55 protein-coding genes and 1 pseudogene (2 of these 56 running past the window's edge) are annotated in these 57,671 nt (G+C 35.7%); 37 read left to right on the top strand and 19 right to left on the bottom strand.

From position 1 onward, the window contains the following. Both BCR24_RS01075 and BCR24_RS01070 read left to right on the top strand, forming a co-directional pair. Positions 1–927: the 3' portion of a Y-family DNA polymerase gene (locus BCR24_RS01075; RefSeq protein WP_069638704.1), read on the top strand. It extends 372 nt beyond the left edge of the window; the window shows 927 of its 1,299 coding nt (coding positions 373–1,299); its start codon lies off the left edge, out of view; its stop codon occupies positions 925–927. Next, positions 924–1,265 (top strand): hypothetical protein, encoded by a 342-nt coding sequence (locus BCR24_RS01070; protein WP_069638703.1) that lies wholly within the window; start codon positions 924–926, stop codon positions 1,263–1,265. The genes BCR24_RS01075 and BCR24_RS01070 overlap by 4 nt, the downstream gene beginning before the upstream one ends. Before the next feature lie 63 nt (positions 1,266–1,328). On the opposite strand, the gene BCR24_RS01065 is transcribed toward BCR24_RS01070, so the two are convergent. Together BCR24_RS01065 and BCR24_RS01060 are read right to left on the bottom strand one after the other, a co-directional pair. Next, the gene (locus BCR24_RS01065) at positions 1,329–2,537 is read right to left on the bottom strand and encodes a YdcF family protein (protein WP_069638702.1); all 1,209 of its coding nucleotides are present in this window, start codon (positions 2,535–2,537) and stop codon (positions 1,329–1,331) included. Between the two features lie 151 nt (positions 2,538–2,688). Further along, on the bottom strand, positions 2,689–4,539 hold the full coding sequence (locus BCR24_RS01060) for a sensor histidine kinase (RefSeq protein ID WP_069638701.1): 1,851 nt from the start codon (positions 4,537–4,539) through the stop codon (positions 2,689–2,691). Positions 4,540–4,650: 111 nt separating this feature from the next. Here BCR24_RS01060 and BCR24_RS01055 point away from each other — a divergent pair, with 111 nt between their 5' ends. Then, complete coding sequence (locus BCR24_RS01055) at positions 4,651–5,379, top strand: response regulator transcription factor (protein WP_069638700.1); 729 nt, start codon at positions 4,651–4,653, stop codon at positions 5,377–5,379. An 18-nt stretch (positions 5,380–5,397) separates the two neighbouring features. On the opposite strand, the gene citG is transcribed toward BCR24_RS01055, so the two are convergent. From citG to BCR24_RS01040, 3 genes are all read right to left on the bottom strand, one after another. Continuing rightward, on the bottom strand, positions 5,398–6,285 hold the full coding sequence (citG, locus tag BCR24_RS01050) for a triphosphoribosyl-dephospho-CoA synthase CitG (protein ID WP_069638699.1): 888 nt from the start codon (positions 6,283–6,285) through the stop codon (positions 5,398–5,400). Continuing rightward, complete coding sequence (locus BCR24_RS01045) at positions 6,269–6,973, bottom strand: GntR family transcriptional regulator (RefSeq protein WP_069638698.1); 705 nt, start codon at positions 6,971–6,973, stop codon at positions 6,269–6,271. Before BCR24_RS01045 ends, citG begins: the two co-directional genes overlap by 17 nt. A 156-nt stretch (positions 6,974–7,129) precedes the next feature. Then, positions 7,130–8,473: a CitMHS family transporter gene (locus BCR24_RS01040; protein ID WP_069638697.1), complete on the bottom strand. Its 1,344-nt coding sequence runs from the start codon at positions 8,471–8,473 to the stop codon at positions 7,130–7,132. Positions 8,474–8,874: 401 nt separating this feature from the next. Between BCR24_RS01040 and BCR24_RS01035 the strand changes: the two genes are divergently transcribed. From BCR24_RS01035 to icd, 13 genes are all read left to right on the top strand, one after another. Beyond that, complete coding sequence (locus BCR24_RS01035) at positions 8,875–9,204, top strand: hypothetical protein (RefSeq protein WP_069638696.1); 330 nt, start codon at positions 8,875–8,877, stop codon at positions 9,202–9,204. 385 nt (positions 9,205–9,589) lie between these two features. Continuing rightward, positions 9,590–9,991 (top strand): acetyl-CoA carboxylase biotin carboxyl carrier protein subunit, encoded by a 402-nt coding sequence (locus BCR24_RS01030; protein ID WP_069638695.1) that lies wholly within the window; start codon positions 9,590–9,592, stop codon positions 9,989–9,991. A 43-nt stretch (positions 9,992–10,034) separates the two neighbouring features. After that, a complete protein-coding gene (locus BCR24_RS01025; RefSeq protein WP_010764492.1) occupies positions 10,035–11,150 on the top strand; it encodes a sodium ion-translocating decarboxylase subunit beta in 1,116 nt (371 codons plus the stop codon). Between the two features lie 35 nt (positions 11,151–11,185). Then, positions 11,186–11,311 (top strand): OadG-related small transporter subunit, encoded by a 126-nt coding sequence (locus BCR24_RS17235; RefSeq protein ID WP_275579388.1) that lies wholly within the window; start codon positions 11,186–11,188, stop codon positions 11,309–11,311. A 13-nt stretch (positions 11,312–11,324) separates the two neighbouring features. Next, entirely contained in the window at positions 11,325–12,320 is a 996-nt protein-coding gene (gene citC, locus BCR24_RS01020; protein ID WP_069638694.1) for a [citrate (pro-3S)-lyase] ligase, read from the top strand. 13 nt (positions 12,321–12,333) lie between these two features. Then, the gene (gene citD, locus BCR24_RS01015) at positions 12,334–12,642 is read left to right on the top strand and encodes a citrate lyase acyl carrier protein (protein ID WP_069638693.1); all 309 of its coding nucleotides are present in this window, start codon (positions 12,334–12,336) and stop codon (positions 12,640–12,642) included. After that, on the top strand, positions 12,630–13,517 hold the full coding sequence (gene citE, locus BCR24_RS01010; RefSeq protein WP_069638692.1) for a citrate (pro-3S)-lyase subunit beta: 888 nt from the start codon (positions 12,630–12,632) through the stop codon (positions 13,515–13,517). Before citD ends, citE begins: the two co-directional genes overlap by 13 nt. A 1-nt stretch (position 13,518) precedes the next feature. Continuing rightward, complete coding sequence (gene citF / locus BCR24_RS01005) at positions 13,519–15,048, top strand: citrate lyase subunit alpha (protein WP_069638691.1); 1,530 nt, start codon at positions 13,519–13,521, stop codon at positions 15,046–15,048. Further along, positions 15,041–15,577, top strand: a complete 537-nt coding sequence (citX, locus tag BCR24_RS01000; RefSeq protein ID WP_239574071.1) for a citrate lyase holo-[acyl-carrier protein] synthase — start codon at positions 15,041–15,043, stop codon at positions 15,575–15,577. Before citF ends, citX begins: the two co-directional genes overlap by 8 nt. Before the next feature lies 1 nt (position 15,578). Next, positions 15,579–16,970: an oxaloacetate decarboxylase subunit alpha gene (locus BCR24_RS00995; RefSeq protein WP_069638689.1), complete on the top strand. Its 1,392-nt coding sequence runs from the start codon at positions 15,579–15,581 to the stop codon at positions 16,968–16,970. 595 nt (positions 16,971–17,565) lie between these two features. Further along, a complete protein-coding gene (acnA, locus tag BCR24_RS00990) occupies positions 17,566–20,274 on the top strand; it encodes an aconitate hydratase AcnA (protein ID WP_275579389.1) in 2,709 nt (902 codons plus the stop codon). A gap of 269 nt (positions 20,275–20,543) precedes the next feature. After that, the gene (locus BCR24_RS00985; protein ID WP_069638688.1) at positions 20,544–21,686 is read left to right on the top strand and encodes a citrate synthase; all 1,143 of its coding nucleotides are present in this window, start codon (positions 20,544–20,546) and stop codon (positions 21,684–21,686) included. Continuing rightward, a complete protein-coding gene (gene icd, locus BCR24_RS00980) occupies positions 21,683–22,957 on the top strand; it encodes an NADP-dependent isocitrate dehydrogenase (RefSeq protein ID WP_069638687.1) in 1,275 nt (424 codons plus the stop codon). The genes BCR24_RS00985 and icd overlap by 4 nt, the downstream gene beginning before the upstream one ends. Positions 22,958–23,061: 104 nt before the next feature. Here icd and BCR24_RS00975 read toward each other — a convergent pair whose 3' ends face one another. The 6 genes from BCR24_RS00975 to BCR24_RS16790 form a co-directional block, all read right to left on the bottom strand. Further along, positions 23,062–23,262 carry a cold-shock protein gene (locus tag BCR24_RS00975; RefSeq protein ID WP_010760878.1) on the bottom strand — a complete coding sequence of 67 codons (201 nt, stop codon included), beginning with the start codon at positions 23,260–23,262 and terminating at the stop codon, positions 23,062–23,064. A gap of 488 nt (positions 23,263–23,750) precedes the next feature. Continuing rightward, on the bottom strand, positions 23,751–24,881 hold the full coding sequence (locus BCR24_RS00970; RefSeq protein ID WP_069638686.1) for a baeRF6 domain-containing protein: 1,131 nt from the start codon (positions 24,879–24,881) through the stop codon (positions 23,751–23,753). Positions 24,882–25,799: 918 nt separating this feature from the next. Beyond that, positions 25,800–25,985, bottom strand: a complete 186-nt coding sequence (locus BCR24_RS00965; RefSeq protein ID WP_069638685.1) for a hypothetical protein — start codon at positions 25,983–25,985, stop codon at positions 25,800–25,802. A gap of 853 nt (positions 25,986–26,838) precedes the next feature. After that, positions 26,839–27,198, bottom strand: coding sequence for a hypothetical protein (locus BCR24_RS00960; protein WP_069638684.1), 360 nt, complete (start codon positions 27,196–27,198; stop codon positions 26,839–26,841). A gap of 131 nt (positions 27,199–27,329) precedes the next feature. Next, positions 27,330–27,620: a hypothetical protein gene (locus BCR24_RS00955; RefSeq protein WP_069638683.1), complete on the bottom strand. Its 291-nt coding sequence runs from the start codon at positions 27,618–27,620 to the stop codon at positions 27,330–27,332. Further along, a complete protein-coding gene (locus tag BCR24_RS16790) occupies positions 27,607–27,783 on the bottom strand; it encodes a hypothetical protein (RefSeq protein ID WP_157804616.1) in 177 nt (58 codons plus the stop codon). Before BCR24_RS16790 ends, BCR24_RS00955 begins: the two co-directional genes overlap by 14 nt. Before the next feature lie 540 nt (positions 27,784–28,323). Here BCR24_RS16790 and BCR24_RS00950 point away from each other — a divergent pair. After that, positions 28,324–29,097: a CPBP family intramembrane glutamic endopeptidase gene (locus BCR24_RS00950; RefSeq protein WP_069638682.1), complete on the top strand. Its 774-nt coding sequence runs from the start codon at positions 28,324–28,326 to the stop codon at positions 29,095–29,097. Between the two features lie 55 nt (positions 29,098–29,152). On the opposite strand, the pseudogene BCR24_RS00945 reads toward BCR24_RS00950, so the two are convergent. The 3 genes and pseudogenes from BCR24_RS00945 to BCR24_RS00930 form a co-directional block, all read right to left on the bottom strand. Continuing rightward, a pseudogene (locus BCR24_RS00945) lies at positions 29,153–30,161 on the bottom strand (IS30 family transposase). 1,102 nt (positions 30,162–31,263) lie between these two features. Then, complete coding sequence (locus BCR24_RS00935) at positions 31,264–31,941, bottom strand: ImmA/IrrE family metallo-endopeptidase (protein ID WP_069638680.1); 678 nt, start codon at positions 31,939–31,941, stop codon at positions 31,264–31,266. A gap of 4 nt (positions 31,942–31,945) precedes the next feature. After that, complete coding sequence (locus tag BCR24_RS00930; protein ID WP_069638679.1) at positions 31,946–32,323, bottom strand: helix-turn-helix domain-containing protein; 378 nt, start codon at positions 32,321–32,323, stop codon at positions 31,946–31,948. A 309-nt stretch (positions 32,324–32,632) separates the two neighbouring features. On the opposite strand from BCR24_RS00930, the gene BCR24_RS17230 reads away from it, so the two are divergent. From BCR24_RS17230 to BCR24_RS00920, 3 genes are all read left to right on the top strand, one after another. Then, positions 32,633–32,764 carry a hypothetical protein gene (locus tag BCR24_RS17230; RefSeq protein ID WP_275579391.1) on the top strand — a complete coding sequence of 44 codons (132 nt, stop codon included), beginning with the start codon at positions 32,633–32,635 and terminating at the stop codon, positions 32,762–32,764. Between the two features lie 92 nt (positions 32,765–32,856). Further along, entirely contained in the window at positions 32,857–33,276 is a 420-nt protein-coding gene (locus BCR24_RS00925) for an ArpU family phage packaging/lysis transcriptional regulator (RefSeq protein ID WP_083244269.1), read from the top strand. Positions 33,277–33,453: 177 nt separating this feature from the next. Continuing rightward, positions 33,454–33,837 (top strand): phage holin family protein, encoded by a 384-nt coding sequence (locus BCR24_RS00920; RefSeq protein WP_069638830.1) that lies wholly within the window; start codon positions 33,454–33,456, stop codon positions 33,835–33,837. Between the two features lie 77 nt (positions 33,838–33,914). Here the strand turns inward: BCR24_RS00920 and BCR24_RS00915 are convergent, their stop codons facing one another. Continuing rightward, a complete protein-coding gene (locus tag BCR24_RS00915; RefSeq protein WP_100630338.1) occupies positions 33,915–35,357 on the bottom strand; it encodes an MFS transporter in 1,443 nt (480 codons plus the stop codon). Between the two features lie 483 nt (positions 35,358–35,840). Here BCR24_RS00915 and BCR24_RS00910 point away from each other — a divergent pair, with 483 nt between their 5' ends. From BCR24_RS00910 to BCR24_RS00855, 12 genes are all read left to right on the top strand, one after another. Next, positions 35,841–37,163 (top strand): DRTGG domain-containing protein, encoded by a 1,323-nt coding sequence (locus BCR24_RS00910; protein WP_069638678.1) that lies wholly within the window; start codon positions 35,841–35,843, stop codon positions 37,161–37,163. Positions 37,164–37,174: 11 nt separating this feature from the next. Then, on the top strand, positions 37,175–38,125 hold the full coding sequence (locus BCR24_RS00905) for a DHH family phosphoesterase (protein ID WP_069638677.1): 951 nt from the start codon (positions 37,175–37,177) through the stop codon (positions 38,123–38,125). Between the two features lie 203 nt (positions 38,126–38,328). Further along, a complete protein-coding gene (locus tag BCR24_RS00900) occupies positions 38,329–39,171 on the top strand; it encodes a histidine phosphatase family protein (protein ID WP_069638676.1) in 843 nt (280 codons plus the stop codon). A gap of 117 nt (positions 39,172–39,288) precedes the next feature. Beyond that, complete coding sequence (locus BCR24_RS00895) at positions 39,289–39,633, top strand: zinc ribbon domain-containing protein YjdM (protein ID WP_069638675.1); 345 nt, start codon at positions 39,289–39,291, stop codon at positions 39,631–39,633. A 423-nt stretch (positions 39,634–40,056) separates the two neighbouring features. Continuing rightward, positions 40,057–41,280, top strand: a complete 1,224-nt coding sequence (locus BCR24_RS00890; protein ID WP_083244268.1) for a serine hydrolase domain-containing protein — start codon at positions 40,057–40,059, stop codon at positions 41,278–41,280. 42 nt (positions 41,281–41,322) lie between these two features. Next, positions 41,323–41,775 (top strand): hypothetical protein, encoded by a 453-nt coding sequence (locus tag BCR24_RS00885; RefSeq protein WP_069638673.1) that lies wholly within the window; start codon positions 41,323–41,325, stop codon positions 41,773–41,775. A gap of 803 nt (positions 41,776–42,578) precedes the next feature. Then, positions 42,579–43,262, top strand: a complete 684-nt coding sequence (locus BCR24_RS00880; RefSeq protein WP_069638672.1) for a class I SAM-dependent methyltransferase — start codon at positions 42,579–42,581, stop codon at positions 43,260–43,262. Next, positions 43,259–44,824 (top strand): ABC transporter substrate-binding protein, encoded by a 1,566-nt coding sequence (locus tag BCR24_RS00875; protein WP_069638671.1) that lies wholly within the window; start codon positions 43,259–43,261, stop codon positions 44,822–44,824. Before BCR24_RS00880 ends, BCR24_RS00875 begins: the two co-directional genes overlap by 4 nt. After that, positions 44,825–45,763 carry an ABC transporter permease gene (locus BCR24_RS00870; RefSeq protein WP_069638670.1) on the top strand — a complete coding sequence of 313 codons (939 nt, stop codon included), beginning with the start codon at positions 44,825–44,827 and terminating at the stop codon, positions 45,761–45,763. It begins immediately after the preceding gene. Beyond that, on the top strand, positions 45,760–46,542 hold the full coding sequence (locus tag BCR24_RS00865; RefSeq protein ID WP_069638669.1) for an ABC transporter permease: 783 nt from the start codon (positions 45,760–45,762) through the stop codon (positions 46,540–46,542). The genes BCR24_RS00870 and BCR24_RS00865 overlap by 4 nt, the downstream gene beginning before the upstream one ends. Beyond that, positions 46,535–47,242 carry an ATP-binding cassette domain-containing protein gene (locus tag BCR24_RS00860; RefSeq protein ID WP_069638668.1) on the top strand — a complete coding sequence of 236 codons (708 nt, stop codon included), beginning with the start codon at positions 46,535–46,537 and terminating at the stop codon, positions 47,240–47,242. The genes BCR24_RS00865 and BCR24_RS00860 overlap by 8 nt, the downstream gene beginning before the upstream one ends. Next, entirely contained in the window at positions 47,235–47,885 is a 651-nt protein-coding gene (locus tag BCR24_RS00855; RefSeq protein WP_069638667.1) for an ABC transporter ATP-binding protein, read from the top strand. The genes BCR24_RS00860 and BCR24_RS00855 overlap by 8 nt, the downstream gene beginning before the upstream one ends. Before the next feature lie 269 nt (positions 47,886–48,154). Here the strand turns inward: BCR24_RS00855 and BCR24_RS00850 are convergent, their stop codons facing one another. The 3 genes from BCR24_RS00850 to BCR24_RS00840 all read right to left on the bottom strand — a co-directional run bounded on the left by BCR24_RS00850 (position 48,155) and on the right by BCR24_RS00840 (position 50,068). Beyond that, positions 48,155–48,433 (bottom strand): hypothetical protein, encoded by a 279-nt coding sequence (locus tag BCR24_RS00850; RefSeq protein WP_069638666.1) that lies wholly within the window; start codon positions 48,431–48,433, stop codon positions 48,155–48,157. A 753-nt stretch (positions 48,434–49,186) separates the two neighbouring features. Next, the gene (locus BCR24_RS00845; protein ID WP_069638665.1) at positions 49,187–49,609 is read right to left on the bottom strand and encodes a cytidine deaminase family protein; all 423 of its coding nucleotides are present in this window, start codon (positions 49,607–49,609) and stop codon (positions 49,187–49,189) included. A 135-nt stretch (positions 49,610–49,744) separates the two neighbouring features. Then, positions 49,745–50,068, bottom strand: a complete 324-nt coding sequence (locus BCR24_RS00840; RefSeq protein WP_010764520.1) for a hypothetical protein — start codon at positions 50,066–50,068, stop codon at positions 49,745–49,747. 188 nt (positions 50,069–50,256) lie between these two features. Between BCR24_RS00840 and BCR24_RS00835 the strand changes: the two genes are divergently transcribed. Both BCR24_RS00835 and BCR24_RS00830 read left to right on the top strand, forming a co-directional pair. Then, positions 50,257–51,432, top strand: a complete 1,176-nt coding sequence (locus tag BCR24_RS00835) for a VanZ family protein (RefSeq protein WP_069638664.1) — start codon at positions 50,257–50,259, stop codon at positions 51,430–51,432. Positions 51,433–51,498: 66 nt separating this feature from the next. Next, entirely contained in the window at positions 51,499–52,851 is a 1,353-nt protein-coding gene (locus BCR24_RS00830; RefSeq protein ID WP_069638663.1) for a DEAD/DEAH box helicase, read from the top strand. A 28-nt stretch (positions 52,852–52,879) separates the two neighbouring features. Here BCR24_RS00830 and BCR24_RS00825 read toward each other — a convergent pair whose 3' ends face one another. After that, entirely contained in the window at positions 52,880–53,314 is a 435-nt protein-coding gene (locus tag BCR24_RS00825; RefSeq protein ID WP_069638662.1) for a GNAT family N-acetyltransferase, read from the bottom strand. A gap of 127 nt (positions 53,315–53,441) precedes the next feature. On the opposite strand from BCR24_RS00825, the gene BCR24_RS00820 reads away from it, so the two are divergent. The 3 genes from BCR24_RS00820 to alaS form a co-directional block, all read left to right on the top strand. After that, positions 53,442–54,548 carry a DUF7278 family profilin-like fold-containing protein gene (locus tag BCR24_RS00820; RefSeq protein ID WP_069638661.1) on the top strand — a complete coding sequence of 369 codons (1,107 nt, stop codon included), beginning with the start codon at positions 53,442–53,444 and terminating at the stop codon, positions 54,546–54,548. Between the two features lie 194 nt (positions 54,549–54,742). Then, positions 54,743–55,456: a shikimate kinase gene (locus tag BCR24_RS00815; RefSeq protein ID WP_204638586.1), complete on the top strand. Its 714-nt coding sequence runs from the start codon at positions 54,743–54,745 to the stop codon at positions 55,454–55,456. A 63-nt stretch (positions 55,457–55,519) separates the two neighbouring features. Continuing rightward, positions 55,520–57,671, top strand: the 5' portion of a protein-coding gene (gene alaS, locus BCR24_RS00810) for an alanine--tRNA ligase (RefSeq protein ID WP_069638659.1). It continues 491 nt past the right edge of the window; only the first 2,152 of its 2,643 coding nucleotides appear in the window; its start codon is at positions 55,520–55,522; its stop codon lies off the right edge, out of view.

Raw genomic sequence — 57,671 nt, 5'->3', positions numbered from 1 at the left:
AGTTGGAAATTGTTTGGTCAAACGCCAAAAGCTGTAGCTGAAATCATCCAACAAAGAATCAAAAAAGAGACAGGGTTAGCCATCACAGTTGGAATCGGTGATAATCCTTTATTAGCCAAACTAGCGATGGATATTGAAGCGAAACATAATGAAGAACGGTTAGCTGAGTGGCATTATGAAGATGTTCCTGAAAAAGTCTGGACTATCGAATCAATGACGGATATGTGGGGAATCGGCCATCGATTAGCCAAACGTTTAAACAATTTAGGTATTCGTTCTGTGTATGATTTAGCTCATGCTGATGTAAATAGTCTCAAAAGGAATTTAGGAATCATTGGCGAACAGTTATATGCCCATGCGCATGGTATCGATCGTAGTCGTTTATCTGAAAAATACATACCAGAAGAACGTTCCTATAACAATTCTCAGATTTTGATGCGGGATTATATGAGACAAGATGAGATCGAAGTTGTGATCAGAGAGATGGCGGAACAAGTGGCAGCACGGCTGAGAAAAGCCCATTGCCAGACAGAATGTGTTCATTTATCTGTGGGCTTTTCAAAAGCAGGTTCATCAGGTGGAACAGGGTTTTCAAGACAAATGAAGGTGCCTTTAACAAATAGCAGCAAGCTATTAATCGAATACTGTTTAACCATTTTTAGGCAGCATTGGCATGGAGAAGAGGTGCGACATATTGGAATTACGTATTCCAAACTGAATTACAATACTTATGTACAGTTAGATTTATTTCATGAACCAGATGAGCAGATGAAAGAACTGAAATTAGACAAGTTAATCGATGATATCCGGCAGCGTTTTGGCTATGTTTCTTTGGTCCACGCAAGCTCAGTCTCATCTGGTGGTACAGCAATTTCAAGAGCATCGTTAATTGGTGGACATGCAGGGGGAATGGAGGGCTTGCAATGAGTAAGGAGCGGGATTATTATTTTGAACAGTACCAAGATCGAAAAATGAAAAAGTGGGCTGGGTTTTATTTATCTGAGCATACTACAATGATCGAACAAGAGCAAAAAAAGAAGCCAGTTAAAAAGAAAACTCAAATGACTTGGTCTGAAATCGACGAAGTATTAGCTCAAGCATTTCAGAATCAGATCGAGATTACAATTCAAAAAGAAGAATTGGACAGCGAAGGAAATTACGGGGCAGATATCAAAGGAAGGATTCAAGGTCATGATGAGTTAGGGCTTTATGTAGATGGGCAAAAGATTGGGTATGATGAGATTCGTCATGTGCAGCTTAGTTAAAAAATAGCTAGGATAGAATTCTAGGTGTTCTATCCTAACCCATTTGGACTCAGCCTATTTCTATCAAGAAACAAAAAACAAATCGACTAGTGCTAATAGAAACATCATCAAAGAAATAAGCCCACAAATAATCAAGTGGCGGCGTTTACGCATCATTATGATTGCAATAAACTCTCTTAAAAAAGCATTTGGGAGGAAGTAAAAGGCTGTTTTTGCCCCGATTCCATCTGCTTTTAAATGCGCCATTTTTGCAAAAAGGCCTGCTCGGAATAGATGGAAATTATTAGTAGTGAAGATTGCTTTAAAGTTTGTTCCACCAAAGCTTGCTTCCATGATTTCTTTAGAAAATTTCATGTTTTCCAAAGTATTTTTAGAATTTGTTTCAACTAAAATATCTTTTTCTGGAATTCCTTTTTCAAGAGCATAATTTTTCATTGCGAGACTTTCTGCAATGTGTTCATCGTCGCCTTTACCACCAGACATAAGAATTTTTGGCGGGTTTAAAGTAGCACGATCTTGCGCTTTGTAAAATTGAATGGCTTTTTCGATCCGTTTTCCTAAAAGTGGGGGAACTGTTTTTCCATCGATCAAGCCTGATCCTAACACAATAATAAAATCTTGTTCATAATTAGGCTGATTAAACTGATAAATAATCGAAATGGTTAAAAAGTTATAGAACACAACGAAAAAGTAAAACATAGAGAAAGGCAAAATACCAAATAATAATGAGGCCCATGAAGGCAAGATTCGTGAGGAGAAGTAGCTGAAAACCAGAAAGACGGTCAACCCAATCGCTAAAAGTAGTGTTAATAGATTTGCTAAGGAATGGCCTTCTTTTTTCATGACAACAATAGCATTCCAATATAAGAAAACCACTAAACCATAAAGACCAATCAATAAAAGCAAGATCAAGACAATACTAGTAATGCCCGCTAAAAGTATTAACAATGGATTAACTGTTCGAACTAACAAAGAGCCTAAATAAGTCATCCCAACAACCAAAAATAGATTGAATAATAAGCCGTTTACTAATCGGCGTTTTTCTTTAAAATAGCAAAAAAGAAAAAGGAATAAAAAGGTTGATGGAATCAAAAAATAATAGGTCTGAAGTTGAACTTCTAAATAGATAACATAAAAGATAAAGCAAAGTGAAAACCAAAGTAATTCATAAAATTTCCAGTTTGGTTTCAATTTTTTTCGACGCCATTTTGGAATCAAGAAGACACCAATCAAATACATAACACCAATAATAATACTAAAATAATTCCCCATAATAGAACTCCTTCAATAAATGATTTCACTACTAGTATAACGAAAAATGAACAAAAAAAATACTATGATGCGTATTTGATCATATTTAGGGAGGTTAGTTTAAAAAGAAACATTCTCCATATTAATAAAATAGAAGAATGTTTCTTTTTATTTATTTACAAGATCGAACGGGAATTGTTATGAAGAAGTGGGTCCCTTCTCCTCTTTCCGAAACTAATGAAAGGTGCCATTCATATTTTGCTACAATCGAAGTAACCGCAAATAAGCCTAGGCCAGTCCCTTCATCAGCTGACTTTGTGGTGAAGAAGGGTTCAAATATTTTTTCTTTTAAATCTGCCGGAATCCCTGGACCATTATCAGAGATTTCCAGTGTCACAAACTGATCGATATGATTGGTTCGATGATTGTCTTTTTTTAGTGTCTTAGTTAATTCTTCTGAAGCAGGAGACACATTGATCGCAATTTTTTGCGCCTTTTCTGAATTCTCTTTTGTTGCTTGATAGGCGTTAGTGATCAAGTTATAAATCAAATTTTGTAGATCCGTTTCTTCCAATTTAGTCGTGCCTAGATTTTCTTGAATAGAGAGAGAAAGTCTAACGTTTTTAGGAATGATTTCTCCTATTAGATGAGTAGCGACACCGATCGCAGCGGAAATATCGATCCATTCTTGTACGCTTTTTTGCGGCTTTGAAAACCGCAGCACATTTGAAGATAATTGCTTTCCTTTTTGAGCTGAATGTAAGATCTCTTCTAAATCTGCTTCTAATATAGGATCATCCTGATGTTCTTCCAACAATAATTGAGTGTTCCCAATAATCGGTGTTAAGAAATTATTCATATCATGAACGATTGACGTCGTCAGTAAACCGACCGTTTCCATTTTATTTCGTTGATAGAGTTCAAGTTCAAGCTGATGCTGCATTTTTTGTTGCTTCTGTTTTTCGATCAGCTTCCGATTTTCTGCTTCAATCGTTTCTTTTCTTCGGAAATTATGAATGAATAGTGAGCAAATAATAATTAATAATAATAATAAAACCAAAAGAAAGGATAGAACGATTACGAAATTTATAATATCATCATTTCGTTCATTATAATCAGCATTGATGGCAACCACCCAATGGGCTAAACCAACATCGATCCATTCAAAGGCACTGATTTTTAAAACTTCTGTAGGAGTATCTTCATCCCACCAATAAGATTTATAGGTCAATTTTCCCGAAGAATGGTTTAGTTGATATTTTTCTAAACGTTTTAAATCAGAATAATCAAAATCGGGGTAAAGTTTTTCTCGCCCGTTGATGATGTCTAACCCAACTTGTTGGGCTACAGGATGCATTACAACGGTCATTGATCGATCTTTAATCATAGGATACCCTTTATAATCTAGTTCAAAATCTTGAAGGAAATTTTTATAAAAGGCTTCCAAATTTAACGGTAAAATCAAATAACCATCGATTTGACCAGTCGTTGTTTTGATTTCTTGGTAAAAATTGACATAGGCTTTTTTATTGATAAAATAAGAGTCCCCGTTTTGCGCAGTTGGTTTATCGAGTAACTGTTTCAAAGACAAGTCATGACGAATGAATGGCCGAATCGTTTCGATATCTGCAATGTCGACCTGCTTTTTTTCAGTATCCCAATGAAAAGCATACAAGGGTGTACCGTCCGCTTCCATATAAAAAAGAACATTCGCTTCATTATTTAGCGAGTCAAAGAATGTATTTAAAGAAGAGCGGCTATTTTGTAAATAGGTCGCGGGATCATCACTATTTTTTAAATTGCCATCGATTGCTAAGTAATTAAGTGCTTGATGCCGATTTTTCATAGAAAGTTGGATCACTTTTCCAACATATTCCGTTGATTGCAGTAAAAAGTCCTGTCCGCTTTCCGTGGTTGTTTTGCGGATAACGGAAAAACCACGAATTGCAAAGAAAACGGATACAACAATAAAGACAATCATTGCTGAAATCATGATGTTTACAATTCTATTCGTTCGTTTCATTGGTATAGCTCCTTTTAAAAGTCTGTTCATATCATAACAAGTTCATGTTGAAATTTAAAGATAATTCGGCTATTGTATAGATAATGGCAAAAGAATAAAGAGGTGTAGACGTTGCGAAACGAAAAAATTTTAGTGGTTGACGATGATGCTGCAATTCGCCGTTTGATTTGGAAGTCGCTTCAGTCAACGGGATTATTGGTGTATCAAAGTGATACGATTGAAAAAACATTAGACATCATGGATCGAGTGGAATTTCAATTGTTTCTTTTGGATGTCAGCTTAGAACATGAAAATGATGGATATCATTTAGCTCAATTGATTAGGGAACGGCAACCTTTGACACCGATTATATTTGTTAGCGGGAAAAAAAGCGAGCAGGATATTATCAGTGGTCTAGAATCAGGAGGAGATGTGTATCTTTCTAAACCTTTTGCCCCAGATGTTTTACGCGCCCAAGTTATCAGTACCTTGAACCGAACAGAACAGCTATTGACACTAAGTCAACATCGTGATGAAACGATGTTGAAAGAAGGCATCTTTTCATTTGATAAACATCAATATCAATTTTGTAAAAATAGTGAAATAGTGAATATGACGTCTAAAGAAATCATGATGATTTTGTTCTTTATGGAAAATCCGTATCAAGTATTTAGTAAAGAACAGATTTATGCAAGTGTTTGGAGTGATGGGGATATGGATAAAAATCTCATCACTGTTTATATTAATTATCTAAGAAATAAAATCGAAGACGATCCTAAAAAGCCCCAATATTTACAGACAGTGTGGGGGATCGGCTATCTATTCAATCCACAAGGAAAAGAAGCTGGAAGTAGTGTCTAGTTTTTAAGTATGTAAAGCTTAAACTAAACCTTCTAAGCGGGCAAAAAAGAAACTTAAGGCTAGTAAGTCAGCAGCTCCGCCAGGACTTAGGTTGTCTTGTATTAATTTTTGATCAAAGAAAATCAGTAATTTTTCTAGTTCTTCCACAGAATTATCGGCAGCAAACAAGTTGAGGAGATCCGCAGCTTGTTTTTTGACGTTTTGCCAAGCTGAAATGCCACCTCGGTTGATCACGTTAGAGTCTTCGGTGGTAGCCATTAAATGCAGTAGTAATAACAAGAACATTACTCTTGTTGAGTGTCTTTGGCATTGTCTTAGAAATGGCAGAGCAATCGTTTTGAGTGAAGGGTATCCAGCTTCGGCTTCTCCTCTAATGCCAGTGATCCCATAGTCTAAATAAAGTTTTTCTCCATAACTCAACTGCTTTTTGTTTGTTAAGTCAGCAAAATCTTTGGCAAGTAAGCCGGTTGTCATATGCTTTACATACGCTAAAATGTCCGTAGTGTTTTGCTCAGAAAAGGGAACCGTTAATTGGTGTTCTTGCATCATTTTTCCAGTGGCACTTAAAAGCAGTGCAAAAGAAAAATTTGCTCCTTTATGAGTGTTGATTCCTTTGGTTTTGATCAGCATCATTTTTTCAGCTTGTTGTCCTAGCATTCGGACCTTTTCAAATAAGTCAACAAGCGTTCCTTCATGAGTGAAGCCCAGTTGGACGTATTCAGTAAAAAAAGGTGCAAGAGCGATGCTGCTATCGATAAAGGTTAAATAATTCATATCTTTATGTGCACCACAGCTTACCGGATCGACTAAACCTGGTTTTGGAGATAGAGTGGCTTCATACAACAATGCTTGTAAAGCAAATTCACCGATCAGCTGTGGATTTGTTTTTTTAGTTAGCTGTTTCATGTAAGTGTTTTTCCATTTCTTTAATAATGAATGTTTGAGAATAGTCTAGATGCTCAGTAATCAATTGTTTTAGTTGTTCTTCTTCTTGGTTCATCATGCATTGATAAATCAACCAATGTTCATTTAGCGCTTTATCTCTTCGATCTTTTGAGCGAATGGAAATATCTCGGAAATAGACAAGGTACTCTCGCAACTTCATAACGATCGATTTTAATCGCAACATTTTGCTTTTTTCATAGATCAGCTCATTAAAATCAGAAAATTTTTGCAGTACTTGGTCGATTTCATTTGCTTCATTTAAACGCTCTGTTTCTTCCAGCAGTGCTTTCAATTCATCAAAATCTTCTGGAGACATCTCTTTCATTGCAGTGATGGTGGCTAAAACATCTAGAGACTTTCTGATTGCATAAATTTCGGTTGCATCATTCAGTGAGATGCCACGAACAATAATCCCTACCCCTCGAACATGATCAACTAATCCTTCTTCAACAAGTTTTTGTAAGGCGTAACGAATCGGCGTACGACTGATATTCATCACTTCGGAAAATTCTTTTTCGTTGATTCGTTGTCCAGCAGGAATTTCTCCTAGAATGATCGTTTTTCTAAAGGCTTTGTACACGAGTTCTTTTAAAGGTTCATTCAGACTTAAATCTAAATTTTTTCCAACAGCTTCTGATATAGTACTCATTGGATCACTCCTTTGCACGTTGATAATAGAAAAGATAAATGAATCTTTTCATTCTGTATTGCTAAGAATCAGCTAAAAAATATAAGAAAAACTTCTACTTAAACAGAAAATCGCACAAGCCATTTTAAGGATTGTGCGATTTTCAAAGGTCACATGTTATTGCGGAATATAAAGTGGCATATGGCCAGTTAGCACAATTGTTACAACAAAGATAATGAAAATCCCCAATGCCCATTTTGCAGATTCTTTTTGCCATTGCCCCATATCTAAACCTGTTAAACGAAGTAATAGGTAGATGAAGGCAACTAAAGGACTTAACAAGTGGAATGCTTGCCCCATCAATGAAGCCAATGCCATCTGCATATCGGTGAATCCATAAGCACGTCCAGCTTCTGCTAAAACAGGTAAGACCCCAAAGTAGAACCCATCATTTGAAATAAAGAAGGTACCAGGAGCTGAAATCAATGCGATGACTAAGCCCCAGAAGCCCGCCAATTGATTTGGAATGATTTTTGTGAAACTTTGAGCTAATGCATCTGCCATACCAGTTCCTTGGAAAAGTCCCATAAAGACCCCTGCTGCGAAAACTAGAATAACAACTTGAACAGCGTCGCCGCCATTTGCGCCGATCCGTTTAGACTGATCTTTTAAGACTGGGTAATTGACCATCAAAGCAACAACTGTCCCGGTTAAGAATAAGAACAACGGGGGTAAGCCAAGACCGACGAATGAATCAGTGACCAACAACGCAATCAATGAAATCGTTAGAATAGCATTGAATAGCCAAATTTTAGGACGGCGAATCGCCAATGTTTCTTCGTCCGTTACAGTTGTCATGGCATCGATTTCTGCATCAGTTAGCTGTTTAATCCCAAGACGAGCTCGTTCTTTTCTACCCATAGAAGGTGCTACGATGAAAATCACATAAAGTAGAGCGAGGATCATTCCAGGAATTAAGTAAGCTAAAATTTCAGCACCAACATTCAACACACTCATTGCACGAGCAGTTGGCCCACCCCAAGGAAGCAAGTTCATGATCGTATTTTGTAAAATAACCAAAACACCTAAATTCATCAATTTCATATCTAACTTTTTATAGATAGGAATAAAAGCAGAACAGCAAATCAAGGTTGTAGTTGTGCCATCGCCATTAAGAGAAACAGCTGCTGCAACAACAGCCGTCGCGATCAATACTTTCATCGGATCGCCTTTTGCAATGTGGATCATCTTCTTAGTGATTGGGTCAAATAACCCCGCATCCAACATAATTGAAAAATAAAGAATGGCAAACAATAACATGATACCCGTGGTGGATGTTGTTTTAATTCCTTCCATAACAAAGTCTCCGATAGATCCTTTATTAGAAACACCAGCAAACATTGCAATCAGAGCAAAAATCAGTGGAATCAAAACCAAAGCTGTAAACGGTGACATTTTCTTTTTCATGATGACGAACATAAAGACGATGATCATCACATAAGATAAAACAGTTAATAACATTTTTTTCTCTCCTTCAACACTAAATTCGTTTTCCAAAACAATCGGGCGTCTCTTTGGATGTGTTGGATCAATAGAAAAATAACAATAAGGTAATGCTAGAAAGCCCTTTCTTGTTTCGTTTAACAATGTTTAGTTTAAGCGAAGAAAGTTTAGATAAATAGATGAAGAGGGGAAAAAGAACACCAAAAAAACACAAATGAGAGCGGTTTCTTAAAGAGATGTTAATAAGATGTTAATAAATCCTTAAATGCTTATAAACGTTGTTATATCAACGTTTTTGTATGTTTTAAATGGATAGAGAGGAGAAGGAACAGCGAAAGAACAATTTCTGGTTGAAGAATTCATTTTATTGTAATCGTTTTTACCTATAATGAATTCATAAACAGAAAGGATGTGAGTTCATGGGTCTATTTGAACGGCTGTTTAATAAAGAAAAGACGGAAATAAAAAAAGATGAAGTACCACTTTTTCCTACTATAGAAGAACAGAATGAATGGCAGGAAGTTGCTGGCTACATTCCAATAGAAGGAGGAGAGTATCAATTAGTTTCGCTAATTGCAACAGCAATTGCGGCTGGAGAACAGCCTGAAAGTAAATTTGTTATTAAACGCATTTCAAAAAGAAATCCAGAAGCACAACTGGTTTCTGTGATCGCTACCAGTATTGCAGCAGCTGATCACGCACAGAGTCAGTTTGTCATTCGATCAATCAAGGAAAACAAAATGAAGTAGAGTTTGGATGACTTGACGGTTTTGACTAGTTTTTTGGAAAAAATAAAAATTGAATGTGACAAAAAGCATCACCGTCAATTTTAGCTATTTTTCAGTCAGAGCAGAATGAGCCTGCTACACTTTTATGTTATCTAGTTTCACGGGCTAGTCTCTCGGAAAAAAGATAAAATCTGCCTGTGACAAAAAGCGTCACAAACATATTTTTCTATTTTTCAGTCGAGCCTGGACGAGCCTGCTACACTTTTATGTTATCTAGTTTCATGGGCTAGTCTCTCGGAAAAAAGATAAAATCTGCCTGTGACAAAAAGCGTCACAAACATATTTTTCTGTTTTTCAGTCGAGCCTGGACGAGCCTGCTACACTTTTAATTTTAGGAGGAGAAAAAATGTTACGTAAGTTTAAAATCGCAATTGATGGAAAAGAGTATTTAGTAGAGATGGAAGAAATTGGCGGTGTACCACAAGCGCCAGTTGCAACGCCAACGGCACCAGCAGCACCTGTGGTAGAAGCAGTACCAACACTAGCACCTGCGCCGGGCGAGCAAGCAGCACCTACAGTAAGCACACCAGCCGGAAGTGATGCAATGCCATCACCGATGCCTGGAACAATCTTAAAAATTTTGGTAAATATTGGTGATACGGTTCAAGAAAATCAACCATTAATGATTCTTGAAGCGATGAAAATGGAGAATGAAATCGTAGCTGGCAAAGCTGGAACAGTTACGGGAATTCATGTGCAACAAGGTGATATGGTCAATCCAGGAGAACCGCTTATTACAATCAATTAAATAAGAAAAAAGTAATTTAATTTTAAAAGAGGAAGTGACGTTTGTGGAGACATTAATTGAAGGCGTAGTGGGAATGGGACAGGAGCCTGGTCGTATTGTAATGATGGTGATTGGTGGGATCTTGATGTACCTAGGTATCAAAAAAGAGTACGAACCGACTTTACTTGTGCCTATGGGATTAGGAACGATTTTAGTCAATTTTCCTAATTCCGGTGTACTAAGTGCTGGCGGAGAAGCCGGTCCCTTTCAGGTGTTGTTTGACATGGGAATTTCGACGGAGTTATTTCCACTATTACTATTTATTGGAATTGGCGCTATGATCGATTTTGGGCCATTATTACAAAATCCATTTTTATTATTGTTTGGTGCAGCTGCGCAATTCGGGATTTTCTTTACGATTATTGCAGCAGTATTATTGGGCTTCGATTTAAATGACGCAGCTTCTATTGGGATTATTGGAGCAGCAGATGGTCCAACATCTATCTTCGTTGCAAATACATTGAATTCGAAATATATGGGCGCAATTATGGTGGCAGCTTATTCTTATATGGCCTTGGTTCCTATTATTCAACCAGTGGCAATTAAGGCCGTTACAACGAAAAAGGAACGCCAAATCCGTATGACGTATCGTGCGGGTGAAGTATCACAAACAGCGAAAATTTTATTTCCAATCGTAATTACGGTTGTTGCTGGATTGGTGGCACCAGTTTCGCTTCCGCTAGTTGGCTTCTTAATGTTTGGGAACTTGCTGCGTGAATGTGGCGTCTTAGATCGTTTATCTGTGACAGCTCAAAATGAGCTAGTAAACATCATCAGTATTGTGTTAGGGTTAGCAATTTCAGTAAAAATGCAGTACGAAGAATTCTTACAAGTTGATACCTTGATGGTCATTGGACTTGGGTTAGTTGCTTTTGTAATGGATTCTGTTGGCGGTGTCTTATTTGCGAAATTATTAAATCTGTTTAGAAAAGAAAAAATCAATCCGATGATTGGTGCAGCAGGAATTTCAGCGTTTCCAATGTCCAGCCGAGTGATTCAAAAAATGGCAACGGACGAAGACCCGCAGAACTTTATTTTAATGCATGCAGCAGGTGCTAATGTATCTGGACAAATCGCATCCGTTATTGCGGGCGGTTTATTATTGGCATTACTTGCGTAGGATTTTGATAGCATAGGAAGAAAGGAGCTTGGCTTATGTCAGCTGATTTACTAAAATCATTTGAGCTATTGTTTTTTGGGTGGGGTGGCGTGTTTGTTGTCATTTTTGTGATTTACTTTGCGTCGCTTGTGTTAAGTAAAGTATTTCCACCGAATAAATAGGAAGTGATACGGAATGAATATCAGAAGAATTTGGCTTGATCGAGATCAGAGGGGAAGGCAGCAGTGGTCAGATTTTCTAACTAGGGCTGATCTAATACCTGATGATCATCTAGACTATACGATCGGTATCTATGATCAGGAGAAGCTTATTGGAACAGGCTCGATTTTTCAGAATATTTTGAAATGCATTGCAATCGACTTCTCTTATCAAAATGAAAATTTACTTTCTAAAATTGTTCAAGTATTACGAGAACGGTTGCAGGAAATAGGGTATCAGCATTATTTTTTGTATACCAAACCAAAAAACAGTCAGTTGTTTCAATCTTTAGGCTTTGCTGAAATTGCGGCAACAGCTGAACTGGTTTTTATGGAGCAAGGCTTTCCTGACTTTGAAGACTATTTAGCGGAACTTAAAAAGCATCAGCGAATGACAAAGTACAATGCAGCAATTGTAATGAATGCCAATCCATTTACAAAGGGTCATTTATACTTAGTTACAGAGGCCGCTAAACGTGCTGAGACGGTTTATCTCTTTGTTTTGTCTGAGGAGCGCTCTCTGTTTGATGCAAAGACTCGTTTTGAACTGGTAAAAGAAGGAGTCAGTCATTTATCAAACGTTGTTGTTTTACCAACAAGAGAATACATGGTATCCAGTGCAACTTTTCCATCTTATTTTTTGAAAGATCAAGCGAAAGCTAATATTGCGCAAGTTCAAGCTGTTTTGGATGCTACTTTATTTAAAGAAAAGATTGCTTCTGCTTTATCGATTACAACTAGATTTGTTGGAGAAGAGCCATTTTCAGAGGTAACAGAGATTTATAATCAGGCAATGAAAAAGACTTTTGGTTCTCAGCTGAAGCTAGTTATTTTACCAAGAAAACGAATTGGTGAAGAAGTTATCAGTGCTACTAGAGTGCGAGCTTTGATGGAACAGGAACTTTATACAGCGATCAAGCCCCTTGTTCCGCCTAAAACTTTTGAAGAAATAATCAAACAAAAAAATAAGTAATGAGGTGTATATTTTGGAAATCAAACAAAACGCATCTGCTGGTACAACTGAATCAAGTGATATCATGATTACAATTGGAAAAAACAGCGGACAAGGAATTCTAATTGAATTAGACAGTAGTGTTGAAAAGCAATTTGGTCGTCAAATTCGTGAAAAAATACAAGAAACTTTAACTAATTTGTCAGTTACGGATGCGAAGGTTCAGGCAATTGATAAGGGAGCATTGGATTGTACAATTCAAGCTCGAACGGTGGCAGCTGTTTATCGCGCTACTGGTGAAGAAAATGTAGACTGGCAGGTGTTAAATACATGGAACGTTTAAGAAGAACGATGATGTTTGTACCTGGAGCGAATGCTTCAATGTTAAGAGACGCCACTTTATATGGCGCTGATTCGTTGATGTTTGACCTTGAAGATGCGGTTTCATTGAAAGAAAAAGATAGCGCCCGTTTACTTGTCTATCATGCCTTGAGAACATTTGATTATTCTTCTGTAGAAACTGTTGTTCGAATCAACGGATTAGATACAGTAGGGAGACAAGACGTTGAAGCGATGGTTTTAGCAGGTGTTGATGTGATTCGTTTACCTAAAACAGAAACTGCTCAAGATATTGTGGATGTAGAGACAGTTATCACTGAAATGGAAACAAAATATGGAATCGCTGTTGGCACCACGAAAATGATGGCGGCAATCGAGTCAGCAGAGGGTGTTTTAAATGCTCGAGAGATTGCTCAGGCAAGTGATCGCTTGATCGGTATTGCGCTTGGAGCCGAGGATTATGTAACAAATATGAAAACACATCGTTATCCAGATGGACAAGAATTATTTTTTGCCCGTAGTTTTATTTTACATTCAGCTAGAGCTGCCGGAATTGCAGCAATTGACACTGTTTATTCAAATGTAGAGAATACAGAAGGTTTCTTAGCAGAAGTTGAATTAATCAAACAATTAGGTTTTGATGGAAAATCAGTCATTAATCCACGTCAAATACCATTGGTAAATAGTGTCTATGAGCCGACTGAAAAAGAAATCCAACATGCGAAAGAAGTAATTTGGGGAATTCGTGAAGCCGAAGCAAAAGGCTCAGGCGTGATTTCAGTGAACGGAAAAATGGTCGATAAACCAATTGTTGAACGTGCAGAGCGAGTAATTGCTTTAGCCATTGCAGCAAAATTAATTTCTGAGGAGGAAGTCTAAAATGAAAAATAATGTAGGCAAAGAAATTCCAGATAATTATGCTGAGCAATACGGTTTATTTAAAGGTGAACTAGCGAATATTCAGGAGTACAAAGAATCTAGCCGCACAATCATTCCTGTCAGACCAAGGGATACAAAGCTATTAGGAAGTTTAAAAGAAGCGATTGAAAAAACAGGATTAAAAGATGGGATGACGATTTCTTTCCATCATCATTTCAGAGAAGGCGATTTTGTGATGAACATGGTATTAAAGGAAATCGCAGCGATGGGCATCAAAAATCTATCAATTGCGCCAAGTTCGATTGCCAATGTTCATGAACCATTGATCGACCATATCAAAAATGGAGTGGTAACAAATATTACCTCTAGTGGGTTACGTGATAAAGTTGGTGCTGCGATTTCTGAAGGTATCATGGAAAACCCTGTTGTGATCAGATCTCATGGTGGTCGTGCGAGAGCGATTGCTACGGGTGATATCCATATTGATGTGGCTTTTCTTGGCGCACCAAGTTCAGATGCCTATGGCAATGTAAATGGAATCAAAGGCAAAGCAACATGTGGTTCATTAGGCTATGCAATGATCGATGCGAAGTATGCAGATCAAGTAGTAGTCATTACAGATAGCTTGATGCCCTATCCCAACACACCAATCAGTATCCCACAAACCGATGTGGATTTTGTTGTAGAAGTTGATGCGATCGGTGATCCTGATGGGATTGCTAAAGGAGCTACTCGTTTTACAAAGAATCCAAAAGAACTCTTGATTGCGGAATACGCAGCGAAAGTTATCACACATTCGCCTTACTATAAAAATGGCTTCTCTTTCCAAACGGGAACTGGCGGTGCAGCATTAGCTGTATCTAGATTTTTGAAAGAAGCCATGATCAAAGATGGGATTACTGCTAGTTTTGCTTTAGGTGGTATCACGAACGCGATGGTTGAATTATTAGAAGAAGGACTCGTTGAAAAAATCATTGATGTCCAAGATTTTGATCATCCTTCTGCTGTTTCTTTAGGTAAGAATGAGAATCACTACGAAATCGATGCAAATATGTATGCTTCACCATTAAGTAAGGGCTCTGTCATCAATCAATTAGATACTGCAATTCTTTCAGCGTTAGAAATCGATACGAATTTTAATGTGAACGTGATTACTGGATCAGATGGTGTAATTCGTGGCGCATCTGGCGGACATTCAGATACAAGTGCGGCTTGCAAAATGAGTTTAGTGATTGCACCATTGATCAGAGGAAGAATTCCGACAATCGTTGAAGAAGTAAATACAGTTGTAACGCCAGGTAGTAGTATTGATGTGGTGGTGACAGAAGTTGGGATTGCCATCAATCCAGAAAGACAAGACTTAGTAGAACACTTTAAAGCACTAGATGTTCCACAATTAACAATGAAAGAACTTCAAGAAAAAGCCTATAGTATTGTAGATAAACCAGATGCCATCAAATATGGCGATAAAGTCGTTGCCTTGATCGAATATCGTGATGGGTCAATTATCGATGTGGTCAGAAATGTCTGAAACCTACTTAAAGGGAGAAACGATTACACTGATAGACATGTTGAACGCTCGAGATAAGCGAGTAACTATTCAGCGAGAACTTTTACAAAAGCATCCTGCATGTGTTTTATTAAGTGCTACCATGAATATTCCTGGACCTATAAAGACGAACGAGCGGCTAAGACATATCTTCTTAACTGTCATTAAAGAGATCAATGCTCTTTTTCCTCCTAAAAAAATAGTCGCTCGCAATCACAGAGAGCTGAAAACAGGTTCAGAATATTATTTAGTCCTTGATGAAACATCTGAAGAGTTGAAGAAAAAACTAATTGAGATTGAAGAAAGGCATGTCTATGGTCGCTTAATGGATTTAGATGTCGTTTATCTAAAGGACAAAATCTTACGTTCTGTCAGTCGTACCGAACTAAATCACAAACCAAGGACTTGTTTCATTTGTGAAGCAGAAGCGAAAGTTTGTGGAAGACAAAGACAGCATAGCCTAACAGAAATGCAACAAGCAATCAGTCAACTAATGAGAAAGGAAGGATGAAATGACAAAAAAAATCCTTTTTACAGAAACGGTCTTGCGTGACGGTCAACAAAGTCAAATTGCTACACGAATGCCGACAAGTGATATGTTGCCGATTATTCAAACATTGGATGAGGCAGGCTATCACGCGTTAGAAATGTGGGGTGGAGCTACTTTTGATGCTTGTATTCGTTTTTTGAATGAGGATCCTTGGGAACGTTTAAGAGCGATTCGAAAAGTCGTCAACAAGACAAAACTACAAATGCTTTTACGTGGACAAAATTTACTTGGCTATAAAAACTATGCCGATGATGTTGTTGAAGCCTTCGTTCAAAAATCAATTGAAAACGGCATTGACATTATTCGTATTTTTGATGCCTTAAATGATACAAGAAACTTACAAACAGCGATTGAAGCAACGAAAAAATTTGGTGGTCATTGCCAACCGGCGATTTCTTATACAACAAGTGAATTTCACACAATTGACTATTTTGTCGGTTTAACAACGGAACTAGAGAAGATGGGGGCTGACTCGATTTGCATCAAAGATATGGCAGGGATCTTAACACCTAATGACGCCTACCGTTTAGTTTCTGAAATCAAGAACAAGATTCAAGTGCCTTTAGAAGTTCACACGCATGCAACCAGTGGTATTTCTGAAATGACTTATTTAAAAGCTGTTGAGGCTGGGGCTGACATTATCGATACGTCGATTTCATCGTTCTCAGGTGGAACGAGTCAACCAGCAACAGAATCAATGGCGTTAGCATTAGAAAATTTAGGCTATAATACTCATCTAAATATGAAAAAAGTAGCAGAAGCGGCTGACTATTTTAACCCGATTCGGGATAAATTTAGAGAAGCAGGAGTCTTGAATCCTAAAGTTAAAGATACCGAACCAAAGACCTTGATCTATAAAGTACCTGGTGGAATGCTATCGAATTTATTGAGTCAATTAACAGAGCAAGGATTAGCCGATAAATATGAAGAAGTTTTAAAAGAAGTACCGAAAGTTCGTGCTGATCTAGGCTATCCTCCACTTGTCACCCCTTTATCACAAATGGTCGGCACACAAGCTGTAATGAATGTGATCAGCGGAGAACGCTACAAAATGGTGCCAAAAGAAATCAAGGATTACGTCAAAGGACTATATGGAAAACCGCCAGTTGCGATTTCAGAAGAGATGACGAAATTAATTATTGGAGAGGAAGAAGTCATTACGATTCGACCGGCTGATCTATTAACACCAGAGCTTGCCAAATACGAAAAAGAAATCAAGCAATATGCAAGATCAACTGAAGATGTTTTGATGTATGCATTGTTCCCACAACAAGGAAAAGATTTCTTAGGCAGAAGAGAAGATCGCTTCTATGATGTACCAACACAAGAAGTGAAAGTTACGTTCGACCTTTAAGTAAAAGCGTTACAAAATCAATTGATTTTGTAACGTTTTTATTTTACTTTGGAAAAAATTCATCATAAAAATAAAAAAATTTTGGCTGACATGAAAGCGGTAAAAATTACTTGAAATAGCTGAAATATGACTTAGAAAATGTCAGTTGTTCAATTATAAAATAGCTTGAAAATAAATGTGTATAAAATTAGAAAAAAGTGTGTTAATTGTGTGTTTTAGCTAATTTTGTTTGTAGAAACCTTAGGTAATATCGATTGAAAGCTTTAAATTCAATGATTTCATTCATTACACAAATATTACGCTATTATGTTAGTTAATATAACTTTTCTCATTTTTTAAAAGGTTTACAATTATTTACAATACGATTATAATGACTAAAATCAAGTTTATATTTAAGCTAGAGATCAATTTTTTTCTTTTTGGAAGTGTATACAATTGATATGAATTTGAAATGCTTAACATTACAAGGAAAAATATATTCACGTCAAAAAACATCACACATATATTTTTCAAATGGAGCTGGAAGAATCAGTATAGCTTTTATATTAGCTAGCTTCACAGGCTAGTTCAGCATTTATATTTAGGAGGGATGTTTTTGATTACAACTAAGCAATCATCAGAAAAATTTTTTGAAATGAATCATCAAAAGTACCGATATTATTCATTAGCTTCGCTAGAAACAGAGCAGTCTTCATTTGTTTCAAAGTTGCCATTTAGTATCCGCGTCTTATTGGAATCAATCATACGGCAGAAAAATGGTACGGGGATTACGCAAGAACATATTGATAATTTAGCTAAATGGTCTTCAAAACATGAGTCTAAAGGTGAAGTCCCCTTTAAACCAGCGCGAGTGATTCTTCAAGATTTTACAGGTGTTCCTGCTGTTGTTGATTTAGCCTCTTTGCGAAAAACAATTGCTGATTTTGGCGGTGACCCATCTAAAATAAATCCTGAAGTTCCTGTGGATCTTGTTGTGGATCATTCGGTACAGGTAGATGTAGCAGGTATCAAACAAGCACTGCAACTGAATATGAAAATGGAGTTTCAACGTAATCAGGAACGATACAAGTTTCTTAGTTGGGCGCAAAAAGCATTTGATAATTATCGTGTTGTTCCACCAGCAACTGGAATTGTACACCAAGTCAATATTGAATATCTAGCAACCGTTGTGACACAAAAAAATCAAGAAGATGGTACGATTTTACTGTATCCTGACACATTAGTAGGAACAGATTCTCATACTACTATGGTCAATGCATTAGGCGTTTTAGGCTGGGGTGTTGGTGGAATCGAAGCAGAAGCGAGTATGCTTGGGGAACCGTCTTATTTTCCTATCCCAGAGGTCGTGGGTGTCCGTTTTGTCAATGAATTATCTTTTGGGGCAACGGCAACAGATTTGGCATTAAAGGTGACACAAGTGTTGAGAGAACAAAAAGTTGTTGGGAAATTTGTAGAATTCTTTGGCTCAGGTTTGGTAAGTTTAAGTTTAGCTGATCGGGCAACTGTGGCAAATATGGCTCCAGAATATGGTGCAACGTGTGGCTTTTTCCCTGTAGATGATGAAACGATTCGTTATTTGCGATTAACAGGAAGAGAAAAAGAAGCAGTAGCCGTTACCGAACGCTATTTAAAAGAGAACCAATTGTTCTATGATCCTATCAATGATATAGAACCAGCTTATACAAAAGTTATTGAAATCGACTTAAGTAAAATACAAGCCAATCTGGCTGGACCAAAAAGACCACAGGATCTAGTGCCTTTAACAGAAATGAAAACCGCCTTTGAAGAAGTTGTAAAAGCTCCAGCGGGACTGCAAGGATATGGATTATCTAAGGCACAGCGGGCGCAAAGTGTTGCGTTAGAGCTAGACGGTGTTCACCATCAATTAAAACCAGGAGCAGTAGCAATTGCAGCAATCACTTCCTGTACAAATACGTCTAATCCATACGTGATGTTAAGCGCAGGCTTGGTAGCCAAAAAAGCTGCAGAGCTTGGCTTACAAGTACCTAATTATGTAAAAACTTCTTTAGCGCCCGGTTCAAAGGTTGTGACAGCCTATCTTGAGAAGGCTGGTTTATTACCATACCTAGAGCAGCTAGGGTTTCACTTAGTTGGGTATGGGTGTACGACCTGCATCGGTAATTCTGGCGCACTAAAATCAGAAGTTGAAGCAGTGATTAAAGATAATGACCTTCTAACAGCGGGTGTTTTAAGTGGCAATCGAAATTTTGAAGGTCGGATTCATCCGCTTGTTAAAGCCAATTATCTGGCTTCTCCGCCATTAGTGGTTTTATATGCATTAGCAGGAACTGTCGACATCGATGTAATGAAGGAGCCTATCGGTCTTGGAGAAAACGGAATACCTGTTTATTTTAATGATCTATGGCCTTCTAGAGATGAAATTAAGGAATTGATCGATACATGTGTGACACCAGAGCTATATAAACAGGAATATGCAAGAGTTTTTAGTGACAATGAGGAATGGAACCATATTGAAACGAATGCTGAAGCGTTGTATGGTTGGGAAGAAAGCTCTACTTATATTGCTAATCCACCATACTTCACAGGAATGACCAAAGAAAGAGAGTCTAGAAAACCATTAGAAAAATTAGCTGTACTAGCGAAATTTGGTGATTCGGTGACAACAGACCATATCTCACCTGCTGGAAGTATTCAAAAAAATAGTCCGGCAGGTCAGTATTTAATTGATCGAGGTGTTGAAGTCCGTGAATTTAACTCTTATGGTGCTAGACGTGGACACCATGAAGTAATGATGAGAGGGACGTTAGCGAATATTCGAATTCGGAATCAATTAGTGCCGGAAATTGAAGGTGGCTATACCATTTTTGGACCAACACAAGAAAAAATGGCCATTTATGATGCTGCGATGAAGTATCAAAAACAGGGAACGAAGCTAGTTATTTTAGCCGGCGATGATTATGGAATGGGATCATCTAGAGATTGGGCTGCTAAAGGAGTTCAGCTTTTAGGTGTTGAGGCAGTCATCGCAAAAAGTTATGAACGTATCCATCGTTCTAATTTAGTCATGATGGGTGTTTTACCATTGCAATTTAAACATGGAGAAGATGCGGATAGTTTGGGTTTAACAGGAACTGAACTATTTGACATCGCTATCGATGAAACAAAAGGAATTTTAGATGATGTAACGGTCACTGCGACTAAACCAGATGGAGAGAAAATCATATTTGAAACTATTCTGCGTTTTGATTCAGCTGTTGATATCACTTATTATCAGCATGGCGGCATCTTGCCAATGGTGATTCGTAAAAAGCTTCAAAGCTAGTTTAGTCTAAGAAAAATAGGAGATGCGACAATACGATACGAAGGTTGTTATTTTACGTCTCTCAAGCTGTGCGGGTCAGCTTTTCAGAAAAAAGATAAAAAGTGAGAGTGACAAAAAGCGTCACAATTATTTTTCCTATTTTTCTGTCAAAGCTAAACGAACCCACTACGCTTTTGTTTTGAAACACAGTGAATAAAATGAACTGATGTTGAAAAGTACAAGGTGCAGCATAACGGAACGTTGTTCCCTATATACGAGGAGGAATTTGGATGGAGATTCATAAAGGTTTAGATGGTGTTGTTGTTTCTGAAACAAAAATCAGTTCAATTGTAGAAAATCAACTATTGTTTGCGGGATTCAATATTGATGATTTAGTTGCTGAAAATGTTCAATTTGAAGAAGTGATCTATCTTTTATGGTATTTGAGAATTCCAAATTCGCTAGAACTAAAGAAATTTAAACAAGATCTAGCGCTAGAAATGCAAATTTCTGATACGATCATCACTTGTTTGAAAATCCAAACGCGTCAAAATCTTCATCCAATGAGTGTTTTGCGTTCTACGATTTCTCTTTTAGGTGTATTTGATCCAAATGCTGAATCAACAGATGAACGATCGATCTATCATCAAAGCATCGCATTGCAAGCAAAAATGCCGACAATCGTTGCGGCCTATGCACGACTAAGAAAAGGCCTAGATCCGATTGCCCCTCGAAGTGACTTATCGATTGCAGAAAATTTTCTTTATATGCTGACAGGAAATGAAGCGGATCAGGTACAAGTAGACGCGATGAATCAAGCACTGGTATTGCATGCAGATCATGATTTAAATGCAAGTACATTTACTGCTAGAGTTTGTGCGTCTACATTATCAGATGTTTACTCTTGTATTACAGGTGCAATAGGTTCTTTAAAAGGGCCACTTCATGGTGGAGCGAATGAAAAAGTCTTTGATATGTTAGAAGAAATCAATTCAGATAATCTAAATGTAGCGGATTATTTAAACCAAAAGCTTGATCGTAAGGAAAAGGTCATGGGATTTGGACATCGCGTTTATAAAACAGAAGATCCGAGGAAAAAACATCTGAAAAAACTGGCCAAAGAGCTAACGACTATCACCAAAAAAGAGCAGTGGTATTTTTTATCTTGCCAAGTGGAACGCTATTTGAAAGAAACAAAAGGCTTGATTCCAAATGTCGATTTTTATTCTGCTACAGTTTATCATTGTTTGGATATTGATAGTGATTTATTTACATTGATTTTTGCGATGAGTAGGGTTTCTGGTTGGCTAGGTCATATCAATGAGCAGAAAAAAGAGGATTGTTTGATCAGACCTCGTTCCCATTATATTGGACCAAAGCAGTTAAAATATAGTGACATACAGACCATACATTCAGGAGGAATGGAAGCATGACAAATGGAGAAAAAATTGTTTTTGAAAATGGAAAATTAGTCGTTTCAAATTTTCCAATCATTCCTTTTATTGAAGGTGATGGGATTGGACCAGAAATTTGGCAAGCTGCTAAAGAGGTATTTGATGCTGCTGTGCAAAAAGCATATCAAGGGAAACGTAAAGTGGTTTGGCAAGAAGTTTTAGCCGGAGAAAAAGCATTTAATGAAACGGGGAGTTGGCTTCCCAACGAAACGTTGGATACGATCAAGACCCATCTGATTGCCATCAAAGGACCGCTTACAACTCCGATTGGCGAAGGATTTCGTTCATTGAACGTTACGTTAAGACAAGAGCTGGATCTATACATTTGTTATCGACCAGTGCGCTATTTTGAAGGGGTCCCGTCGCCATTAAAACACCCAGAAGCAACGGACATGATGATTTTTAGAGAAAACACAGAAGATATTTATGCAGGAATTGAATTTTCATCGGAAAGCCCGCAAGCAATCAAGCTGATCCATTATTTAAAGCAAGAATTCGGTGTAAATAAAATTCGTTTTCCTGAAACTTCTGCAATCGGCATCAAGCCAGTTTCTAAAGAAGGAACCGAGCGCTTAGTTCGTGGAGCGATCGAGCATGCTTTAACACACAAACGTAAATCAGTCACACTCGTTCATAAAGGGAATATCATGAAGTTTACAGAAGGTGGCTTTAAAAAATGGGGATATGCTCTAGCTGAGAGAGAATTTGGAGACAAGATTTTTACATGGGAAAAATATGGAGAAATCAAAAATAAATTTGGAAAAACTGCGGCTGATCAACAATTAAGCGAGGCAGAAAAAGCAGGGAAACTAATTATTAAAGACCGAATCGCTGATATCTTCTTACAAGAAATTTTACTTCATCCCGAAAAATATGATGTCATCGCGACCTTGAATTTAAATGGAGATTATATTTCTGATGCATTAGCGGCTCAAGTTGGTGGGATTGGTATCGCACCTGGAGCAAATTTAAATTTGGAAACAGGTCATGGCATCTTTGAAGCAACTCATGGAACGGCACCAGAATTTGCAGGATTAAATCAGTTGAATCCATCCTCCTTATTATTATCAGGTGTATTGATGTTTGACTATTTAGGCTGGAATGAAGTGAGTCAGTTGATTACAAATAGCATAGAAGAAGCCTTGATAAACAAGACGGTAACAAAGGATTTTGCAGATCAAATGATAGGAGCAACGTTATTGAGTTGCTCAGGATTTGGCACAGAGTTAGTGCGATTGATCATGAAGTAAATGAAAAACAAGTTCAAAATAAGCCATGTTTGAACTTGTTTTTTTGACAATAAAAAAACCTGACGAACCTTCGTCAGGTTTTGAATTTACTAATGTTAAGTTGATTATGCTTTGTTAACGTTAGTAGCTTGAGGACCACGTTGGCCTTCTTCAACGTCGAAAGTCACTGCTTGACCTTCTTCTAAAGTTTTGAATCCGTCGCCTTGGATAGCTGAGAAATGTACGAATACATCGTTACCATTTTCTGCAGTGATAAATCCAAAACCTTTGTCTGAGTTAAACCATTTTACTGTACCTGTTTCCATAATAAAAATCCTCCTTGTGATAAACACATATTTTGCAATTACTTGAAAGGTGAAAATGTGGAAGATGTTTATTTGAAACAGCTACACATATATTACCGAACAAAAACTACACTCTTAATATACCATATTTAACGCTACTTGACTAGTAATATATCTCTTTAAACTAAAAATTTGTTAAGAAATAGAGATTAATTGTCAAAAAAAACTTATTTCTGTTATAGTATAGGAGTATTGAGCGTTAAATATGAAAGTAATGATAGATTTATATTGTAGAAATCTATTCCGAAGGCGCAGCCGTGGAGCTGCATAGATTTGAAAGTAGGAAGGGTTCAGATTGTTTAGATGAGAATAAGGTTATCCTTACTAATAGATAGTTTTACATGGTTTTATAGCTAACAAAATATTTAATCAACTTAATTAAAGAGCCACTCGACAAATTTGTCGAGTGGCTCTTGTCCATTATTCTACTCTAGCTAGATGTTATTCGTTTAATAACGTAGCACGGCTAATAACGATTTTTCATCAGGAGCCGCTTTTTGATCTAATACAAAAACGTTCCCGCCAGTTTTAAGAACATTATCGGTAATTTTGTTCAAGACTTTGCGACGATCAAACTCTTCTGTGGACATCTCTGTTGTTTCATTAACAAGATTAGCCGTTGAAATAAAGAAGTGTGAGATTTTACCTTCATCTGATGCAGGTACGATATCAACAAGTTGATCGACAAATTTTTTGTCTAATAAGTGATTGTAACTAGCTGTTTCGAGCGCTTCTAATTCTTGATTGATCTTCAATGCTCCTTTTTCTATCTCTTGAAAAGAAACCTGTGCAGGAGATAGTGTGATAGAAGCATCGGTCACTAAATAAGGATTTTTAGCAATTTTTTTGAACAAGGTTTGATTTTCTGACAGCGCATATAACCGGATTGGCAGATTATCAGAGTTTACAAATGTATCTTTCAAATAGTTATCGATTGCTTGGTAATAATTTGTCCAGTCGATTTTGACTTCTTCATCTTTCGTATTAACACCGTGATAAGCGACGCCTTCTTTAGAGGAACCATTGTAGCCAGCTCCACCTTGAATAGAATAATTCATACTACCGCCCGTTAGCTCGTCACCTAATGTGCTGACTAAATCGGTTGGTGCATCTTCTGGTAAAGCTACAGCAGTCACACGATCCTTCTCAACGAGATAAAGTTGCATAGAATCTCGGTTCAAAGCCATTAAGTAATAACGATAATTAAATTGATTATTTTTAATGATACCTAGGAGATAAGGTCGATCATCAACATAGTATTGATCGTCTACAGGGACACTTAATCGGTGAATAAAAATGTCCTTCTCGCTAATAATGATGGATACACTTTTAGTAGCATTTCGCCAAAATGAAGAGTCTGCCAGCAAGGCATCGATTTTCTCTTGAAAAGGTGCCCAAGTTAGCTCTGTATATTTTTTTTCAAAACGAACTTTCGCTGCTTTGGCAAAATTTTTAAGGGCTAGAGAATCTTTTTCGACATCTTGATGCGCGACATGAGTATTTAGAATAAATGTTACAAAGGGACCTTGAACTTCGTCAGAGAATAGAACAGATAAATTGTCTTTTTCTTGATCTAGCATAATACATTCCTCCTAAATTTTAAAGCGGAACAAATCGGTGGATCCTTTAGAAAGTTAGCATGAAAACGTTGGTTGTTTCATTGAAAGCTTATTTACGTTCTAAAGGATTGATTTGGACAGCTATCTATAATTTAAAAACTGAATTTCAAGGAGCAAGATAATGATTGAATACATTTCATTGCTACTAATAAAAGTGTAGCACAGGCATAAAAATGTTGGAACTAATAAGATTTGAAAGAATAAGAACTAAATGAAAACGCAAAAAGTTACTCTATGAGTAATTCCTCATGATTTTTTTATGAAATACAAAATGGGCGTTCATTTTCATTTTAAATAGAGATGCTAATATGTCCTCATGCCAATTATCCCGAATTGGTTTTTCATACTTACTCCTACCAAGAGTAAATAACAACCTTCATTTCCACCACAGACGACGGTCGTGGTGGTTTTTTTGTGTTATTAAAAGCTAATTTTAACGACTTTTGTTTATGTTTAGTAGTTATTTTATACTTGTTTATTTATTTACCAAAAATTACTTTCCAACAAATTTTCCAAAGTAAAGGATAAAAAAATTAAAGCCTATCAAGGATTTCACCGAACATATCACCTGTTTCAGTTTCTTTGTTTTTCAATAGGAGAGTATACGCATCTAATTTTGTGGTAATTTTCTTGTTGCATAATCGTTCCGATACATATTTTGGATATGCTCCTTCAGCAAGTAAAAAAGTAGCATGAGTGTATCTCAAATCATGGGTAGTGATATTTCTTATTACAGTCTTTTTATTTTAATCATTTATTGTAGTGATGATTCTGTCGAAAGCATATCGAGCATTAACCGGACTATATGGATTAAGTATAGAGCGTGGCTAATCAAGACTGAAAATATGTATAAAGCTATCTGAAGATAGCCAGAAATTATTATTTCTTTTTTGGTAAAAATGCAATGATGAAGAATAACATTGGGAATAGGATTGCGCTAAGAACTGTACCAATATTGTATGCAAATGGGTCTGTTGGACTAGTTAATGAGCCATTTAGAAATCGGTAAATTGAATTAATAGTAAATAGAATACCAATAACAAAAGCGGGTTTACGTTTAATCATACTTTCACCTCCGTAAAAAAGTATATCAAATAAAAAAAAATACACAACTTCATAATCGGCTAAATCACCAGTTAGAATTACTAAATGAGGTGGAGTGAATACAGTTACTCGGCTTCCTTTAAAAGCTTATTTACATGACTGCGACTAATGATAATTAGGGACAGTAATGGATTTAAAACGCAATAACTCATACCTGTAACTGATATAAGAGTGGTTTCAATTAGACGAGAAGAGTCTGGGATACCGTTGAAAATGTACATCATGAAGAATAACAAAAATAAGGGAACCGAAAATATTATTAAAAATATAAATAAAATAGCAAGAAAGAAAAACTGATTATACTTTAACAAAGTATAGAAAATTGAAAGCCAAGTCAACGCTCCTATTACTGGCGTCAAATTAAAGATAGAGATTCCTGAATATAAAGAGACTGCGCAAAATAGAAGGTTAACAAGAAATATGGAAATGTATAAAGATCTATTTAACAAAATATAACAACTCCTTTATGCATTAATTATAGCATAAAGTGGTCGTTTTAAATTATTGAAAGTGTAGATGAGGATTGAGATGCAGTTGTGAATTACAACCAAGAAGGACCTTTATCAACGAGAGACTATAAATGCACAGGTGCTCTTTACCTTGACCTCATCCAAACAGCCGAAAAACTGCAGGTGGTTGAAAATAAAAAAGAGCCCGATTAAAGGCTCTTAAGGGAATTAAATCCATGCTGAATAAAAAGTTGACGTTTTTTCAATTACATTTTCACTAGTTCCAAATCTCGAAACTGGCAGTTTATAACTATATCTGTAAGTAATTTTAACAAGTCTGTGCATTTCGTTATTGTAAAAATTTGTTACGCTAATATTTCCATCAGTATCAAGTATTTCTTATTATGGCACATCAATCCACTCTGAATCATCCGCATATAAGAAGACTTTATCTGAAATGTCATATCAACAACAGCAGGTTCTACAGAATTTCCATTAGGATCAGCCACATTGGTAATAGCTGATTTAGGGTCGAATATACGGTCTTTTAGGTTGGCTGAAGAGATGACTTCCAAACTAGCTTTGTCATCTACTTGTCGCGAGCTTGAACCGATTAAATCCTTGATGTCAATAGCGCCAGTCGCCAATGCAACCGTTGTGCCAGCAAGTAAAACAACTAAAGTACTAAGAACAACAAGAATACCAACAAATTTCTTTTTTAACATAATTTAACAACCTTTATAATTTATAACAAAATTATATCGTAAATATATGACAGAAGATACAAAAAGTAACTTAATGGAAAGGAATGGATAAGGATGAAAGTAAGGACGAATATCACTAAAGAAAGTAGGGATCAAGCTATGCTTGTCATAGGTTTTAAAACAAACTCACGAACAAAGCTGTCAGGATTTTTAACAGTAAATTTCTTGATCACAAATTGCTTGCGATCGTTGTAATGACCAAAGGTAGCAAGTTCAAACTTTCCGTCCTCAAGAAAAAGAATAAGGTTAGCTAGTTCTTTTTTGCTGACTAAGCAATTTATGTCAGCAGAAGGAGTGTGTAGTGTGAAACGCACTAGCATACTAGGGAATGACTTTATAACTCTAATCTTGTCAATTACACCTACATAACTATTTTTCTGCATAATATTTGTCCTCCTCAGCGTTTAAATAAAAAACAAATTTATCTAATCCAACATTGTTAATTAAACGTTGGCCACAACCCCATATATAATTTTGGAACTCCTTGTAAGTTGGTAGTCTAGCCTCATATTCATCAATTAAATTCATCATGTCACTTCCGTTCATCGTAATTCCACTGATCAAATATATATTCCACACGCCTTGTTTCCATTTTGAAATCAGTCAGTTTATAGTTTTTTTTACTCGATAAAGTCAAATATTGATAGGGATCGGTATATTCTAAAACAAGAAAGTGGTCGATCTTTTCAAGCGGGAATGCTGCTAAATAGTCTTTTTTCTTTATCCTTAGGAAATGACCATAGATTATAAATCGTTCCCTCTATGTATAGGCGCTTAGAGGACACTTTGTGAAATGGCACAAGTTGTAACGAGTAAAAGTATTGTGCTGGTCGTAGATGCTCCTTTAAATGTACTGTTTTTACATATCTCATTTTCATCACCATACCTTTTGCTCAAGAATATTATACGAACAATTGTTCTGTTTGTCCACTAGAATTATCAAATTAAGTGCAACATTTGATTTGTAGGCTAGAATTTCCTCAAGAATTCAGTCCTAAGTCTCACATTTTTTAAATCTGATTATGATAAAATACTAGAAGGAAAATAAAACATAATAAAAAAATTACTTAATTAGGAGATTTAATTATGAATTGGAAAAATTTTTTTAGAACTATTGTAGTAATGTGGGGAACTTTTTTACTCTATAAAACAGTTACGTTAAGTCTCTTGTATACTCTACCAAATTTACAAAGTAAACCTTACTATGAATTTATTTATTTCTTAATCGTAACTGTAATTTCTATCTTTATTGTTAGATTGGCTAAAAATTTATTTGGTATTGAAATAAATTTCTCTCCAGTAATCAAAAAGCGTAAGAAGACTATCTTTATTTTCGTGATTCCTTTTATTCTTTATGGAATTGATTTTATTGGTGGAATTGCTGATATTTTTAGACAACCAATCTACCTTATCATCGTCTCTTTTGCTAGTGCGTTAGGTGCAGGCCTATTCGAGGAAATAAGGGATAGGGGGTTTGGTACTATAGGATTTAATAACTCTTTCCCTAATTCAAAGTGGAAACCCCTAATAATTGCCTTTTGTACTTCATTTCTATTTTGTACGACACACTATTTAAACTTACTGATGCCAATAGCTCCTTCTCTGGAGGCTGTAAATCAACAAGTAATTTATACTTTCTTCCTAGGCATGGTTTTTTCTGTGCTATCAATGAGAACAGGTACAATATTTTATGCTATTCTATTTCATTCTATGAATAATCTGGTCCCTTGGACACCTACATCAGATTTGTCCTCTGTTAGCTCGTGGTCTAACTTACTTATTATATATGGGCTAGTTCCTCTTCTGTACACACTATGGTGCTTGCGGCCAAGTAAAGAAATTCAAATTAATAATTCATAAACATAGAAGGTAAAAAAATCCTATTGATTTATGTTGGGAAAAATTTAGAAATCATTTAGTAATCTCGCTTAGTTAAAAATAATGACTTATTATAAAATATCTCATAAGGTATTTTCCAATTTAAGCATTTTCTAGGTCGATTATTTAACTTATTAGCGACAGTCTCAATATATTCTTCTGAGATAGGTGTCATATCTGTACGCTTTGGTAAGTATTCACGTATCAATCCATTTGTATTTTCATTTGTTCCACGTTGCCATGGAGACCAAGGATCTACAAAATAACAATCAATACCGCACAATCTACTGAAATACTTGTACTTTGTAAATTCTGGTCCCCTATCTGGCGTAATAGTTTTGCGTTGCTTTTTATTTAGAGGAGACAATAATTTTACAATCATATCCCGTACACAAATTGAATCATTTTTAGAAATTCTCCCAGTTAGTAAAAACCGAGATTTTCGATCAACTAATGTTACAAGACAGGATTTTCCTCGGTGGCCCAATACAGTATCCGCTTCCCAGTGTCCCAGTTCTTCTCGATTTTCGGCTTTTATTGGGCGTTCATGTATCGTTTTCACATCAGTAAATCTTCCACGACGATCACCGATTCTTTTATTCACTGATTTTCTTCCTTTTCGTCGCAGTATTTTTCGAGCTCCAGGGCTTCCTTCTGGAAAAACTTGATCAAATAGACCCTTGTAAATAGAGCGATAAATAGTAGGATAGCTGATAATAGATTCATTATTCTCTAAGTTAATTCTATTCGCTATCTGTTCTGGAGACCATTGCTCTTCAAAAAGTAGTTTACGAATGATTTCTTTGTAAGGTGACTGATCCAAAATTCTCTTTCTCCCGCATTTCTGCTTGTTCTTATGATACGATTTTTGTGCTAGAGAAGGAGAATATGTTCTAAAACTTTGTAGTATTCCTTTTAAGTTCCCTCATAACAGTTGACAGACTTCTTTTGATCAAGCGCCCAATTCTACGAATAGTAAATCCAAAACCATGATAAAGAAAAATCATTTCCCGCTCGCGTATAGTAAGGTGTGTGTATGAAGTCATAACTGAATACCTCCTAGTAGATATAATTCGTCAACACCATCATAGCAGGCTTTTTCACCTTCCACTTTTAGTGTTGCACTTAAATTATACATTCTAGCAGAATGAGCGACTTAACCTATTGATTATAAAAATAACCACAGAATTTTCCGCACTCTGCGGTTAATTGGATGTTAGTTGAAGTAAATAGTAATGTTAAAATCTTAATTTGACGGCATTTTACATCGTTATAAAGAGCAAGGAAATAACTACCAAGAGTAAATAACAACCTTCATTTCAACTACAGACGACGGTCGTAGTGTGTTTTTACGTTTAGATATTATGAATTGATAGGATGGCTTTTGTGTGTTTAATAGTGGGGGAATTTATCTTTTATAGAAGAAGGGAATTCTTATAGCAACTATATTGTCTTATATAGGGTGATAATATATTTTTAACGAATCAACCTGAGATTAACGTAGGTTTAATAAAATAGAGATTAGAATCTAGTTAATATTTTTATTTTTGGATAGGTAAATAAGTTGGAACAGCTCCTAATTATTACGAAATCTATGGAGTGTTCCAACTTAAAGTGTTAGTTTGTCGTTTTGAAACGTTTCTAACAATTAAAAATCATTTTAATTATATTAAGGTGATCAGCGCAGTATCAATTGCTTTCATTCTTAATGCTTTACCAATTGTTTGGACATTTTGTAACCAACCTGTCCATTTTTGCCTTGGATATAAGTTCTATACATCACTCTATACCAACCGAAGCTCTGCATTTGTACGTTACCATATAAATTGCCATAGAGTCCTCTTTGCAAACCTGATAGTTCCTCAAGCTTATAGTCCTTTGGAATCGCATTCATTAATTCCTGCTGTTCTGTGGAAGTTCTACTAATAGTTTGGATAGGCGATTCCTCTGCTTTACTTTCATCTGAAAAAAAAGCACACAAAATAATCCAACAAACAATCCGTATAAACAGTGGGAGCAGAAGCAATCCCGAGAAATAAGTAGGAATTCACGAAAATTGCTCTTCAAATTTTTGTGAATTTCAGCTTATTTCTCGGGATTTAACACTCTTGTCCCAAGCTCTTTTTATTCAATAAAACTCATAATAGATCACAATGCCTCAATAAAACGATTTGTCCTAAATAACCGTGCTTCTAAATTAGTTCCAAGTTCAATAGCAGCATGTTGGCCTTTACCGCTAAACTTATACCGAATAGCATCTGCATTTGTTTTAGCAGCAACATAAGACACACCAAAATTTGCCTGCATTGTATGGATCAAACGAACATACAGAGCGCTTTCTGATATGCCGAAACGATTGGAAAGTTGAGATAAGTTCCAACCTTCTTTTAAAAAACGAAAGAAAACAACATCCGGCACAAGAATCGCAGAAGCCCCAATATTGGCTTGAAATTCATGAAGCACTTCATTATAGGAATAATGTAAACTGCGAGCTGTGTCAGTAAAAATCGTCTCATTATCAGTCATATGGAATAAATAGTGAGTGATTTCATGACTGATAGTAAAGTTCTTTCTTTTCTCACTCATGTTTTGATTATAACCAATCGTTGTCTCTAAGGAGTCTTTAACAATCATACCGGAAATACGATCTCTTGCTACACCATCGAATGGAAAACTACGCATTGAAACGCCCTTAGATTTTACGAAATCCCAAAGATATGAACAGTCATAATTTTCATAACCGATATTATGTGCGACCATTATCGCTGAGATATAATCGTTTATTTTATCTGAAAAACTAAGATATTCATCAATTTGCTCTGTCATCCAATCACGCCTTGTCGTCTTGTTTTAATTCCCGTTCTCGTTCGATCTCAGATCTTCTAAAACGAAGAAAACGATCGACTTCATCTTTCAATTCATCCACTTCATTTTCAGATAAACCATCAGTGTTCATCCGAAACATGATTTGTGAAGAAAGATTTTCTTCTTGAGGGGGTTCTTTAATAGAAGGAACCTCAGATCTTCCTAATAAATAATCTGTAGAGACATCAAAGTAATCAGCTACTTTTTGGATATTTTCTATTTTAGGAGATGAAGTGTCCCAACGACGAATCTGTCCATTTGAAATCCCAGTATTTCGTTCGATTTCTGCAAAAGTAACCTTTTTCTTGTCTGCAAGTTCTTTTATTCTGTAAGTTAAACTCATGTTTTTCAACCTTTCATAAGCTCAAATGAAAAAGATATTAGCTTTTAAGCTATTTTTAGTTGACAATTAGCTTTTAAGCTATTAAAATATTCTTATAAGCTAATTTATCAGTGAATAGTTAGCGAAGCCTTTTTAGTAGTCCTTTTCAGAAAGAAGAAAGTGACAAACGTAGAAGAGCGCTTATTTAACTATACTTATATAATAGCGTAAATGCTAATTCTAGTCAATTGTTTTCTCATGTATTAGCTAATTTACTAAATAAGGAAATAGAATCGCTGCACATTATTTTAAGGGAGGTAGGAAAAAGGGATGAAACGCAAAAAAAAAAGCAAACTGCTTGCTTATTATTTGAATCTAGCGGAGTTGGGAGATCAACAAGCTGCTAAAAAGGCGGAATTACTTGCTAAGACAATTTTTCAAGAAAAGAAAAAAACGAAATAATTCATTAGAAACAAAGCATTCGTATAGCTAATAAGGAACTTTTGAAAATTTGTAAGTAGTTGACTATTGAGAGAAAAGGAGAGGATAAAATAATGCTATTATTTCCCGAGATTGATCGAAAAAAAACTAGAAAAACGGTTCATGACCTATTAAAAACATATCGTTCTTTAGTCAGAATCGCTGGTGAAAAACATTCACCTAAAGTAACGGCTGCCTATACCTTTGAAATGAACGGCAGTGAAGTAGAGTTCTCCCATAAAACAGAACAGATGATGGATCGAAAGTATTTAGCTGAAACAGAATTAATGAAGATCATAAATGCTATGAATCAACTAGATTCTTATGATCGGCAACTTTTATATGACAAATATATGGATCGGAATTTTACAACAAATATTGCGATCTATATGAAGCATCATATGAGCGAAAGTAAGTTTTATCGAGAATTGGACAAAGCCTTGATTCGATTTGGGGAGTCTTATGAAAGTGGACAACTATTGATAGAAAAGTGACATTTTTATGGGAGAAGAACGCAAGTTTTACGAATAAACTATCGGCTAAACTAAAGTTGTACCGTTAGTTGAAATAGTGTTCAATCGAAAATGAAAAGAGACAGTTAGAAGAAACTATCGGAGGAAGTTACAACGCAACATCAGGTAAAAAATAGTGAAAAGGTGGTAATTATGAAGATGTTTGAGTATCTCGATCGATTTTTAGTAGATGCAGATCACAAAGCCATTTACGTTTTGACATTGATTTGTATTGCAATGATCATTGATTTTTTAAGTGGCAGCTTAGCGGCTAAAATCAATCCCAAAATTAACTTTTTAAGCAAAGTAGGAATCAACGGTATCTTACGAAAAGTAGCTAGTATGGTACTATTGATGTTTTTTATTCCCTTGGCGCCATTGATTCCAGGAGGAGCAGGTGTTGGACTGATTTATGTTTTATACGTAGGGTATCTACTAATGGAACTAAAATCGATTCTTGAGAATTATAAAAAAATGGGCATTGGTACGGAGTTATTTGAAGAATTTATCAAGAATATCAAAAGTGGCAAAGAAGATGAGTAAGCGAAAGTAAGCTGTTTTTTTAGCTAAGTAAAAAATGAAACTGAGCCAGTAGATTCTGTACTCAGTTTCATTTTTTATTAAGTATTATTTTTTTTAGCTTTTAATGCGCGGAATATCGTCAGCGCTAAAGCTGTTAAGCATAAAATAAAGGAACCAAAGAATGTGATTCTCATCCCTGCAATAAAGATGTCGGGACGCTCGCTTATATAGGTGGTCACACGTTGTCCGTAAAAAACACTCATCGCGTTATATAGAATTGTCGTAGCCAAAGCAATCCCTAACACCATTCCTAAATTCCGAGCAAAAGAGTTCATACTCCCTGCAACTCCTAAATTTTCCTTGGAAACACTGCTCATGACAGTTGTATTGTTAGGAGATTGAAACAGTGCATTGCCTAGTCCCATAATACCAGTTGCTAAAATATAGTACCAAAGAGGGGTTCCTTGGTTTAAAAACATATACATCAAAGATGTAATCGATAATAAAATCAGTCCAGAAAAAGTTAACAGCTTAGTCCCGATTTTATCTGTTAAAAATCCACTGACTGGTGACCCGACAACCATTAACAAAGGAAAGACCATCATCAATAAGCCCGCTTTGCTCGCCGGTAATCCCCGAGCGTTTTGTAAATAAAAAGGGATCACAACATTGACAAAAAAGTTAGATGAAAAAATCAACACTGCGGTGAGCAAACTCATCGTAAAAACGTTGTTTTTAAAAATTGAAAAAGTGATCAATGGCATACTGACACGTTTTTCCACTAAGATAAAAATGATAAAAGAAAGTAGTGCAAAACCAAATAATAGTATAGATAAAGTCGCGTTAAAGCCGATCTCTTGACCGATAAAAATACTACCAAAGAACGTCATAATAAAGATAGCGAATAAGCTAAAACCAAGTAAGTCCACTTTTTTTCCACTTTTGGTAAGATCTTTTGGCAAGAATTTCTCACCTATCAAAATAGTGAGGATGCCAATAGGAACGTTGATCCAAAAAATATAAGGCCAAGAAAATTGTGAAAGAATCAAGCCGCCGATGCCAGGTCCGGCAATGGAACCTAAAGAGACAAAAGCACCAATTGAGCCTAACGCTCGCCCTCGTTCTTTAAAAGGAAAGACTTCGGTAATAATACCAGAATTTGTGGCCATCGTCATACTTGAACCAATCCCTTGAACGATACGTGCAAACAATAAAAAACTCAATGATTGATTGAAGCCGCATAGTAATGAACCAATCGTAAAAATGATTGTACCGATCCGATACACTTTGATTTTCCCCAAACTATCTCCGATTTTTCCAAAAAGCAATAAACAGGAACAGACGACCATCAAATAAATCGAAACGATCCATTCGGATTGATTCATCGGAACATTCATGTCCTTTGAAATTGTCGGTAAAGCTATATTAACAATGCTGGCATCTAAGGTAGACATAAACGTAAACATAGCGACCGAGACTAAAATCCACCAGCGATTTTTTTGTACTTTAGCATTTTCTTGAAAACTATTCACGGTTTCCATCCACTCATCTCCTTAAAAAAATGTAAATAATCCGCTATTATCATACTCCTTTTTTAAAAAAAATGTCAGTAAAATGAGAAAAAACTAGTCGGAAATACTATCTTTATATTTGGAATATAGCACTGGCTTAATCCAATTTAAAAAAAGATCATTTCCTATAAGAAAAAGTTGCTTCGTTTATTTTTAACTTCTGTTACAATAGAAGAAGAATAACTGTACTAAAATAACTAATTTTTTGTTATACTTTTTAAGTGAAGTCAATCAACAAGAATGCTAAAGCTGTCTTAGTAATGATTTTCAATGAATTAAAACAGAATGGCGCTACAGAAACGCATTACGTTTTTTAAATATCTAGTTGCTCGGGTTAGAGACGATACTCTAAAAGTCTTAGAAAAAAAAAAAAGTCTATATGTTGAAAATAAAAAGCATGACAATCGATTTTTCCTACAGAGCCCATTACGCTTTTAAAACAAGGAGGATATTATGGCTACGAAACATGATCAAATATTAAAATACATTGAAGGATTACCGATTGGGGACCGTATCTCAGTTCGAAGCATTGCAAAAAATCTTGGTGTGAGTGAAGGAACAGCGTATCGGGCAATTAAAGATGCTGAAAATATCGGCTTAGTGTCAACGATTCAGCGCGTTGGAACAATTCGAATCGAGCGCAAATTAAAAAAACATATTGAAAAACTAACCTTTGGGGAAGTCGTTCGTATTATTGAAGGTGACATATTGGGTGGCTCAGCAGGATTAGATAAAGTTCTCAATAAGTTTGTGATCGGTGCGATGACTGAAAAAGCGATGACGCGTTACATAACACCAGGTTCATTAATGATTGTGGGGAATCGTCAAGGCGTACAAAAATTAGCACTAGAAAATGGTGCAGCAGTCTTAATCACGGGTGGTTTTGAAACAGAAAGCGAAATAGCTGATTTAGCTGATGAACTGGAAATGCCGGTTTTAAGAACAACATACGATACATTTACGGTCGCAACCATGATCAATCGGGCATTGAGTGATCAATTGATTAAAAAGGATATCATGTTGGTTAGCGATATTTATACGACCTTGGAAAAAACCAATTATCTATTTTCAACGAATACAATTACTGATTACCAAAAACTTTCTGAAAAGACGCATCATTCACGTTTTCCAGTAGTGAATAAGAACTTGCGTTTAGTTGGGATCGTCACGGCCAAAGATGTTTTAGGGAAAAGTGAAACCTTAACGATGGATAAAGTGATGACAAAAGATCCAATTGTTGTCAAAAAAATGATGAGTGTGGCTAGCGTCAGCCATCAAATGATTTGGGATGGTTTAGAAGTGATGCCGGTGGTCGAAGATGATTTATCTTTAGTTGGTTTTGTATCTAGACAAGATGTAATGAAGGCAATGCAACTGGTTCAACGTCAGCCACAGATTGCAGATACAATTTCTGACCAAATCTCAGGTGAAGTAATGCCAATAGAAGAGAATGGTAAAGCAGATGGCTCACAATTTAAGTTTTCGGTTACGCCGCAAATGGTCAATAGCGTAGGAACCATTTCTTTTGGTGTATTAAGTGAGATTATCGCCAATGTGACCCAACGTACGATGATCACCAATCAAAGAAGAAATGTACTGATTGAGCAAATGAGTTTGCATTACTTGCGTTTGATTCAATTGGAAAGTGAATTAGATATCCGGCCAAGAGTTTTAGAAATCGGTCGTCGCTCGGCCAAACTAGATATTGAAATTTATTTGGAAAATGCGTTGGTTGCCAAAGCAATCGTCGTTTGCCAAGTAATGGAACGGACTTAGGAGGAAATAACATGAACGTCGTAAAAGACATTTTAGAAAAAATCAAAGCCTACCAAACAATCATCATTCATCGCCATCAACGACCAGATCCAGATGCAATTGGATCACAAGTTGGACTGGCAGAAATTTTGAGAGCAAGTTTTCCTGACAAGCAAGTATATCAAGCTGGAGGACCTGTTGAAGGGTTAGAGTTTTTAGCAGAGATGGATGATGTATCGGATGAAATGTATCAAAATGCGTTAGTTATTGTCACGGATACTGCGAATTCACCTAGAATCAGTGATAATCGTTACCAATTAGGTGCTGAATTGATTAAAATTGATCATCATCCTAACGATGATCCCTATGGAGATTTAGTCTGGGTCAATCCAAAAGCAAGTAGCTGTAGTGAAATCATAGCTGATTTTTATCATCTTCATCAAGAGGAATTGAGCATGAATAATAATGCAGCTCGTTTGCTGTATGCTGGAATTATTGGTGACACGGGTAGATTTTTATACCCGTCAACCACGCCTCATACTTTAGAGATAGCAGCCAAACTGATGACATATGAATTTAACGCAGCTGAACTGAATCGTGAATTAGAACAAATCCCAATGAGTGTTGCCAAATTAGCTGGATATGTATATCAAAATATTGAAGTAGATGAGCATGGCGCTGCTATGGTGATGTTGCCGCAATCTTTACTTACTGAATATGGCATCGTAGATTCAGAAACAGCTGCGATCGTTTCTTTACCTGGAGTGATCGACGAGGTTTTAGCATGGGGGATTTTTGTAGAGCAACCAGAAGGGTATTATCGTGTTCGTTTACGTTCAAAAGGACCAGTGATCAATGAGTTAGCAAAAAAACATCATGGGGGCGGACATCCTCTGGCTAGTGGTGCTAATGCTAAAAATCAAACAGAAGTCGATGAAATCTACAATGAGATTCAACTGTTATGCAAAGAATATAAAAAATAACAACTGAAAGCATTTACATTTAGAATGACATCCGTTATACTAAAATCAGTTAAATAGTGGATAGTGATTGTCTTAGACAAGCTAAACCTGATTATACCAACTAGTTTTATTTGGTATAGTTAGGTTTTTTCTTTTTTCTGTTAATCAAATGATCCCAATATTATTTAACTAAAAATAAGGAATAGTGTGGAGGAGAAAGTGTTATGAAATTGAAAAAGATAGTTGTTGGTGTAGCAATGTTATCGATGGTTTTAATGGGGTGCAGCAATAATGCCGCCAATGAAGAAAAGAAAGCTGACACAAAAGAAAAGGATAATTCAGAAGTAGTGATCTACCTTGCTCGTCATGGTAAAACGATGTTGAATACTGTCGACCGTTCTCAAGGATGGATCGATGCACCGCTGACACCAGCTGGCGTTGAAGTAGCTGAACAATTAGGTAAAGGGCTGTCGGATGTTAAATTTGATAAAGTAGTGACGAGTGACAGTGGCAGAGCAATTGAAACGGGTGAATTAGTCTTGAAAAATAATGGACAAGAAAAGTTAACAAAGGAAATGACAAAAGACAAACGTTTAAGAGAGTATAATTTTGGCACCTATGAAGGCCTGATGAATGAAGAGATGCTGACAGCAGTAGCAAAAGAACAAGGCAAGACCTATGAAGAATATGATGAATGGATGAAAGAAGTTGGTTTCTATAAAGGAATCATTGAATTTGCTGATGTATTATCTGACTTAGATAATAAAAATGTTGAAGAAGGTGTCAACTGGCCAGCAGAAGATAGTAAAACAATCGTCGCTCGTCTAACAGCTGGATTAGATGATATTGTGAAGGATGCTGAAAAAGAAGGCGCAAATAATGTCTTGGTCGTGTCTCACGGAATGAGTATTATTACCTTGTTAGGTGAATTAGATGCAAATGCAGACCTACCAGATGGTGGATTGAAAAATGCGAGTGTCTCAAAAGTAACGTATAAAGATGGGAAATACACAATCGATAGTGTAAATGATCTTTCTTATGTAGAACAAGGGAAAGAAAGTAGATAGTGCTGATTTACCTTACTATTTGTAAATATAATAATTCTTTTCTTTCGTTTAGAAGTAGGATAAAATGAAGTGATAACATTTTAAAAGAGAACGATAATGAAGGAGAGTTTAAGCAAAATGGAAAATTTACCAAGTTGCCCTGAATGTGGCTCAACATACACTTACGAGGATCGCGGCATGATGATTTGTCCTGAGTGCGGACACGAATGGTCACCAACAGATGCTACAGAAGACACAACGGCTGTCATCAAAGATTCAAATGGCAATGTGTTAGCTGATGGTGATAATGTGACAGTTATCAAAGATTTAAAAGTCAAAGGGGCAAGTGGTGCGATCAAACAAGGAACCAAGGTTAAAGGCATTCGTTTAGTGCTTGATGCGGCAGATGGTCATAATATCGATTGTAAAGTCGATGGGTTTGGTCCGATGAAGTTAAAATCTGAGTTTGTGAAAAAGAATTAAAAGATACGCGAAGTTAATGCAAATTGCTCATTTTTATAAAGTGTCGGAATTATATTTCTGGCACTTTTTTTAGATGGTAGTATGTTCGTCAGACGTTTTGTTGAATGAAGTGAAGATAATTTACTAACATTCTTTTTTATTTTATGTCTGAACAAAACCTTGAAGTGCTAGTAGATAAACGAAAGAAGCAAAAAGAATCTCCCTTTAAAAATTACTGCCAAAGCGTTATAAAGATAAAGAGACAGGAGCCTCTCATAAGGTTTCTTTTTTTCTAAACATATTAAATTTCTTTAAATGATAAAGATTTTTTTGAAACAACCTATCAAAAAAGAACGAAATGGAGGGGACAAAATTGAGCCATGAACACTTTCATACATTTATTGACTATTATGAAAAAACAATTATTTACAAAGAAATCTATTAATTTGGCATAAGGGTAACATTATACATAATAGCAGCTATGGATCAGCAAATATAGAAATGAATGTACCTCATGATGATAGAAAACGCTTTAAGATTGCTTCTTTAACAAAAGCTTTTACCGCAATGCTAGTGTTTTGTTTACATGATAAAGGTTTATTAAATATCTATGACTCAGTAAAGAAATATCTTCCTCTTTTGGAAAAGTATAAATCGGTTACACTATATCATTGCCTAACTTGTTCCTCTGGAATTCCAGATTTTGCAAGTAAGTCTGATTATTGGGATAAAAACATGAGGATACCACAAGATATAAGTAATGTTATTGAAGAAATTTATCAAGATGAGTTGAATTTTACTCCTGGTACTGCTTATGAGTATTCTTCAACAGGGTATTTAATTATCACAAAAATTATTGAGAGCGTAACAAAATTAAGTTATGATGAGGCACTTAAAAAATATATTTTAATTCCTTTAGAGTTGAAGGATGCAGGTTGTATGAATAATGTTGATGTTGTGCCTAATCTGGTTGACAGTTATGGATTTTGGGTTGAGGACATTCAAGCTGCAAAAACAGATATGTCGTTTCCAACAGGAGCGGCAGGTATGTATTCCACAACCAATGACCTGTCGAAATGGGGAAGAGCTATTATTGACAAACGGTTAATCCCAGAAGCGCTCTATCAAATTTATGAGACTGCTTATAAAGCAAGCTATGCATGTGGCTGGGACGTGACGACCATTGAACAAAAGGAAGTTATACAACATCAAGGGGACTTAGATGGTTTTGCTACAAGTATCAAAATTTGTCGTGAAGAAGAGATAGTAGTCGTTTTTCTTTCTAATCAAGAAATTATTCCAGTCACGAATATTACTAAAAGAGCTGTGGCACATCTATTAGGCCATCCTTTTTTAATAACACCCTTAAAAAAAGTAAGTATTTCAAAAGAAATTTTATTAAAACTAACGAATAGCTATCACTACTACGATTCTACACATTCGATTCATAAAGAATTAGAAGTTGCTTTGGAAGGTGAACAGTTATTTTTATACTGCTTTAAACGATATGATATTCAGTATAAATTTAGGCTAAATTCTTTTTTGGATGAAGATGAAAATGTTGTCTTAAAAGCGGAAAAAATCGATGAAAGAATCATTTTTCTGCCAAATGAGAATCCAACATATATCACATTCAATGAGGAAAAAATTAGTTTAGAACAATCATAGTGAGACAAAAATCCCCTAAAAACGATCAGAGAGGGAGATCAAATGAAAAAATATAGGTATCTAGTAATGATAGTAGGAGTTATCTTGCTATCAGGATGTACTAAAAAAGAAGAAATCAAAGAAATTTCGTATACAACTTCTAGCTTTGGCATTATAGTCAAAGCGATTACAGTGAACACGGAGGAACGGACCAAAAAAATATTTATAAATAATGATTATACTAAAGGAGGAGCGCCAAGGAAAATGAGTGAGATTCCAGAGGAGGAGTTTGACATTTATGATATCAACGATGTTGAAGAGATTTTCAAAGAAATCGACAAAGTAGACATTCCTCATTGGAAAGAGCGATATATGAATAAGCATATCATGGATGGCTATCAATGGTCGTTAATTGTTAAATATAAAAGTGGGGAAATGAAAACGAGTTCTGGTAGTAATGATAAGCCAAAGAAATTTGACGAATTGATCCATGTATTGTTTGATACCAAGGAGTAATGTTATCCAAACACCTCACAGAGAAGGCTATTGATTGATAAAACACTACTTAAAGTTAGAATAGTCTTAAAGCGTTGATTGTATCATCATTAGTCATTGCAAGTTTTTTACAGGAAATGTACTTGAGCGAATTAGTTTTCTATTTCAGATTTGGGGCGTTTTGATTTACCATTTACACGGCTATTCATTTTCCTCATGTTTTTATTTTAACTATAAGAAAATCGTTCATTAGAAAATGAATGAATCGAACTCAAAGACATTCAGAAATAGTGAGAGGCAATAATCAGGTTTTTCTGACTATTGTCCCTTTTTTTTAATCATTTTAGTGATTGAAAAAAAAAACACTCTCACTGTGTGTGGAAGAAGTAGTTTTAGTGATAAAACTCCATTCGATATACTAGATCATATAGATATGTTGGTAAGAAACTCATCTAAACTTAATAACATAAGTTTTCTGAGCTTAAAAAAAAGAAGTGCTGTAATTATTTATGGGTACTATACAAATGTACACTGGATGAATCAGTACTATAAAAGAAACTTGACTTTGATTAGAACAACTGATATATTTTTCCGGAACAAATCGTATTCATTACGATTTGCCTATCTTTAATCGAAATAAGGTGAGCGGTTAGAATGTAAAAATGAATGGATGACAAAGATTATAGGCAGATATTACGAATAGAGTACTGAAATTTATCTTTCTATAAAATAAGCGAATCAGAAAAATACGACTTAAAAGTAAATTTGTATTATGCAATAATTGATAATGAGAATCGTTCTCGATTGAGGGAGGAGTAGTATTTATGAAAATGTATGAAAATTGGTGGCAAGAGGGAAGTCATGGAGATCAAGAAATGGAAAATAGTCACTATGATGGTTGGCAAAACGTAATTGATTTGATTGACAAAAAGGATATACAGAATAGAACTATTTTAGATTTTGGATGTAATCAAGGTGGTTTTTTGCGGCATTTACATGATCGAATTCCATTTAGTAATGCTTATGGAGTAGACTTGGCAAAAAAAGCAATTGAAGTAGCAAATAGTCGAGTGACAGACTACCCAATCCATTATGTCAACACAGACGATGTCACAACTTTAGACACAAAGTTTGATACTGCAATTAGTACATCTGTTTTATATTTAATCGAAGATTTAGATACACATTTCGAGACAATATCAGCTGTTTTAAAAGATGAAGGTGTTTACTATGCTTCATTTTCTGACCAATCAAAAAATCCTAGTGTGCATTATATGAAGGAAAAAATAGATAAATATGGCGCAACCAAAATGCAAAACAAGACGTTGACAGAAGTTGTAGACAGTCTTGTAAAGCAAGGCTTTTCAGTAGAATTGATAAAAGAATATAGAGAACCAATCTATCAAGTTACACATTACAGAGAATTTTACCTATCAGTGGATGATTATATTTTATCTTGTGAGAATTCTTACTTGATTAAAGCTACAAAAAAAGGAGAAAAGCAATGAAGAAAAGAGTTAAAATGATGGGTCTATTGTTAGGATTAGTCTGTCTAGTTGGTTGTACGGCTATAACTGATAAAAATATCGACAATCAAGCACTAAAAACGGTTAATGTTGCTATATCCAATGAAGGGAAAGCAGATTTATTAGATGCCACATCTTATGATGCAGCTATGGCATTATATGGAGCAGTGTATGAGCCACTGATTGAATATGCAGGGAAAGGTGAATTCAAAGCTGGATTATCCGAATCGTGGGTTATTTCTGAGGATGGAAAAAAATATACGTTTCATTTAAAAAAGAATAGCAAGTTCTCTGATGGAAGTAAAGTAGACGCTGAAGCTGTGAAATTTACGATTGAGCGCGCGAAATATAACAATGAAACAACCTCATTACAAACTTTAACAAATCTTGAAAAAATCACGGTAATTGATGAAAATACAGTCGAGATGCTATTTACGAAAGTATCGAATCAAGTTCTCTCAGAGTTGTGTCAAACACGACCACTAAGAATTATGAGCCCAAATGCGGTAGAGAATCAGAAAATTGATGGAGAGTTTAAAAAAGCAATTGGTTCAGGACCTTTTGTCGTGGAAGAAAGCTCAGACGAACAGACGGTAATGAAAGCCAATCCATATTTTAACCATGAAACCCCAGTCAACTATAATGTAACATTTCAGACAATTGAAGATGGTAGCTCTCGCTCATTAGCACTTAAAAGTGGTGAAATAGATATTGCTGGAGGGACATTAGGGGATATTACTGATAGTGATATTTCCTCTTTAAAAAAAGATAAAAAATACAATGTTCATGAATTTACTGGAACGATGTCACATTTTTTAGCCTTTAATCCAGATAATTCTCAGCTAAGTGCCACCATTCGTAATGGGATAGAAGCAGCAATCAACAAATCTGAGCTATCTGATAAAAAGTTAGCCGGATTATTTCGTGAGAATATACAATATGTAACGGAAGAAAATCAGCACAATACTTCGTATGATTTAGATAAAGCAAAACAAATTTTTGAAAGCCAAGGTTATAAGCTCAATCAAAATAACTATTATGAGAAAGGAAATGAGAGGCTACAATTTACCTTAGTTATACAAACAACTGAATTTCCCGAATGGAAAGAAAAGGCAGAAGTTATTGAAAGCGAACTTAAAAATGCTGGTGTTAAGTTAAATATTCAGATTTTAGATAAAGAAAGCTATTATGATGTTTTATGGAAAACTAAAAAATATGATTTGATTTTTTATCGAACGTATACAGATGCGCTGCTTCCATATAATTTTTTGAACTCATTATTTCAAAACCAAGCAGGAACGCACGGTGTTTTGGCAAATGATGAAAAACTGACTAATTTATTAAATGATTATGCAACAACCAACGATAAAGCAAAACAACAAGACATTTTTAATAACATTTTTGCTCGTCTATCTGAAGAAACTCTAGCAATACCAATTGAATACAAGGATGAAAACTTTGTAACATCTGAAAAAATTTCTACATTTGAGTACTCTGGTTTATCGGATGCACCGATTGATTTCAAAAGATTAGCGGTGAACTAAATGTCTACGCACATTTTTTTGAAGAAAACCCTACGATTAATTATAAGCATGTTGCTCTTTACCTTTATACTTTATGGATTACTTTATTTGTCAACAGGTGACCCGGCATTAAGCGTGCTAAGAAAACTTGGCGTTCAAACTTTATCACCCGAAGTAATTATAGAAACACGAACAAAACTTGGGATAGAGGGTAATTTTTTTGATCAATACGTCCACTGGTTGCTAAATACTCTAAGAGGTGATTTAGGTCATTCATTTATGAATAATCTTCCTGTGAAAACACTACTTCTAGAAAAATTCTTCGTTACTTTTAGATTAATGAGTAGTTCTTTTATTCTTTGTATTGTTCTTTCGCTTTTAATTGGTGGAGTTATTGGGAATAGTTCGTCATATCAGTGGACGAAACAGATATTTTCGATTTTGTTATCTTTTCCAATTTATTGGTTAGCAATTTTAGCTATCTTTATTTTTGGTGTTCAGCTGAATTGGCTTCCCTTTGTTGGCAGTCGCTCTATTCGTCATTTTATTCTACCTGTTTTAGTTATCAGTTTTGCTGAAGGGAGTTATTTAACAAAAATGGTTAGCGATTTAGTTGCGACTGTGGCTAAAAGTGAACGACAAGTTTTGGCCAAATTTAGAGGGATCAAGTGCTACTACCGGTATTATTACCAGTTAAATGAGCTGTTTGTAGCGTTAATATCTCTGTATGGAACGAGTTTGGTTCACTTGTTTGGTAGCTGTGTGATGATAGAAATTATTTTTAGTATTTCTGGATTTGGAAAGCTACTGATGGATGCTATTTCAACTCGAGATTATCCGGTCATTCAAGGAATCACTTTAGTTGTTGCCTGCGGAACATTTATACTAAATTACTTGATTGATCTTGCTATTCAAAAAGTAGATAGCAGAGTCGTTATAAATCAAGGAGGGAAAGAATGAAAAGGATTGTTCAATTAATCTGTTTTATCAGTGTTAGTATAGTTGTCTTTTTGAATTTAAAAAATCCTTACCTGATTGATAAAGAGTGTCGCTTACAAGGAATCAGTTGGCAACATTGGTTTGGAACAGATTATTTAGGTAGAGATTTGTTTAGTCGCGTTATTTATGGGTGCTTTTATTCATTGAGTATCGCTCTTCTGGTTCTAATTGGCATTGTTTTAATCAGTCTCCTCTTAGGTGGTAGTGCAGGCTTGATTGGTGGGTTTATTGATTTAGTCATTACAATAGTTGCGGATATAATGATAAGTATTCCCTCGATGATTCTCGCTCTCGTTTTTGCAGGCCTTTTTTCTAATTCGATTTTCACTGTAATGGCAGCTTTAATTATCAGTGGCTCAGGAAAATATATTCGCTACATTCGAAATTTAGTGTTGAATATAAAAACGGAAGAGTTTGTTCTTCTAGCGCCATTAAGAGGTTCATTTACATTTCATACGTTGTTTTATCATATTTTACCTAATTTAGTGGCAGAATTAATGTCTTTGTTTACGACGGATTTAGGCAAAATACTGATAAGTATTTCTGGTTTGTCCTTTCTAGGTATCGGCATACAGCCACCAACACCTGAACTTGGTACAATTCTTTTTGATGGGAAAGCTTACTTTTTCGTTGCACCTTGGGTTTTTATTTTTCCTGGTATTTTGTTAAGCGGCATAGTTTTACTAACGCAAAGAATCAGCAAAAAGATCAATCAAAAATGGGGTGTAGTTTATGATTGAATTAATCGACTGTTCTGCTTTTTTGAAAAATCAAGAAATAGTAAAAGGAATTTCTTTAAAAATTCCCAAAGGAGCATTTTTTACAATTATTGGAGAAAGTGGTGGGGGGAAAACCATTTTGAGTCGGATGATCTTGAATTTACTGCCTGCTAATTTTCGCGTAACGGGTAAAATTAAGGCAGATAGAGAAAAAATGGATTTGGTTTTACAGGATCCAATAGGCAGTATGCAAAGGAATATACCGATACGAACCCAGCTGCATCAACTATTAAAATCAAAAGGAATAGAAAATAAAGAAGTTAGGCAAGTGCGAATTGAGCAACTTTTAAAGTGGGTTGGTTTTGATTCGGTTGATTCTATTTTAGATAAACGCACATTTGAGTTGAGTGGTGGTATGTGTCAAAGAGTTGCTATTGCCAGTGCGTTACTTACCGAACCTGAGATTTTGATAGTAGATGAACCAACAAGTGCGCTAGATGAAGTAAGTCAGAAAATGATTTTGGCTCTTTTGTGGAAGATTTACCAAGAAAAAAACTTAACGATTATTTTTATTACACATGATCTGACCATCGTCAAAGAATTTAGCACACATGTAGGTATTATGAAAGATGGGCAGCTTATCGAGGTTGGAGAGACCCAGCAAGTTATTAGCAATCCTAGTGAAAAGTACACGAAGGAGTTGATTCAGATATTTGAATAAGAATTCTAGTTTATTAAAGATTGATAAATTAAGCAAAACCTATAAAGAACAAATTGTTTTTCAAAATCTTGACCTTGTCATAAATCAGGGTGAGTGGGTAGGTGTCATAGGAAAAAATGGTTCGGGGAAATCCACGTTGACTAAAATTATTTTAGGATTGGAAACATATTCTGAAGGGGAAATTCATTTAAACGGACAAAAGCAAGAGCAATATGAGTTGCGTCAATGGATGCAAAACATTCAATTGGTCGCTCAATATACCCGAAATGCACTTGATCCTACCAAAAAAATTGAAAAAATACTTCAGGAACCATTGAGAAAATTTAGATTAGTAGATAAATCAAATGAAAATTTACGTATTAAGAAAGTTTTAGATGACTGTCATTTGCCAAAATCATTATTAACAAAGCGCCCTAGAGAACTTAGCGGTGGTCAATATCAGCGAGTTTGTATTGCATTGTCGTTATTAGTAAAACCTAAGTTACTGATTTGTGATGAGGCAACAGCAAGTTTGGATAAAATCAATGAATTGAGAATTATTCATTTACTAAAAAAACAGCAGGAAATGAGTGTACTTTTTATTTCTCATAATAAAAAGTTAGTAAATGAATGTTGTGACAATATATTTTTGTTAGAACATTAGTGCAAAACTAATGAGTGGTTTTGTCAAATGATAATACTAAAAATTCTAAGAAAAAACTCTAGGAAAGTGATAATTGTCAGTGGAATAACCATTACATTTTGGCTGCATTTAACACGGAAGTATCATCGAATATTATTTGTCAAGTTAAAACCCATTTGAGGCTGAGCAATAATTCTATGAATCATATACCAGCCTCAATGATTCTAACTAAATGATTACCGCACAAATGGTTCGTAAGCTTTATTTCGATTCTTTTGTTTGCTATTTAATCAGCAAGAAATCGACTGTTTCTCAGTAAGGACACAAATTTGTTTCTCTAAAATATTCAACATGTTTTCCATTTCCTTAAAATAGCTGTGATAAATTTTCCCACAAGCATAATAGTCACGAATGATTTTCTTTTTGTTCACAGGTATATTTTGGTCACTGAAAAAATCATTTAGTAATAACAACGGTTTTTCCCAGGATTGCATTCTTTCTAAGACTTCTTTTATATCTAAAATATCCTGATAAGGAACTGCTTTAACACATTTTACTGGTTTTTTCATAAAAAATCTTCCTTTCTTTCGTTCAAAATAATGTGAGAAACGATACAAAAAAACGATACAAGCAGTGTACAACTACCAATATCGTTTCCAATGCGAGAGAAGTTTAGCTAAACGACCGAAAAATAACAATCATGTCTAGAAATTCAGACAAAAGTTCGGTACAATAAAGAAGCTAGAACTTCGGAACTAGCAATGGGCAACTTGTATAGATAGTTTGGGCTGTCTATCCAGGGCTTTATCAATCGGTTGGCGCCAATTGATAAAGTGCCTATTTTTTCTGTTTTATGCTTGTACGATGTGTAAACTGTTCACCTCCCATGTAAAAGTAGCAGAATAGAAAAAAACGATATCAGTTTCCACCAATACCGTTGACAATAGTCCAACAAATAAACCTGTCTTTTGTATCTAAAAAGAAGTCAGATACAACAAAACAAGCGAGTTTGTTTCTCGCACTATTGGCAAGTTGTTCCGGCAGTTTGGGCTGTCATTACAATGTTCTTTTTATTGGATTGGCGGTCCAATAAAAAGTGCCAATGATTATTTAATTATCGTTTAAACTAGGAAAAGTTTCCTTCGTTTCATTTCTATTCTACGACTTAAGTATACCGAATTGAATACGCTAGCTCAACGGGAACAGAAGAAATTTTTTGAACTTTATTTTCATGAAAAAACGTAAATAGTGCGTAATTAATAAGAGAAAGTGAGAGCGTATTGTTTCACGTTTTTTTAGCCCTTTTTCGCAAATGTTAGAACCTATTGATTTTCATACCTCGACCAACCCCACCAATTTGGAACTAGCTCTTCAAGGGGAATCGTTTCTCGTTTCTGATAATCAACCATAATTTCTGTATCTTTATTTTTTTGAGAAAACTGTAGCAATAATTCTCTACAAGCACCGCAGGGCATTCCGCCCAGACCTTCAGGTGCTTCACTTCGAAAAGTGATGATACGTTTTATAACGGTTTGACCACTATTCATATACATATTTAAAGCGGCTGTCCGTTCAGCACATAAATCCATTACGCCACTGCAACTTTCAATACAAAAACCAGTGTAAATTTCGCCGTTTTCACTTTCTAAAGCACTGACTACATGGTGTGCATAAATAAATGGCGTGACTTCTGTGGGATAATATACTTTTTTCGCTTTTTCATACAAGGTTTCCCAGATATCAATAAATGTACCTCCGTTATTTAGTGATGGTCTTAATTATAGCAAGTGGCTACTGTAAAAGACAATGAACGTTTGTAATTAAAAAATGCTGGAGTGAAGAAGTATCCTCATTCCAGCTACATGCTCTTTATTTGCTTTTTAATTGGATTCTTCCCGAAAAGATTTCACTCTTTTTACACCTCTCCAAAGGTTGAGAAGTGCCAATATTGCACCTAAAATGAGTGGAAGCCACAGTATTTCTGGTGCATACCCTAATGTTTCTAGTTGTTCAGTAGCATGACTGTCTTCCAAAGTCCATAACCCTTGTAGCACCTGAAAACTAAACGCCATCATAAAGGATGAGATCAGTAAAAGAACGAATCCGATATAATGCAGCTTGCTTTTTTTTCTAATAATAGCAAATACAACATATAAAAAAAGTAGAAAGATGGGGACGCCAAAAGCAAAGTATGGATTTAACATAGAAAAGCCTCCGTATGTAAAAATTGAATAATATAATTTGTTAGAAATACAACTATTCGTTGCTCCATGACTCAATCATACTGCAATTTTTTCAATTTGCAAAATATATTTTTTGTTAAAGCTATAGTTATTACAAATGACAAAGTGTTTATTTTCTACTAAACTAAAGAAGAAGGAGTGAGTTCTAAATGTCAGCTTATGCAGCACCAATCAAAACTGCGATAATCGTTTTTCCTTTTTTAGCCTTTGCGATTTCATTTGTGCTTGTGATTCGTGAATACCGGAAATACGGAACATTTTTATTCAGAAGAGCACTAATACTTTATTCATTTGTTTTCTATTTACTATGCGCTTATTTTTTAATTATTTTACCACTGCCGCCTCGAACTGAGGTAGCGCAATATACGAGCCAAATGTTAGAATTGCGGCCGTTTTATTTTGTTAACCGTTTTATGCAAGAGACGGTCTTGAATATTCATGATCCAAGTACCTTTATCCCAGCGTTAAGGCAAGGCGTCGTGTTGGAGCCGGTTTTCAACGTTCTGTTGCTCGTTCCTTTTGGGGTGTATTTACGTTATTATTACAAACTTTCATTCAAAAAAGTAGTTCTCGCTAGTTTTCTCTTGTCGCTGTTTTTTGAGTTAACGCAGTTGAGCGGGTTGTATTTTATTTATCCTAGACCTTATCGGTTAGCGGACGTGAATGATTTGATCAATAATACGTTTGGTGGAATTGTCGGTTATACGATTACACCGATGTTGACCTTTTTATTTCCAACAAGAGACGAGTTGGATGAAGCCGCCTATGAAAAAGGGCAATCCGTTAGTTTATTTCGGCGTTTTGTGGCTTTTTTGATCGATTGGTTTGTGATTTCGATTGTGCAAGCGATTGGGATGTTTACGCTCAATTTAATCCCAGAATACAAACAATGGTTTGTGGGATATCCTGCATTAGAAGGACGAGTCTGGTTTTTCGCTATGGTGTTTATAGTGTTTATGTTGCTACCTAAGCTTACGAATGGGGAAACAATCGGCAAGAAAGTTGTGCGTATTCAAGTTGTAGAAGAAGGGCATGAAAAAATTCGTTTCAGAGCGTTATTTATCCGGTATGGTTATTTGTATGTTGTTTATGGTTTGATCAGTTCTTACATGACGAGTTCAGCTGATTTACTCAATTCTAGTAATCGGATGTTACAGTTAGTGAGTCTTATGTTGTTTCTATTTTGCTCGTTTCTATTATTGCTATTTTTCATTAATGTTCTGTATGTATTGGTTAGAAAGAAGCGTCGATTATTTTATGAAAAGGCGAGCCATACCTATACGATCAGCACGATAAAAAGAGAGGAAAATGTAGAAAATCAATAAGGAATCGCAGTTTTTGTGGTATAATGCATGAGGACTTACACAACAAGTTTGAAAGAGGTGAGGTAAATGAGTTCATTTAAACAATTTCAGTTCAACGATTTTATCATGGAAGCACTAGCAGATAAAGGGTTTGAGCAACCAACAGAAGTACAAGAAAAATTGATCCCTGTCATTAAAAAAGGTAAGAGTGTGATTGGTCAATCACAAACCGGAAGCGGTAAGACCCACACCTTTTTATTACCATTGATGAATAAAGTAAATCCTCAATTGGATGAAGTACAAATTCTAATTACGGCCCCTAGCCGAGAGTTAGCGAATCAAATTTATCAAGAAGCGATTCAAATCGCTAAATTCAGTCAACCAGAAATGCGTGTGACAAATTTTGTGGGTGGAACGGACAAACAACGACAAGTTGCGAAGCTGAAAAAACAACAACCCCATGTGGTGATTGGAACGCCGGGACGTATTTTAGATTTGATGAATGAACAAGCGTTAAAAGCACATACGGCATTTGCTTTCGTTGTCGATGAAGCGGACATGACGTTAGATATGGGCTTTTTAGAAGAGGTCGATCAGATTGCTGGGCGTTTACCAGACAAATTACAAATGCTGGTTTTCTCCGCAACGATTCCTGAAAAGTTAAAACCCTTCTTAAAAAAATATATGGAAAACCCTGTTATCGAGCATATTAAACCTAAAAATATCATTTCCGAAACGATTGATAATTGGCTGATTTCTACAAAAGGAAAAGATAAAAATCGTTTGATTTATCAATTATTAACGATTGGTCATCCGTATTTAGTGATTATATTTGCGAATACGAAACAACGTGTGGATGAAATTACTGATTACTTAAAAGATCAAGGCTTGAAAGTCGCAAAAATTCATGGGGATATTTCTCCTAGAGAACGTAAACGTGTGATGCGCCAAGTTCAAGATCTAGAATTTCAATATGTCGTTGCGACGGATTTAGCTGCGCGTGGAATCGACATTGAAGGTGTTTCTCACGTGATCAATGCAGAAGTTCCAAGTGATTTGGATTTCTTTATTCATCGAGTAGGTAGAACTGGGCGTAACGGATTAGACGGAACCGCCATTACGTTGTATTCACCAGCTGATGAAGAAGCAATTTCTGAGGTTGAGGACTTGGGTATCAAGTTCCAACCAAAAGAAATCAAAAATGGCGAGATTATTGATACGTATGATCGTAATCGTCGAACAAAACGTGAAAAGTCTAAAGATGCCTTAGAAGACCCAACATTGATTGGTTTGGTCAAAAAGAAAAAGAAAAAAATCAAACCAGGGTATAAAAAGAAAATTGAATGGGCAATTTCAGCTAGCAATAAGCAAAAGCGTAAAGTTGAACGCCGTCAACAAACTAGAACAGCGAAAAAGTCTAAAAAAAATAGTTATAAATAAAAATCAGCAGCAAGATGAGCAAGTCATCTTAGCTGCTGATTTTTTTGATCATTTCTACACAAACAAGGCCGTCTTCTATGTACTCATCAGAGTTTACTTCGTAGTTCAACGATTGGTAAAAAGATACAGCGGTTTTTTCTGCAGATAAAATACTGAATACAAAGCCTTCTTTCGTAGCTTTATCTTCTAATAGTCGAAGTAATGTTCGACCAATTCCCTTGTTGCGATGCTCTTTTCTTACACAAAAACGGTCTGGTTGAATTGTGTCCCCATCTTTTTTCTGATAACGAATGGTTGCGACTGCTAGTGAGTGGTCATAAACAACAAAATAATTTCGCTCTGGTGTATCTAGTTCATCAAATTCATCTTGTAATGAAATGCCTTGTTCTAAAACAAAAACATCATAACGCAAAGCAAATGCTGCCGCCTGATGCCAGCGTTCACAGCCAAAGTGAGTGTGCATATAAGCCCTCCAGATAATTTTCTTAGTGAAAGATTCATTCAATGGTATACTTAATCATAACAGATAGATTTGATGTCATCTAGCAATACTTGCTAGCTCTGCTTTTAAAATACGAGGAGGGTTTAACTTGGACCTATTTGAACAAATTGAGTGGGCAAATTGGAAGAACTTAAAAGATGCTGAAAAAGAAATACTTTTACACCAACTATTGATGTATTTTGTTCCGCCAACAATAGAAGTTAATACAATTGAATTAGTAAATTTTGAACTATATGGCATTAAATGCCGCACCTTTGAATTGGAATTAAACGGTGAACTATTTGTTTTCATTCCAGGCAATAACGAAGCGATCCTTGGCTGGAATTTAGGGGCAGAAGGCTTAAGAGCACATGAATTGTTAGGGTTTGATGTAGAGCATTTAGCAAAGAATACATTTAAAACAACATTGACGAACGAAGCAATTGATTCTGCCGCTGAGTGGAATGAAGCAGAAATGAGCTATGATTTAACTTCCTTAGAAGGGATTTCTGATTACATAAATGAGCATACGACCGATTTAAGAAAAGTTAAAATTCCTGCTATGTTTGTTCAAAAATACGCATTACCGGCAGGAACAGAATTTTTGGGGATTTTTGATACCGTCACAGGAACGTTTGAAGGAGAAATAGAACAATTTTTCCCCCATGAAAAGCAGATTTGCGAAAAATTATTTCCAAGGCTATCAGCTGCTGAAAGTCTTAGTTGGTCATTTCCAAAAACACTTTTGGAGAAAGACAAATTTTATTTAGAATTTTTACCTGAGTCTGATTATTATTTTGTTTATAGCCATTCAGATTGTACTCATGCGGAATTAAAATTATCGCTTAAACGAGAGGGATTTGGTTTATTATCAGAAGATCAATGGGAATTTGCTGTAGGTGCGGGAACCAGACGCTTATTCCGTTGGGGCAATGAATTGCTCATTCAAGAAAATGAATCCGGCCGCCATATTAAAAGTAAAATGGATGGTGCGAATATGTTCGGTTTAGTGATCGATACGCAAAGGGATCGTTATGAATTGACGTCTAATCCGACCGCTATAAAGTTGACTCAAAAAGGATCGAATCAGAGTAGCTTGATTGAAGAGATGCTGCCGTTATCGACTTATTTTACTTCAGATCATGTTATTTTACCTGAACAAAAATTAGGCCCAACCGACTATTTGTATCGAAAAGCGATTCTAATTGAAAATTAAAATAGAAAGCATTGACTTTTTTTTGTTCTTTCCTTATAATTTGTAGGGAATCTAAAGGATATGATTCGTTTTTTAGTGTTTACAGAAAGTTCTTCAGTGCTGAAAGAAGAATAGCACGGAAATGTAATTGCTCCCTTTACATAAGTTTTGATAGAAATATCAACGAGACTCTGCGTTATGGAGATTAAGAGGTAATGATAAACATCATTGCAATCAAGGTGGTACCGCGAGCATTCGTCCTTGACTGCAATGATGTTTTTGCGCGTTTTATACTAGTTTGGCAGAACAGTATAAAAAGAGACGGCTGGAGCATGAAATCATTATCTAGAGAAAGGAGTAGTTCTTTGAAAGTATTTTTCATTTTTGGTCCTCAGGCTGTTGGGAAAATGACTATTGGAGAAATTATTGCAGATAAATTAAGGCTTCCATTACTTCATAATCATATGACTTTGGAGTTGCTTCAACCCTTATTTGGCTGGACTCCTGCGACTTTCAGTCTTTCAAGAGAATTTCGTGAAGCCATCTTTAGTAAGATTGCAAAAGAGTCAATTGGAAATGGTTTAGTCTTTACTTTTGTTTTGGGGTTTGATTTAAAAGAGGACATTGAAGAATTTAATCAATATAAGGCAATTTTTTCTGATAAAGGAATCGACATTTATTTTATCGAACTAGAAGCTGAACTAGAAGAACGAGTGTACAGAAACAAAACAGAATATCGTTTGAGTAAAAAAGCTTCAAAGCAGAATGTCGCTCATTCGGAAAAAGAACTTTTATTAGCTAATGAACAGCATCGATTGAACTCGTTTCCAGGTGAAATTGATGAAAAATATTATTATCGACTAGATGTTACAAAGCTGACGGCCCAGCAAGCGGCTGATCAAATTTTAGAACAGTTTGAATTAAATTAAAGTAGAATAATGTTTTGTTTTATAAAATACCAATCACTTATTTTAGAAAGTAGGAATCGAACAATGAAACAATTATCAAGTAGTCAAGTTCGTCAAATGTATTTAGACTTTTTCAAATCAAAAGGACATTCTGTGGAGCCAAGTGCGTCTTTAGTGCCTGTCAATGATCCAACCTTATTATGGATCAATTCAGGTGTTGCAACGTTGAAGAAATATTTTGATGGCTCAGTCGTTCCAGAAAATCCAAGAATCACGAATGCGCAAAAATCGATTCGGACCAATGATATTGAAAACGTTGGGAAAACAGCGCGTCACCATACCATGTTTGAAATGTTAGGGAACTTCTCGATCGGTGATTATTTTAAAACAGAAGCGATCCATTGGGCATGGGAATTTTTAACGTCTCCTGAATGGATGGCCTTTGATCCTGAAAAATTATATGTCACAGTTTACCCAAAAGATACGGAAGCAAAACGGATTTGGCATGAAGAAGTTGGGTTATCAATGGATCATATCATTGATATTGAAGATAATTTTTGGGATATCGGTGCGGGGCCTTGTGGTCCAGATTCAGAAATTTTCTATGATCGTGGGGAGTCGTTTAACGATGTTGCAGAAGATGATCCAGAAAATTATCCTGGTGGTGAAAATGAACGTTATTTAGAAATTTGGAACTTAGTATTTTCTGAATTTAACCACCAAGCAGATGATACTTACGAGCCGTTACCGCATAAAAATATTGATACGGGCATGGGCTTAGAGCGCATGGTTTCCATTGTTCAAAATGCACCGACGAACTTTGAAACAGATTTATTTATGCCGATCATACATGCAGTAGAAAAATTAAGCGGACAAGTAATCTATGGCCAATCACCGCAAACGGATATTTCATTTAAAGTCATTGCTGACCATATCCGTGCCTTATCGTTTGCAATCGGTGATGGAGCGTTACCATCAAATGAAGGTCGTGGCTATGTCTTGCGTCGTTTATTACGTCGTGCGGTTATGCATGGTAAAAAATTAGGAGTTAACGAAGCTTTCTTGTACAAACTAGTTCCGGTAGTTGGCGAAGTAATGGTAAGTTATTATCCAGAAGTACTACAACAAAAAGAATTCATCGAAAAAGTAGTGCGCACAGAAGAAGAACGTTTCCATGAAACAATCAATGAAGGATTAGATATTTTAAATGAGTTAATTGAAAAAGTAAAAGCGACTAGTGAAGATACGTTAAATGGAAAAGATATCTTCAAATTGTACGATACGTATGGTTTCCCTGTGGAATTAACAGAAGAAGTTGCAGAAGATTCAGGCTTGAAAGTAGATCATGCTGGATTTGAAAAAGAAATGGAAGCTCAAAGAGCACGGGCTCGTTCTGCTAGAAGTAAAGCAACATCAATGGGTGTTCAATCGGCTGTTCTAACGGATATTAAAGTTGAGAGTAAATTTGTCGGGTATAGTCATTTAGAAGCGACAAGCAAACTTTTAATTATTTTAAAAGAGGAAGAAATTCTTAGCGAGCTTTCAGAAGGGACAGCTCAACTGATCTTTGCTGAAACGCCTTTCTATGCGGAAATGGGAGGACAAGTTGCCGATCACGGAACAATCAAAGATCAAAACGGCACCATTGTAGCTCACGTAGAAAATGTCTTAAAAGCACCAAATGGCCAATTTTTACACACGGTTCAAGTAACAGGAAAATTAACTGAAAGTGCAACGTATGAACTACACGTTGATGAAAAAATGCGTAATCGTATTTTGAAAAATCATACAGCAACACACCTATTGCATCGTGCCTTGAAAGATATTTTAGGGGATCATGCCAATCAAGCCGGTTCATTAGTTGCTCCAGGACATTTACGTTTTGACTTCACTCATTTTGGTCAAGTGACAGCTGAAGAGTTAGTTCAAATGGAAGCAATCGTGAACGAAAAAATTTGGGAGGCAATTCCTGTTGAAACAGTCGAAACAGATATCGACACAGCGAAAAATATGGGTGCTATGGCTTTATTTGGTGAAAAATACGGGAAAGAAGTCCGTGTTGTCAATATAGGTGGCTATTCAATCGAGCTTTGTGGAGGGACACATGTCACAAACACAGAAGATATCGGTATTTTCAAAATCGTTTCTGAATCAGGAATCGGTGCAGGCGTTCGTCGTATCGAAGCTGTTACAAGTAAAGAAGCGTATGAGTTAATGAATGAAGAAGAAAAACAAT

This window comes from Enterococcus ureilyticus (genome assembly GCF_001730315.1).
In the GTDB taxonomy this organism is placed as follows: Bacteria; Bacillota; Bacilli; order Lactobacillales; family Enterococcaceae; genus Enterococcus_L; species Enterococcus_L ureilyticus.
This window is presented reverse-complemented; position numbering and strand designations above follow the sequence as displayed.

What these genes read in the sequence shown, in the direction of transcription:
- BCR24_RS00840 (WP_010764520.1), bottom strand. Translation starts at nt 50,068, where the DNA reads ATGTTAAATCCATACTTTGCTTTTGGCGTCCCCATCTTTCTACTTTTT.
- citE (WP_069638692.1), top strand. Translation starts at nt 12,630, where the DNA reads ATGGAACGTTTAAGAAGAACGATGATGTTTGTACCTGGAGCGAATGCT.
- icd (WP_069638687.1), top strand. Translation starts at nt 21,683, where the DNA reads ATGACAAATGGAGAAAAAATTGTTTTTGAAAATGGAAAATTAGTCGTT.
- BCR24_RS01030 (WP_069638695.1), top strand. Translation starts at nt 9,590, where the DNA reads ATGTTACGTAAGTTTAAAATCGCAATTGATGGAAAAGAGTATTTAGTA.
- BCR24_RS00965 (WP_069638685.1), bottom strand. Translation starts at nt 25,985, where the DNA reads ATGATTAAACGTAAACCCGCTTTTGTTATTGGTATTCTATTTACTATT.
- BCR24_RS01070 (WP_069638703.1), top strand. Translation starts at nt 924, where the DNA reads ATGAGTAAGGAGCGGGATTATTATTTTGAACAGTACCAAGATCGAAAA.
- BCR24_RS00815 (WP_204638586.1), top strand. Translation starts at nt 54,743, where the DNA reads ATGATAAACATCATTGCAATCAAGGTGGTACCGCGAGCATTCGTCCTT.
- BCR24_RS01045 (WP_069638698.1), bottom strand. Translation starts at nt 6,973, where the DNA reads ATGAGTACTATATCAGAAGCTGTTGGAAAAAATTTAGATTTAAGTCTG.
- BCR24_RS17235 (WP_275579388.1), top strand. Translation starts at nt 11,186, where the DNA reads ATGTCAGCTGATTTACTAAAATCATTTGAGCTATTGTTTTTTGGGTGG.
- BCR24_RS00955 (WP_069638683.1), bottom strand. Translation starts at nt 27,620, where the DNA reads ATGCAGAAAAATAGTTATGTAGGTGTAATTGACAAGATTAGAGTTATA.
- BCR24_RS00850 (WP_069638666.1), bottom strand. Translation starts at nt 48,433, where the DNA reads ATGAAAAAACCAGTAAAATGTGTTAAAGCAGTTCCTTATCAGGATATT.
- citX (WP_239574071.1), top strand. Translation starts at nt 15,041, where the DNA reads ATGTCTGAAACCTACTTAAAGGGAGAAACGATTACACTGATAGACATG.
- BCR24_RS00875 (WP_069638671.1), top strand. Translation starts at nt 43,259, where the DNA reads ATGAAGAAAAGAGTTAAAATGATGGGTCTATTGTTAGGATTAGTCTGT.
- BCR24_RS01040 (WP_069638697.1), bottom strand. Translation starts at nt 8,473, where the DNA reads ATGTTATTAACTGTTTTATCTTATGTGATGATCATCGTCTTTATGTTC.
- BCR24_RS00975 (WP_010760878.1), bottom strand. Translation starts at nt 23,262, where the DNA reads ATGGAAACAGGTACAGTAAAATGGTTTAACTCAGACAAAGGTTTTGGA.
- BCR24_RS00830 (WP_069638663.1), top strand. Translation starts at nt 51,499, where the DNA reads ATGAGTTCATTTAAACAATTTCAGTTCAACGATTTTATCATGGAAGCA.
- BCR24_RS16790 (WP_157804616.1), bottom strand. Translation starts at nt 27,783, where the DNA reads ATGAACGGAAGTGACATGATGAATTTAATTGATGAATATGAGGCTAGA.
- BCR24_RS00865 (WP_069638669.1), top strand. Translation starts at nt 45,760, where the DNA reads ATGAAAAGGATTGTTCAATTAATCTGTTTTATCAGTGTTAGTATAGTT.
- BCR24_RS00930 (WP_069638679.1), bottom strand. Translation starts at nt 32,323, where the DNA reads ATGAGTTTAACTTACAGAATAAAAGAACTTGCAGACAAGAAAAAGGTT.
- BCR24_RS00825 (WP_069638662.1), bottom strand. Translation starts at nt 53,314, where the DNA reads ATGCACACTCACTTTGGCTGTGAACGCTGGCATCAGGCGGCAGCATTT.
- BCR24_RS00950 (WP_069638682.1), top strand. Translation starts at nt 28,324, where the DNA reads ATGAATTGGAAAAATTTTTTTAGAACTATTGTAGTAATGTGGGGAACT.
- citG (WP_069638699.1), bottom strand. Translation starts at nt 6,285, where the DNA reads ATGAAACAGCTAACTAAAAAAACAAATCCACAGCTGATCGGTGAATTT.
- BCR24_RS00935 (WP_069638680.1), bottom strand. Translation starts at nt 31,941, where the DNA reads ATGACAGAGCAAATTGATGAATATCTTAGTTTTTCAGATAAAATAAAC.
- BCR24_RS01065 (WP_069638702.1), bottom strand. Translation starts at nt 2,537, where the DNA reads ATGGGGAATTATTTTAGTATTATTATTGGTGTTATGTATTTGATTGGT.
- BCR24_RS00895 (WP_069638675.1), top strand. Translation starts at nt 39,289, where the DNA reads ATGGAAAATTTACCAAGTTGCCCTGAATGTGGCTCAACATACACTTAC.
- citC (WP_069638694.1), top strand. Translation starts at nt 11,325, where the DNA reads ATGAATATCAGAAGAATTTGGCTTGATCGAGATCAGAGGGGAAGGCAG.
- BCR24_RS00910 (WP_069638678.1), top strand. Translation starts at nt 35,841, where the DNA reads ATGGCTACGAAACATGATCAAATATTAAAATACATTGAAGGATTACCG.
- BCR24_RS00970 (WP_069638686.1), bottom strand. Translation starts at nt 24,881, where the DNA reads ATGCTAGATCAAGAAAAAGACAATTTATCTGTTCTATTCTCTGACGAA.
- citF (WP_069638691.1), top strand. Translation starts at nt 13,519, where the DNA reads ATGAAAAATAATGTAGGCAAAGAAATTCCAGATAATTATGCTGAGCAA.
- BCR24_RS00860 (WP_069638668.1), top strand. Translation starts at nt 46,535, where the DNA reads ATGATTGAATTAATCGACTGTTCTGCTTTTTTGAAAAATCAAGAAATA.
- BCR24_RS00885 (WP_069638673.1), top strand. Translation starts at nt 41,323, where the DNA reads ATGAAAAAATATAGGTATCTAGTAATGATAGTAGGAGTTATCTTGCTA.
- BCR24_RS00835 (WP_069638664.1), top strand. Translation starts at nt 50,257, where the DNA reads ATGTCAGCTTATGCAGCACCAATCAAAACTGCGATAATCGTTTTTCCT.
- BCR24_RS00870 (WP_069638670.1), top strand. Translation starts at nt 44,825, where the DNA reads ATGTCTACGCACATTTTTTTGAAGAAAACCCTACGATTAATTATAAGC.
- BCR24_RS00920 (WP_069638830.1), top strand. Translation starts at nt 33,454, where the DNA reads ATGTTTGAGTATCTCGATCGATTTTTAGTAGATGCAGATCACAAAGCC.
- BCR24_RS17230 (WP_275579391.1), top strand. Translation starts at nt 32,633, where the DNA reads ATGAAACGCAAAAAAAAAAGCAAACTGCTTGCTTATTATTTGAATCTA.
- BCR24_RS00900 (WP_069638676.1), top strand. Translation starts at nt 38,329, where the DNA reads ATGAAATTGAAAAAGATAGTTGTTGGTGTAGCAATGTTATCGATGGTT.
- BCR24_RS00880 (WP_069638672.1), top strand. Translation starts at nt 42,579, where the DNA reads ATGAAAATGTATGAAAATTGGTGGCAAGAGGGAAGTCATGGAGATCAA.
- BCR24_RS01060 (WP_069638701.1), bottom strand. Translation starts at nt 4,539, where the DNA reads ATGAAACGAACGAATAGAATTGTAAACATCATGATTTCAGCAATGATT.
- BCR24_RS00960 (WP_069638684.1), bottom strand. Translation starts at nt 27,198, where the DNA reads ATGTTAAAAAAGAAATTTGTTGGTATTCTTGTTGTTCTTAGTACTTTA.
- BCR24_RS00915 (WP_100630338.1), bottom strand. Translation starts at nt 35,357, where the DNA reads ATGGAAACCGTGAATAGTTTTCAAGAAAATGCTAAAGTACAAAAAAAT.
- BCR24_RS00905 (WP_069638677.1), top strand. Translation starts at nt 37,175, where the DNA reads ATGAACGTCGTAAAAGACATTTTAGAAAAAATCAAAGCCTACCAAACA.
- BCR24_RS00925 (WP_083244269.1), top strand. Translation starts at nt 32,857, where the DNA reads ATGCTATTATTTCCCGAGATTGATCGAAAAAAAACTAGAAAAACGGTT.
- BCR24_RS00985 (WP_069638688.1), top strand. Translation starts at nt 20,544, where the DNA reads ATGGAGATTCATAAAGGTTTAGATGGTGTTGTTGTTTCTGAAACAAAA.
- BCR24_RS01035 (WP_069638696.1), top strand. Translation starts at nt 8,875, where the DNA reads ATGGGTCTATTTGAACGGCTGTTTAATAAAGAAAAGACGGAAATAAAA.
- BCR24_RS00995 (WP_069638689.1), top strand. Translation starts at nt 15,579, where the DNA reads ATGACAAAAAAAATCCTTTTTACAGAAACGGTCTTGCGTGACGGTCAA.